At 34.6% G+C, this 57,671-nt stretch carries 55 protein-coding genes (1 of these 55 cut by a window edge); 30 read left to right on the plus strand and 25 right to left on the minus strand.

The window, feature by feature from the left end:
- Positions 1 to 178: 178 nt before the first annotated feature.
- Positions 179 to 625, plus strand: coding sequence for a GNAT family N-acetyltransferase (locus AC5YGG_RS07925; RefSeq protein ID WP_496144269.1), 447 nt, complete (start codon positions 179 to 181; stop codon positions 623 to 625).
- Positions 626 to 1,049: 424 nt separating this feature from the next.
- Here AC5YGG_RS07925 and AC5YGG_RS07930 read toward each other — a convergent pair whose 3' ends face one another.
- Positions 1,050 to 1,631 (minus strand): hypothetical protein, encoded by a 582-nt coding sequence (locus tag AC5YGG_RS07930; protein ID WP_496143987.1) that lies wholly within the window; start codon positions 1,629 to 1,631, stop codon positions 1,050 to 1,052.
- A gap of 334 nt (positions 1,632 to 1,965) precedes the next feature.
- Between AC5YGG_RS07930 and AC5YGG_RS07935 the strand changes: the two genes are divergently transcribed.
- The 5 genes from AC5YGG_RS07935 to AC5YGG_RS07955 all read left to right on the plus strand — a co-directional run bounded on the left by AC5YGG_RS07935 (position 1,966) and on the right by AC5YGG_RS07955 (position 6,637).
- On the plus strand, positions 1,966 to 2,331 hold the full coding sequence (locus AC5YGG_RS07935; protein ID WP_496143988.1) for a BlaI/MecI/CopY family transcriptional regulator: 366 nt from the start codon (positions 1,966 to 1,968) through the stop codon (positions 2,329 to 2,331).
- 5 nt (positions 2,332 to 2,336) lie between these two features.
- Positions 2,337 to 4,076, plus strand: coding sequence for a M56 family metallopeptidase (locus AC5YGG_RS07940; RefSeq protein ID WP_496143989.1), 1,740 nt, complete (start codon positions 2,337 to 2,339; stop codon positions 4,074 to 4,076).
- A 55-nt stretch (positions 4,077 to 4,131) separates the two neighbouring features.
- A complete protein-coding gene (locus AC5YGG_RS07945; protein WP_496143990.1) occupies positions 4,132 to 5,037 on the plus strand; it encodes a GLPGLI family protein in 906 nt (301 codons plus the stop codon).
- Positions 5,038 to 5,186: 149 nt separating this feature from the next.
- Entirely contained in the window at positions 5,187 to 5,753 is a 567-nt protein-coding gene (locus AC5YGG_RS07950; protein ID WP_496143991.1) for a sugar O-acetyltransferase, read from the plus strand.
- Positions 5,754 to 5,770: 17 nt separating this feature from the next.
- Complete coding sequence (locus AC5YGG_RS07955; RefSeq protein WP_496143992.1) at positions 5,771 to 6,637, plus strand: GLPGLI family protein; 867 nt, start codon at positions 5,771 to 5,773, stop codon at positions 6,635 to 6,637.
- Between the two features lie 67 nt (positions 6,638 to 6,704).
- Here the strand turns inward: AC5YGG_RS07955 and fsa are convergent, their stop codons facing one another.
- Entirely contained in the window at positions 6,705 to 7,358 is a 654-nt protein-coding gene (gene fsa, locus AC5YGG_RS07960) for a fructose-6-phosphate aldolase (protein ID WP_496143993.1), read from the minus strand.
- A 263-nt stretch (positions 7,359 to 7,621) separates the two neighbouring features.
- On the opposite strand from fsa, the gene AC5YGG_RS07965 reads away from it, so the two are divergent.
- Complete coding sequence (locus tag AC5YGG_RS07965; protein ID WP_496143994.1) at positions 7,622 to 8,125, plus strand: YdeI/OmpD-associated family protein; 504 nt, start codon at positions 7,622 to 7,624, stop codon at positions 8,123 to 8,125.
- Between the two features lie 37 nt (positions 8,126 to 8,162).
- On the opposite strand, the gene AC5YGG_RS07970 is transcribed toward AC5YGG_RS07965, so the two are convergent.
- A complete protein-coding gene (locus tag AC5YGG_RS07970; protein ID WP_496143995.1) occupies positions 8,163 to 8,720 on the minus strand; it encodes a tetratricopeptide repeat protein in 558 nt (185 codons plus the stop codon).
- 183 nt (positions 8,721 to 8,903) lie between these two features.
- On the opposite strand from AC5YGG_RS07970, the gene pepE reads away from it, so the two are divergent.
- From pepE to AC5YGG_RS07990, 4 genes are all read left to right on the plus strand, one after another.
- The gene (gene pepE, locus AC5YGG_RS07975; protein ID WP_496143996.1) at positions 8,904 to 9,596 is read left to right on the plus strand and encodes a dipeptidase PepE; all 693 of its coding nucleotides are present in this window, start codon (positions 8,904 to 8,906) and stop codon (positions 9,594 to 9,596) included.
- A complete protein-coding gene (locus tag AC5YGG_RS07980; RefSeq protein ID WP_496143997.1) occupies positions 9,596 to 10,447 on the plus strand; it encodes a hypothetical protein in 852 nt (283 codons plus the stop codon). Before pepE ends, AC5YGG_RS07980 begins: the two co-directional genes overlap by 1 nt.
- Positions 10,448 to 10,550: 103 nt before the next feature.
- Complete coding sequence (gene dacB / locus AC5YGG_RS07985) at positions 10,551 to 11,924, plus strand: D-alanyl-D-alanine carboxypeptidase/D-alanyl-D-alanine endopeptidase (RefSeq protein WP_496143998.1); 1,374 nt, start codon at positions 10,551 to 10,553, stop codon at positions 11,922 to 11,924.
- A gap of 6 nt (positions 11,925 to 11,930) precedes the next feature.
- On the plus strand, positions 11,931 to 13,103 hold the full coding sequence (locus AC5YGG_RS07990; RefSeq protein ID WP_496143999.1) for a sensor histidine kinase: 1,173 nt from the start codon (positions 11,931 to 11,933) through the stop codon (positions 13,101 to 13,103).
- A 134-nt stretch (positions 13,104 to 13,237) separates the two neighbouring features.
- Here AC5YGG_RS07990 and AC5YGG_RS07995 read toward each other — a convergent pair whose 3' ends face one another.
- The 6 genes from AC5YGG_RS07995 to AC5YGG_RS08020 form a co-directional block, all read right to left on the minus strand.
- Positions 13,238 to 15,094, minus strand: a complete 1,857-nt coding sequence (locus AC5YGG_RS07995; protein WP_496144000.1) for a M61 family metallopeptidase — start codon at positions 15,092 to 15,094, stop codon at positions 13,238 to 13,240.
- 129 nt (positions 15,095 to 15,223) lie between these two features.
- Entirely contained in the window at positions 15,224 to 16,855 is a 1,632-nt protein-coding gene (locus AC5YGG_RS08000; protein WP_496144001.1) for a M1 family metallopeptidase, read from the minus strand.
- Positions 16,856 to 17,024: 169 nt separating this feature from the next.
- A complete protein-coding gene (gene tatC / locus AC5YGG_RS08005; RefSeq protein ID WP_496144002.1) occupies positions 17,025 to 17,852 on the minus strand; it encodes a twin-arginine translocase subunit TatC in 828 nt (275 codons plus the stop codon).
- A 220-nt stretch (positions 17,853 to 18,072) separates the two neighbouring features.
- On the minus strand, positions 18,073 to 18,759 hold the full coding sequence (locus AC5YGG_RS08010) for a type 1 glutamine amidotransferase domain-containing protein (RefSeq protein WP_496144003.1): 687 nt from the start codon (positions 18,757 to 18,759) through the stop codon (positions 18,073 to 18,075).
- Positions 18,760 to 18,856: 97 nt separating this feature from the next.
- Entirely contained in the window at positions 18,857 to 19,420 is a 564-nt protein-coding gene (locus AC5YGG_RS08015) for a Crp/Fnr family transcriptional regulator (RefSeq protein ID WP_496144004.1), read from the minus strand.
- Positions 19,421 to 19,430: 10 nt separating this feature from the next.
- Complete coding sequence (locus AC5YGG_RS08020; protein WP_496144005.1) at positions 19,431 to 20,390, minus strand: KpsF/GutQ family sugar-phosphate isomerase; 960 nt, start codon at positions 20,388 to 20,390, stop codon at positions 19,431 to 19,433.
- A gap of 158 nt (positions 20,391 to 20,548) precedes the next feature.
- Between AC5YGG_RS08020 and recQ the strand changes: the two genes are divergently transcribed.
- From recQ to AC5YGG_RS08045, 5 genes are all read left to right on the plus strand, one after another.
- A complete protein-coding gene (recQ, locus tag AC5YGG_RS08025; protein ID WP_496144006.1) occupies positions 20,549 to 22,753 on the plus strand; it encodes a DNA helicase RecQ in 2,205 nt (734 codons plus the stop codon).
- 393 nt (positions 22,754 to 23,146) lie between these two features.
- The gene (locus AC5YGG_RS08030; RefSeq protein WP_496144007.1) at positions 23,147 to 24,226 is read left to right on the plus strand and encodes a glycosyltransferase; all 1,080 of its coding nucleotides are present in this window, start codon (positions 23,147 to 23,149) and stop codon (positions 24,224 to 24,226) included.
- A 63-nt stretch (positions 24,227 to 24,289) separates the two neighbouring features.
- Positions 24,290 to 24,637, plus strand: a complete 348-nt coding sequence (locus AC5YGG_RS08035) for a hypothetical protein (protein WP_496144008.1) — start codon at positions 24,290 to 24,292, stop codon at positions 24,635 to 24,637.
- A 127-nt stretch (positions 24,638 to 24,764) separates the two neighbouring features.
- Positions 24,765 to 26,168, plus strand: coding sequence for a dihydrolipoyl dehydrogenase (gene lpdA, locus AC5YGG_RS08040; RefSeq protein WP_496144009.1), 1,404 nt, complete (start codon positions 24,765 to 24,767; stop codon positions 26,166 to 26,168).
- Positions 26,169 to 26,471: 303 nt separating this feature from the next.
- On the plus strand, positions 26,472 to 27,311 hold the full coding sequence (locus tag AC5YGG_RS08045; protein ID WP_496144010.1) for a proline and serine-rich protein 1 family protein: 840 nt from the start codon (positions 26,472 to 26,474) through the stop codon (positions 27,309 to 27,311).
- Between the two features lie 134 nt (positions 27,312 to 27,445).
- Here AC5YGG_RS08045 and AC5YGG_RS08050 read toward each other — a convergent pair whose 3' ends face one another.
- Positions 27,446 to 27,892: a hypothetical protein gene (locus AC5YGG_RS08050; protein WP_496144011.1), complete on the minus strand. Its 447-nt coding sequence runs from the start codon at positions 27,890 to 27,892 to the stop codon at positions 27,446 to 27,448.
- 130 nt (positions 27,893 to 28,022) lie between these two features.
- Here AC5YGG_RS08050 and AC5YGG_RS08055 point away from each other — a divergent pair, with 130 nt between their 5' ends.
- The 5 genes from AC5YGG_RS08055 (at position 28,023) to AC5YGG_RS08075 (ending at position 35,373) form a co-directional block, all read left to right on the plus strand.
- Positions 28,023 to 28,850, plus strand: a complete 828-nt coding sequence (locus AC5YGG_RS08055; RefSeq protein WP_496144012.1) for a CvfB family protein — start codon at positions 28,023 to 28,025, stop codon at positions 28,848 to 28,850.
- A gap of 225 nt (positions 28,851 to 29,075) precedes the next feature.
- Positions 29,076 to 29,669 (plus strand): TetR/AcrR family transcriptional regulator, encoded by a 594-nt coding sequence (locus tag AC5YGG_RS08060; RefSeq protein WP_496144013.1) that lies wholly within the window; start codon positions 29,076 to 29,078, stop codon positions 29,667 to 29,669.
- Positions 29,670 to 29,760: 91 nt separating this feature from the next.
- Positions 29,761 to 31,113 carry a TolC family protein gene (locus tag AC5YGG_RS08065; RefSeq protein WP_496144014.1) on the plus strand — a complete coding sequence of 451 codons (1,353 nt, stop codon included), beginning with the start codon at positions 29,761 to 29,763 and terminating at the stop codon, positions 31,111 to 31,113.
- 5 nt (positions 31,114 to 31,118) lie between these two features.
- Complete coding sequence (locus tag AC5YGG_RS08070; RefSeq protein WP_496144015.1) at positions 31,119 to 32,180, plus strand: efflux RND transporter periplasmic adaptor subunit; 1,062 nt, start codon at positions 31,119 to 31,121, stop codon at positions 32,178 to 32,180.
- A gap of 7 nt (positions 32,181 to 32,187) precedes the next feature.
- Positions 32,188 to 35,373, plus strand: a complete 3,186-nt coding sequence (locus tag AC5YGG_RS08075; RefSeq protein ID WP_496144016.1) for an efflux RND transporter permease subunit — start codon at positions 32,188 to 32,190, stop codon at positions 35,371 to 35,373.
- A gap of 284 nt (positions 35,374 to 35,657) precedes the next feature.
- On the opposite strand, the gene AC5YGG_RS08080 is transcribed toward AC5YGG_RS08075, so the two are convergent.
- The 5 genes from AC5YGG_RS08080 to AC5YGG_RS08100 form a co-directional block, all read right to left on the minus strand.
- A complete protein-coding gene (locus tag AC5YGG_RS08080) occupies positions 35,658 to 36,104 on the minus strand; it encodes a KTSC domain-containing protein (protein ID WP_065393285.1) in 447 nt (148 codons plus the stop codon).
- A 169-nt stretch (positions 36,105 to 36,273) separates the two neighbouring features.
- The gene (locus AC5YGG_RS08085) at positions 36,274 to 37,170 is read right to left on the minus strand and encodes a retropepsin-like aspartic protease (protein ID WP_496144017.1); all 897 of its coding nucleotides are present in this window, start codon (positions 37,168 to 37,170) and stop codon (positions 36,274 to 36,276) included.
- A gap of 118 nt (positions 37,171 to 37,288) precedes the next feature.
- Positions 37,289 to 38,248, minus strand: a complete 960-nt coding sequence (locus AC5YGG_RS08090) for a hypothetical protein (RefSeq protein WP_496144018.1) — start codon at positions 38,246 to 38,248, stop codon at positions 37,289 to 37,291.
- Between the two features lie 155 nt (positions 38,249 to 38,403).
- Positions 38,404 to 39,168 (minus strand): hypothetical protein, encoded by a 765-nt coding sequence (locus AC5YGG_RS08095; RefSeq protein WP_496144019.1) that lies wholly within the window; start codon positions 39,166 to 39,168, stop codon positions 38,404 to 38,406.
- A gap of 166 nt (positions 39,169 to 39,334) precedes the next feature.
- Positions 39,335 to 40,093: a hypothetical protein gene (locus AC5YGG_RS08100; protein ID WP_496144020.1), complete on the minus strand. Its 759-nt coding sequence runs from the start codon at positions 40,091 to 40,093 to the stop codon at positions 39,335 to 39,337.
- Between the two features lie 220 nt (positions 40,094 to 40,313).
- On the opposite strand from AC5YGG_RS08100, the gene AC5YGG_RS08105 reads away from it, so the two are divergent.
- Together AC5YGG_RS08105 and AC5YGG_RS08110 are read left to right on the plus strand one after the other, a co-directional pair.
- The gene (locus AC5YGG_RS08105; protein WP_496144021.1) at positions 40,314 to 42,617 is read left to right on the plus strand and encodes a tetratricopeptide repeat protein; all 2,304 of its coding nucleotides are present in this window, start codon (positions 40,314 to 40,316) and stop codon (positions 42,615 to 42,617) included.
- An 18-nt stretch (positions 42,618 to 42,635) separates the two neighbouring features.
- A complete protein-coding gene (locus tag AC5YGG_RS08110; RefSeq protein ID WP_496144022.1) occupies positions 42,636 to 45,104 on the plus strand; it encodes an SEL1-like repeat protein in 2,469 nt (822 codons plus the stop codon).
- Positions 45,105 to 45,138: 34 nt separating this feature from the next.
- On the opposite strand, the gene AC5YGG_RS08115 is transcribed toward AC5YGG_RS08110, so the two are convergent.
- The 9 genes from AC5YGG_RS08115 to AC5YGG_RS08155 all read right to left on the minus strand — a co-directional run bounded on the left by AC5YGG_RS08115 (position 45,139) and on the right by AC5YGG_RS08155 (position 51,069).
- The gene (locus AC5YGG_RS08115) at positions 45,139 to 45,528 is read right to left on the minus strand and encodes a VOC family protein (RefSeq protein WP_496144023.1); all 390 of its coding nucleotides are present in this window, start codon (positions 45,526 to 45,528) and stop codon (positions 45,139 to 45,141) included.
- Positions 45,529 to 46,210: 682 nt separating this feature from the next.
- Complete coding sequence (locus AC5YGG_RS08120) at positions 46,211 to 46,888, minus strand: DUF2306 domain-containing protein (protein ID WP_496144024.1); 678 nt, start codon at positions 46,886 to 46,888, stop codon at positions 46,211 to 46,213.
- Positions 46,889 to 46,900: 12 nt separating this feature from the next.
- Positions 46,901 to 47,359 (minus strand): DUF2750 domain-containing protein, encoded by a 459-nt coding sequence (locus tag AC5YGG_RS08125; RefSeq protein ID WP_496144025.1) that lies wholly within the window; start codon positions 47,357 to 47,359, stop codon positions 46,901 to 46,903.
- Between the two features lie 3 nt (positions 47,360 to 47,362).
- Complete coding sequence (locus AC5YGG_RS08130; RefSeq protein WP_496144026.1) at positions 47,363 to 47,752, minus strand: hypothetical protein; 390 nt, start codon at positions 47,750 to 47,752, stop codon at positions 47,363 to 47,365.
- Between the two features lie 34 nt (positions 47,753 to 47,786).
- Complete coding sequence (gene nudK / locus AC5YGG_RS08135) at positions 47,787 to 48,368, minus strand: GDP-mannose pyrophosphatase NudK (RefSeq protein WP_496144027.1); 582 nt, start codon at positions 48,366 to 48,368, stop codon at positions 47,787 to 47,789.
- Positions 48,369 to 48,396: 28 nt separating this feature from the next.
- Positions 48,397 to 49,305, minus strand: a complete 909-nt coding sequence (locus AC5YGG_RS08140; RefSeq protein WP_496144028.1) for a TIGR01777 family oxidoreductase — start codon at positions 49,303 to 49,305, stop codon at positions 48,397 to 48,399.
- A 39-nt stretch (positions 49,306 to 49,344) separates the two neighbouring features.
- Positions 49,345 to 49,689, minus strand: coding sequence for a hypothetical protein (locus AC5YGG_RS08145; RefSeq protein ID WP_496144029.1), 345 nt, complete (start codon positions 49,687 to 49,689; stop codon positions 49,345 to 49,347).
- Positions 49,689 to 50,303, minus strand: coding sequence for an HPP family protein (locus AC5YGG_RS08150; protein WP_496144030.1), 615 nt, complete (start codon positions 50,301 to 50,303; stop codon positions 49,689 to 49,691). Before AC5YGG_RS08150 ends, AC5YGG_RS08145 begins: the two co-directional genes overlap by 1 nt.
- Before the next feature lie 385 nt (positions 50,304 to 50,688).
- On the minus strand, positions 50,689 to 51,069 hold the full coding sequence (locus AC5YGG_RS08155; RefSeq protein WP_496144031.1) for a helix-turn-helix domain-containing protein: 381 nt from the start codon (positions 51,067 to 51,069) through the stop codon (positions 50,689 to 50,691).
- Between the two features lie 328 nt (positions 51,070 to 51,397).
- On the opposite strand from AC5YGG_RS08155, the gene AC5YGG_RS08160 reads away from it, so the two are divergent.
- The 4 genes from AC5YGG_RS08160 to AC5YGG_RS08175 all read left to right on the plus strand — a co-directional run bounded on the left by AC5YGG_RS08160 (position 51,398) and on the right by AC5YGG_RS08175 (position 54,273).
- Positions 51,398 to 51,730: a single-stranded DNA-binding protein gene (locus AC5YGG_RS08160; protein WP_496144032.1), complete on the plus strand. Its 333-nt coding sequence runs from the start codon at positions 51,398 to 51,400 to the stop codon at positions 51,728 to 51,730.
- 14 nt (positions 51,731 to 51,744) lie between these two features.
- Entirely contained in the window at positions 51,745 to 52,197 is a 453-nt protein-coding gene (locus tag AC5YGG_RS08165; protein ID WP_496144033.1) for an HRDC domain-containing protein, read from the plus strand.
- A gap of 123 nt (positions 52,198 to 52,320) precedes the next feature.
- A complete protein-coding gene (hisS, locus tag AC5YGG_RS08170; RefSeq protein WP_496144034.1) occupies positions 52,321 to 53,688 on the plus strand; it encodes a histidine--tRNA ligase in 1,368 nt (455 codons plus the stop codon).
- 90 nt (positions 53,689 to 53,778) lie between these two features.
- Positions 53,779 to 54,273 (plus strand): SHOCT domain-containing protein, encoded by a 495-nt coding sequence (locus tag AC5YGG_RS08175; protein WP_496144035.1) that lies wholly within the window; start codon positions 53,779 to 53,781, stop codon positions 54,271 to 54,273.
- A gap of 8 nt (positions 54,274 to 54,281) precedes the next feature.
- On the opposite strand, the gene AC5YGG_RS08180 is transcribed toward AC5YGG_RS08175, so the two are convergent.
- A complete protein-coding gene (locus tag AC5YGG_RS08180; protein ID WP_496144036.1) occupies positions 54,282 to 55,247 on the minus strand; it encodes a dimethylarginine dimethylaminohydrolase family protein in 966 nt (321 codons plus the stop codon).
- A 243-nt stretch (positions 55,248 to 55,490) separates the two neighbouring features.
- Here AC5YGG_RS08180 and AC5YGG_RS08185 point away from each other — a divergent pair, with 243 nt between their 5' ends.
- The 3 genes from AC5YGG_RS08185 to AC5YGG_RS08195 all read left to right on the plus strand — a co-directional run.
- Positions 55,491 to 56,354, plus strand: coding sequence for an SHOCT domain-containing protein (locus AC5YGG_RS08185; RefSeq protein ID WP_496144037.1), 864 nt, complete (start codon positions 55,491 to 55,493; stop codon positions 56,352 to 56,354).
- A 140-nt stretch (positions 56,355 to 56,494) separates the two neighbouring features.
- Entirely contained in the window at positions 56,495 to 57,379 is an 885-nt protein-coding gene (locus AC5YGG_RS08190) for a PH domain-containing protein (RefSeq protein ID WP_496144038.1), read from the plus strand.
- Between the two features lie 11 nt (positions 57,380 to 57,390).
- Positions 57,391 to 57,671, plus strand: partial view of a PH domain-containing protein gene (locus AC5YGG_RS08195; RefSeq protein ID WP_496144039.1) — the beginning only. Its footprint extends 565 nt past the window's final position; 281 of the gene's 846 nt are visible here — the first part of the coding sequence; its start codon is at positions 57,391 to 57,393; the stop codon falls past the right edge of the window.

Consider the following 57,671-nt stretch of genomic DNA (forward strand, 5'->3'; position numbering starts at 1 on the left):
AGTTTTATGCGACTTTTAATTCTGGAAATCACAAATAATGGATGATATTGTAACTCAGATTTTCCCTTTACCAGCTTCTCAATTTGAAATCTGGACCATCTTTATAAGTCGAATCTGGATTATAATACCATTCCTGCTTACAACTACTTTTGCACTGTTAATCAAAATAAATATAACGATGAATTACACCATTAAAAAAGCAAGTCTTGAGGATCTTAATGAAACGGCAGAATTATTTGATCTCTATCGTGTTTTTTACAGACAAGAGTCTGATGTAGAAAGAGGTAAGGCTTTTCTTAAAGAGAGATTTTTAAACAGTGAATCTGATATTTTCCTTGCCTTAGTGGATGGTAAAGCAGTCGGATTTGTGCAGCTTTATAAGCTATTTCATTATACAAAACTGCAAAAGCAATGGTTGTTGAGTGATCTTTTTGTACATCAGAATTATAGAGGGAAAGGACTTTCGGTAGCTTTAATTGACCGTAGTAAACAATGGTGTGAAGAAACCGGAGCTTGCGGACTTATGCTTGAGACAGAAAAAACAAATGATATAGGAAATGCATTATACCCTCGCTGTGGATTTGAATATGATGGATTGCACAACTATTATCATTGGTGGAAATAATAATATGAAAAACCGGAAGTAAAGGAGAAAATTGTAGAAGCCATTTAATTTATTTAATAGAGAAATATCAATACATTGAGATTTACTTTTTGCTTAACTATAAGCTGTCCTGATTTCTGACAAGCGGATTCGTTTTTTACCTAAATCTAAGTAGTATTATTTCTACAAATCCGTTCATTTAATTCTACAGTTATTCTTTTATAGCTAGAATACAGAATCCTATTTTTGTACAGCTCTACAAGTCAAGGGTAGGACAGATGACTTTGTAGAGCTAAAGCAAAATTCTCTCCGCCTTATTTTCTACTTTTTCCCCAAGTTTTATGATTAGTACCACAAAACTGCTTTTGGCGGAGGTTTTTTGCACCAAATGAAAAGAGAACTGCAATTGCAGTTCTCTTTTTTATATTATTTTTTGTAGATTCTATTATTGAATCAGCTGATTATAAGGAGCCAGTTTATTGTCATCAGACATTGTTTCTCCCAGGAATTCTCTTTTCTGGTCAGCCTTCATTCTTCCCGCTGCATCATTTGCGTTGAAGTAAGCCTCACTCAATTTTGTTGCAATATCTGCCGGCTTAAAATCAAATTTTGTATCGCCTTCTACTCCCAGATATCCGTTCTTTTTCGTAAGGTTAGAGATATAGTTGCTATAATTAATGAATGTATTTCTAAGATATTGAGTATGATATTCCATACATTTTTTAGCCTTTTTTGAAGAGTTGTTCATAATACAGTTCTTCATATTGTTTCTGTATAAATACCACTCAGATTCTAAGATCCCATATTCTTTTCCCAATGCAATTTTTCCGTTGTTCACGATGTTGTTATCACCTTCCTTTGTGGCAATCGTTTGAAGATGTTGGATTACTAATGGAACGGTAGCCTCAATTTTTGATTTTGTATCCTTTAGCATGCTAAGATCAGCGGCAGGAGATTTTTTCTTTTGTGCTGTTGTAACGTTAAAAATAAGCAGCAGCAGTACAATCAATAAATTATATCTTTTCATGAGAAATTTTTAAGGCACTAAAATAAATATAATTTCCCGGTTTTAACAAATTCATTTTAATTTTCTTTAATAAAAATTAACAAGTTTTAAGAATTTATACCTAAATTTTCTTTTATTCTATGAATTAAGCAGATTGTAATTTCACTTTGTTAAAAAATTAATATATTTAATTTTTTTTATTTAATTGATTATTAAGCACTTATATCGTTTGAATAATCTATCACTAAAAAAATAGTTGTTAGATTGGATTTTATTTCTACATTTGTATAACTAATTTATTAGTGATACAAAATTTCATGGAGAATGTATCCTGATAATAATTAATTGACCGGATATGAAAAATCAGACGTTAACAAAGGCAGAAGAGCAGGTAATGCAGTATTTATGGAAACTGGAAAGAGGATTCCTTAAAGACATTCTTGATCTTTTTCCAGAGCCTAAGCCCCATACAAACACTGTATCTACGATCTTAAAGGTATTAAAGGACAAAGAATTCGTAGACTATGAAGTATATGGAAGACAACATGAGTATTTCCCGTTGGTTTCAAAAGAGCAATATTCCGGGAAAACCATGAAAAGTCTTGTGAAAAACTATTTTAAAGGATCTTATAAAAGTGCTGTTTCATTTTTAGTGGAAAAAAACGAAATGACGGTAGAAGACCTTGAAATGCTTCTGAACGAACTTAAAAAGAAAAACTAATAACCATGGAAACTGTATTATTATACTTTGGGAAAGTAATTTTATGTTCTGGTGTAATGTTTTTGTACTATCAGTTGTCTTTAAAAGACAGGACATTTCATCATTACAATAGATTTTATCTGCTGTCAGCAATTTTGGTACCGTTGCTGTTACCTCTTATCAAGGTAGAAGATTTTACAATAGAAGTGAGTAATGATATGTATTTGATTCTTGATAAAATTCAAAATTTTAACACAGAAAAAAGCTTAAACAATGGTTACCTTTATTTTAACATTATTTTTTCAGCTCTGGGACTGGTTTCTCTCTATTTTTTAGGGAAGTTGATCTACGGGATTTTTAAAATCCAGCAGTTCAAAACACAGTTTCAGAAAGAAAGTTTTGACGGAATCAATTTTTACCGTACAGACCTGACTGAAGCACCATTTTCATATTTTAAAAATCTTTTCTGGAAGAATACCATTACCTTGGATTCTGAAGTAGGAAAGCAGATTTTAAAACACGAAATGGTCCATATTGAACAGAAACATTCATTGGATAAGATTCTTATTGAAATCACTACTGCAATTTTCTGGTTCAATCCGTTTTTTCATATCATCAAAAGAGAAATTAACCTAATCCATGAATACCTGGCTGATAAAAAAGCCGTGAAGCATTCGGACACCAAAGCATTTGCGCAGATGCTTTTAGCAAGCCACTTTTCCGGAACACAGTTGCCTGCTGCCAGTCCGTTTCTAAGTTCAAACCTTAAAAAAAGACTTAAGATGTTACAAAAACCAAAAACCAAATTCGGGTATGCGCGTAGAATTCTTGCATTGCCGGTTTTATTTTCAGTGGCGTTTGCTTATCTGGTAAATGCTAAGAACAGAGAAATTGAAGAAACAAATCTTTCTATTAAAAGGGTAGTTTCAGAAATTAAAAAAGATACTGTAAGGGAAAAAACAGGACAGCAAGAATATAAAGGACTGCCTGATCCGGGAGAATCTCACAAACAACTGGATAAACTTCAGAAAGAGCTTGAAAAAAGACAAGAAGAACTAAGCAAGCTGGATCCTGAAAGTAAGGCTTACGAAAAGAAAATGGAGGAAATGGATGATCTGGTAGCTGAAATGACAGATATTACAGACGAATCCAGCAGACAGGTAGAAGAGTATTTCAATTCTGCGGAATGGAAAGATCAGATGAAGAAACTGGAAAATATGGATCCTCTTGATAAAAAAGAAATTCGCAGAATCAAGAGAGAAGCTGCCAAAGCTGCTAAAGAGGCAAAAAAGATAGGTAAAAATGCCGCGAAAATAGGATTAGAGGCTGAAAGAGTAGGAAGAGAAGCTGCAAAACAGGCAAAAATAGATGCCGAAAATGCCAGAAAAATTGGTGAACAAGCAAGAATAGATGGAGAAATTGCGAGAAAAGCAGGAGAGCAGGCTCGAATAATAGGAGAGAAAGTTCGTCAGGAAACAGAAAAGCAGTTCAAAAATATTGATTTTGTGAATGCAGGTAATGCCAAGTTAATGGTCGTAGAAGCAGATTTCATTAAAAAAGAAGGAAATGGAAATATTACGATGAATGGAGTGAAGAAATATAATATGGACGGCTTGGATGATGTGAAGTTCTTTATAGACGGCAGAAAAGCTTCTAAAGAAGAGTTTCGTATGATTAAGACGGAAAATATTGCAAGCATTAATGTTATCAAGGAAAATACCATAAGAGGCAGAGAAAGCGAAATAAGAATCGTGACAAAAAAATAAAACTCTAATAAGCTTTGTCAGGATACATTGGCAAAGCTTTTTTTAATATTCAGCTATGAAAACAAAAATTCTATTTTTTATGTTCCTGGGCGTATTGGCTCATGCTCAAACAAACAGGTTCTTTTATGAGTATAAATTTATTCCGGATTCCAATAATAAAGAAGATGTAAAAAAGGAAATGATGCTGTTGGATATTGATAAAAACGGATCAAGCTATTACAGCCATGATAAATTCGTGGCAGATTCCATCAGCAGGGCAGAACTTGAAAATCAGATAAAAGCCGGAAGTGGAAATATAAGCGTCAACAGAAGGGAAAAACCAGGGCAGGTCTCTTATAAAGTGACCAAGCAGTATCCTGATTTTAAAACTTATCTTTTCAGAAGTGTTTCTATGGATCAATATAAAATCAAAGAAGATAAAAAGCCTGATTGGAAGATCCAGCCTGAAAAGCAGAAAATAGGAGAATATAATACCCAGAAAGCAGTTACCACGTTAGGAGGAAGAGATTGGATCGCATGGTTTTCAACGGAAATTCCTTTTCAGGATGGTCCTTATATTTTCTATGGACTCCCTGGATTAATTGTAAAATTAGAAGATACTACCGGATCTCATAGCATGATGGTTGTAGGTAATAAAACTATAAAATCCAAAGATTCAGAAAAGGAGCTTCAGCTTCCTGACAATGTAAAAATATTAGGATTGGGAAGTAAAGAAATTGAAGTTTCAAAAGATCAGTTTAAAAAAGTTTGGAAAGCTTACGTGAATGATCCCAGCAAGAATATGAGAGAGTTGATGATGAAAAATGGAGGTGAATCAGGAACAAAAGTAGCTTTCAAAGTGAAAACATCAGATGGAAAAGAAATTTCAGATCCTAATCAGGTTTTCAGGGAAATGGAAAAACGAACAAAAGAGATGCTCAAAAAAGATAATAATCCGATAGAACCGGATCTGGTGAATTAATTATTTCATTTTTTACGTTAAATGCGTTCAACAGGATAATATATATCCTGTTTTTTTGCGTTAAATAGTAAAGCAATTATGATATTAAGCTGTGTTTTGATAAATATTTATATTTTTAGATAATCTTAAACTCAAATCTATAATTCTCTATGACAGAAAAGGAAAAATGTGCAGCAGGACTTCTATACAATGCTAATTATGATGAAGAACTTATTCATGAAAGAATTTCCTGTAAAGATCTTTGTCTTGAATATAATAGCTTAAAAAACTCTGATTCGGAAGGAAGAAGCAGGCAGATCAGAAGAATTTTAGGAAGTACAAAGGAAAACATTTGTATTGAACCTTCATTTTGGTGTGATTACGGATACAATATTGAAGTAGGAGAGAATTTCTATGCCAATCATAATCTTGTTATTTTAGATTGTGCTCCGGTAAAATTCGGGGATAATGTTTTTATCGGTCCGAACTGTAGCTTTTATACAGCTGGTCATCCATTAGATGTAAAACAAAGGAATGAAGGTCTGGAATATGCACACCCGATTAAAGTTGGAGATAATGTTTGGCTGGGAGGAAATGTAGTAGTGCTGCCTGGAGTTTCTATCGGAAACAATTCGGTGATAGGAGCAGGAAGTGTTGTGACAAAAGATATTCCTGATAATGTGGTGGCAGTAGGAAATCCATGCAGAGTTGTAAAAAATATTTCTCAAGAAAACTAAATGTACTTAATATAATCATGCAAAAACTAATCATCACTTTTATTCTTTTATTAGGGATAATGACGAAAGCTCAGAATCAGCGTTTTATTTACGAATACAAATATGTTTTAGATTCCACAGCCAAAGACAAACCCGAAACTGAAATAATGTTGCTGGATGTTATTCCGAAAGGATCAAAATTTTATAGTAAAGAAACTTTTGAAACAGATTCGCTTACAAGGGCTGCTATGGAGAAACAAATTCAGGCAGGAAGCGGACAATTGGATTTCTCCGGAATTAAAGACAAAGGTAAAGTGAGATATAGTGTTGAAAAAATGTATCCGGATTATTCAGTACTTTTTTTCAATAGTCTGTCTGCCGATGAATATATGGTTCAGGATAGCAGAAAGCAGGATTGGAAAATATTGTCAGATAAAGAAAAAGTGGGTGCTTTTATTGCTCAGAAAGCAGTTTGTAATTTTGTCGGAAGAAAATGGACAGCATGGTTTACCACAGACTTACCGATTCAGGATGGTCCCTATAAATTTTATGGGCTCCCTGGATTGATTGTAAAGCTTGAAGATGCTACACAAACCCATTCTTTTGAACTTAAGGGCAATACGAAGCTTCCGTCAGAATATGAATGGAAGAGCACTAAAGAAAAGGAAAGATTTAATCAGATTGTGACCTTGAATGAAACGAAATACAGGAAAGCATTTAAAGATTATCTTGCTGATCCTATGAAAAGTGAAAAGAATATGATAGCACGCGGCATTATTATTCAGGAAATAGATGACTCGGGAAAAGTAGTAGACCGTAAACCAGGTAAAAACGACAGAGAAGCAAAGCTGAAAAATGACCTTAAAAAACAAAATAACCTCATTGAACTGGATCTGCTGCGATAGATAAATGATAAAAATAAAATCCCGAAACATGGTTCGGGATTTTTTATAATTGAATAAGGATCAGTGATTATGCCAATTTCTGAGAATCTGCAATAAACTGAGCCAATCCGCTATCTGTTAATGGGTGCTTTAATAAGCTCAAGATCGGAGGAAGTGGAGATGTAATAACATCAGCTCCAATTTTAGCACAGTCGATGATGTGCATTGAATGACGGATAGAAGCAGCAAGGATTTCAGTTTCGAACATATAGTTATCGAAAATTAATCTGATTTCCTGGATAAGGTTTAATCCGTCTGTAGAAATGTCATCTAATCTTCCTAAGAATGGAGAAACATAAGTAGCTCCTGCTTTAGCCGCTAAAAGTGCCTGCCCTGGGGAGAAGATCAAAGTACAGTTCGTTTTGATTCCTTTATCAGAAAAATATTTTAAAGCTTTAATTCCATCTTTAATCATTGGAATTTTCACAACGATATTTTCGTGGATTGCAGCCAATTCGTCTCCTTCCTTGATCATTTCCTCGTACGTTGTAGAAAGTACTTCAGCAGAAATAGGTCCGTCTACAATCTCGCAGATCGCTTTGTAATGGTTTTTGATCGCTTCAGTCCCCTGAATACCTTCTTTAGCCATTAATGAAGGGTTGGTAGTTACCCCGTCTAAGATTCCAAGATCTTTAGCTTCCTTGATTTGCTCTAAATTAGCTGTGTCAATAAAAAATTTCATTTTGTTAAATAGATTTATTGATGCAAAGATAAGTGATTTAATTGAGTTCTGGGATATGATTTTTTGTACAGATTCGAGGTGCAAGATGCGCGGTTCGCGGTTGCTATATCTCCTAATAGCTAGAGCTGCGATCATCCTTAAACATGAAAATCAAACTTATAACTTATATTCTGAGGGTGATTTTTCAAAAAATAAAAGCAGAGTTTAAAAACTTTGTCTCATTATAGCAACAATTATTTAATTTTGACTTTAAATCCTAAACCATGAAAAATAGAACTTTCACAGCGACGCTTGAAATCATAGGAATTAATCCGTTTGTGTTTATCCCTGTAGAAATTCTGGAGGATATTTTTGAGAGCTCAGGAAGAAACAAAAGCCCTATTCCGGTGAAAGGAACGGTGAACGGAAAAGAATTTAAACAAAATCTGATGAAATATCTGGGCGAATGGAGGTTATATGTGAATTTGACGATGTTAAAAAACTCACCCAAAAGAATTGGAGAAATCATTGAAATAAAGGTAGAGTATGATAATTCGGACAGAAGCGTGATCATTCACCCTCAATTGGAACAGGCAATTCAAGAAAGTCCGCTAGCTTCCATTAATTTTGAAAAGCTGATTCCCTCAAGACGAAATGAACTTATTCGTTATATCAACCATCTGAAAACAGAAGCCAGTATTCAAAGAAATATTGAAAAAGTAATCCGGCATCTTCATGGGGAAACAGATTTTTATGGAAAATGGATTGATCGTAATCTGCCACAATAAAAAACAAAATCCGGAATATTCCGGATTTTGTTTTTCTTTATGAATTTAATGTTTTGCTAAGCTTTACAGCGTCCTGATTCGTCGGATCGTACTGTATAGATTTTGCGATATGTTCTTTTGCTTTAGCCGGATCACTTTGCTGTTCTGCAAATGCAATATAGAAGTAAGCGTAGGCAAGATTCTTCTTATTCTGTTCTACTTCTTCCGGTTTTACTGTAGCGATATACTTTTCGTAAGCCAGTTTTGCATTGGCATCATCTTTAGCAGATTGATAGGCATATGCCTGACTGTAATAAGATGGAGCCCAATCCGGCAGCAACGCAGAGATTTTTTTCCATGTATCAACAGCATTAGTCCAATCGGATGCTTCCTGATAAGCTGCTGCTAACTTTGCCAATGATTCTGTATCCTTTGGATTGGCTTCAATTTGTTTTTTTAGCCCTTCAATAGTAGGGTTGGATTGAGTAACTGCAGCAGTGGTGGCTGTAGTGCTAGCTGTATCCGTTTGAGTTGTTTGTGCATTTGCGAAACTTGCACCTCCCACAAGCATTAAACCTAAAAATAGATTTTTAATATTTACTTTCGACATTTTCATAATCTTATATTTTAAAATTCCGAAATCTAAAATTCAAGAATAATTCCATAAAACATCAAATTTTAGAGGCTTTAAGTTTTTTTAGAAAATATTAACGAGATCAATGTTTTTTTTAGGTTAATTTTTGATTCGTGTTTATCTTTGTAATTCGACTATTTTTATAAATCAATATAATTTCATTCTATGAACATCATATTAGCCTCTACATCCACACTTTTCGGTGGTGAATATCTTGAATACTTAAGAGCAGAATTAATCAAACTCTATACAGGAATTGACGAAATTGTGTTTATTCCTTTTGCAAGACCAGGAGGAATTTCTCATGATGAGTATACCGCAAAGGCACGTTCTTTCTTTGAAACCATCAATATAAAAGTGAGAGGTCTCCATGAATTTGAAGATAAAACTGAAGCTCTGAATCAGGCAAAAGGTTATTTTACAGGAGGCGGAAATACATTTTTACTGGTTAAAACATTACACGAAGAAGGCTTAATGTCTGTATTAAGAGACAATGTGATGAGTGGAAAAGCATACTTAGGATGCAGCGCAGGAAGTAATATCGGAGGGCAGAACATGAAAACGACGAATGATATGCCAATCGTTTATCCGCCAAGTTTTGACTGCATGGGGCTGGTTCCGTTCAATCTTAATCCGCATTATCTTGATCCAAATCCGGATTTGAAGCATAACGGAGAAACAAGAGAAACCCGTATCATGGAGTTCCTTACTCAGAATGATATGAAAGTTGTAGGACTTAGAGAAGGAAACTGGATTAGAAGAATCAATGACATCATTACCGTTGAAGGAAACGAATTGACAAGAATTTTTGAAAACGGTAAAGAGCCTTACGAAATAGAAGCGGGAAGTACCTTATAATGAAGCAGGACGACATCAATAGCTTTATAGAGCGCAATCTGAAGAATTTTTCAGTAAACAGTACCGGATGGAATGATCTTATCAGGCAAATGCTGTTTGAGCTGGCTGTAGGAGGATGGAATTTGAAGAATGACGTTTTTGGAGAAGAAAAATTCGGGAAATTGCACTGTTCTCTTTATTCTGAGAATGAAGAATTGAATGTCACACTTAAGATGATTAAGGATAAATATTCAAAACTTTCTCAAAAAACCTGTGAAATTTGTGGAAATGAAGGTAAAATAAGAACCTTTGATTCATGGAAAACGACTTTGTGTTTAAATCATTTTCTTGATCAGAATCCTGTTGTGGAAATAGATAATGATTTGAATATCAGGCGTAGTAATAAAACGGTATTAAACATTAAAGATGTCATTAAAACAGAAATAGAATTTGATCTACAGACTTTAAAACTTTATACAGAAACTTCATCGGATCGTGACGAAAGTTTTTCCTTTTCGTGGCAGGAACCCAATTATTATTTGCTTTTAAAAACAATTCCCGGGTATTTGCTTCCGGACGATATCCAAAATAGAATTACAGATTTGTTTCAAAACCTGAAGAATTGTGAAATCTGTGGTTATAAGGCACTTCATGAAAATTCTTGTCTGCGGTGTTGTCATGAAACATACGAAGAAGGTCAGGGGTATGAGAAAAAATCTGATTATATAAAAGATTGTCAAATGGATATTTTCATAGACGAAGAAGATTTTGAAAAATATTTTAAATATGACCGTTCTTTTGAAAAAGTTAATAACCATCAGATTCTTTTCACGCACAACGATCTCAATGAATATGAAAAGCTTTTATTTTAACTATATTTGATTAGAATTTAAATGAATAAAATCTGTTGCTAAGCTTTATTTGAATAAATAATTTCATCAAGGCAGACAGAATTTAGACTAAAACAACAATGCAATGAAAAAAACGCTTGCAGTTCTCACTCTTTCTGTACAAATGGTCTGTGCTCAGAATATAGCGCAGAAGCTTGATAAGGTAACAAAAGATCTGATGGATTCTTCAGGAGCTGTGGCTTCCGGTTTATCTTTCTATGTAGCAGATGAAAATGGTAATTTTATCTACGAATATCAAGGAAACAAAGGACTTTCTACAGCATCTACTCAAAAAATATTTACAGCCGGCGCTGCGCTGGAAACCTTAGGAAAAAATTATACATACACTACAACGTCCAGCTATTCCGGAAATATATCCGGCGGAACATTGAACGGAAATCTTTTTATCACTTCGAACGGAGATCCTACGTTGGGAAGCTGGAGATATGAAGCTTATAAACCCGAAAGTTTTAAAAAGAAACTCATCGATGCCGTTAAAAATTCTGGAATTACTAAAATTTCTGGAGACCTTGTCATCGATGATTCTTACTTTGATCATCAAACCATTCCCGGTGGATGGCCCTGGGATGATCTTGGGAATTATTATGGAGCAGGCGTGTGGGGAATCAATTGGCGAGAGAATCAGTTTGACATCAATATTAACGGAACAGATTTTAAAAGTTTCTCTTATCCTCTTGAGGATGTAAAATGGCTTAATGATTTAAAAGCCGGCGGAAGTTCCGATCAAAGTCTGATCTTCACGGCACCTCATTCTAATGTAGCGCTTATCAATGGAATGCTTCCGGCTGGAAAAACAGTGACGGTTTCCGGATCAACTCCTAATCCGCCCTTACAGCTGGCAGCAGAAGTTAAACAATGGTTGAAAGAATCAGGAGTAGAGCTTTCAGGAAAAGCTGTCACCAATTCACAACTTGAAATAGAGGGAAAACAGGCGTTGGAAGCTCCCAAAAATAATATTATTCTTACTTATCAATCTCCCACTTTGGACAAAATTGTCTATTGGTTTTTGAGAAAAAGCGTTAACCTCTACGGAGAAACTTTAATTAAAACTTTAGGAAAAGAAAAGAAAGGGAATCCAAGCTTTAAAAGTGGAGTATCCTATCTGAAAGAGTTCTGGAAATCAAAAGGTATAAACCCGAATATGATCAATTTCGCTGATGGTAGCGGACTTTCTCCTCAAAACTATGTGGCTGCAAAAGCAGAAGTTCAGGCACTTTTGTATGCGAAAAAACAATCATGGTTTGAATCCTATTATGATGGATTTCCGGTTCAGGACAACGGAATGAAAATGAAAAGCGGAACAATGAGAGATACAAAATCCTTTGCCGGGTATCATACCGCAAAAGATGGGAAAAAATATGTGTTCTCAATCATTATCAATAATTATCAGGGAAGCGGAAGTGCCGAGTTGCAGAAAATTCTTAATGTTTTAAAATAAAATCACTTGAGAAAATCCATACTGACCAGACTGAATAACTGGATTATCTTTGTTGTAATGACTACTTTGGTGATTGCCATTGTAGTATCTTCCACAGCGCTTATTAATTTTCTCAGAAAAGAAGAGATTAAAAGGATCAATCTACTCTCAAAAGCTATCAGAATTCAACAGGAGGTTAAAACTCCCGATACTGATGTTTTAGATTTATTGCCGGAAATTCTGAATATTAATAATACCATTCCTTTTATTGTAACGGATAAAGATAAAAAACCTATCCTTGATCTTGGATATTATCGCAATATTCCTGAAAGCACCATCAAGGACCCTGAAAAATTACACGATCTGATTGTGAATATGGAGAGAAATTATGCTCCTATTGAGATTAAAGTTCCGGATGGAAATAATCAGTTTGTGTATTATGATAACTCACGTTTGCTTAATAATCTTCGGTATTCACCTTATATTTTAGGATTATTTATTCTGATGTATTTCGGATTTACATTCTGGTTTTTTAGAACTATTAAAAAGACTGATGAAGGATATCTCTGGGCTGGTCTTGCTAAGGAAACGGCACATCAGATTGGTACGCCTTTATCCTCCATGATCGGCTGGATGGAAATCATGAAGCTGGAAAGTCCTGATTCTGATGGTATACATGAAATAGAAAAGGATATCGAAAGATTGAGAACCATTTCAGAACGTTTCTCAAAAATTGGTTCCGTCCCTGAGCTGAATGATATGAATTTCAATGAAACAATTCAGGAAAATTACGATTATCTAAAAACAAGAATTTCAAGAAAGGTGGATTTTACTCTTCATCTTCCGAATTATACTCTTTTAGTGCCGCACAATAAAATTCTGATGAGCTGGGTGATAGAAAACCTTGTGAAAAATGCCGTAGATGCTATGAAAGGAGAAGGGGCTATTGTAATGTCTGTATTCGAAAGAAATAAAAATATTTTAGTTGAGGTAAAAGATAACGGAAGCGGAATGACAAAGCAACAGGCAAGAAATGCCTTTAAACCTGGCTATTCTACCAAAAAAAGAGGTTGGGGGCTGGGATTATCATTGGCACAAAGGGTCATTCATGAATATCATAACGGAGACATTAAGATCTCTCAGACTGAAGTAGGAAAGGGAAGTACCTTTAGAATTACAATAAGAAAAGGAGATGCCTAATCTGGAAATAATGAATTTGAATTTTAAACCTATAAGGTTTGATATTATAAAAGAAACTTTCAATATTTGGATCAGTCTATTTTCTACGAAATGTATGATAAAAATAAAAAGCAGGGAAATTTCCCCGCTTTTGTTTATTTCTTCCCAGTCAGCCACTGAGTCTGAAGCTTCAGTTCGGCTGGTGTTGGGTTGGCTTTAAATTGAGGCGTTTCCATGGTCATTTTATCAAGGATAGCTTTTCCTTTAAGTTCCATTTTTTCTTTTTTACCACCATTATCTCTTAAAATAGTTACGGTGACAGTCTGTCCGTCTTTAATGGTTTTAGTATATCCAATAAAATCCTGAACTTTTTGGATATCAACAGTTTTTCCATCTAAAGCAAGAACCTGATCAGTTATTTTAAATCCTATGCTCTTAGCGAATGGAGATAAAGCAGAGTTTTCGTCAAATGCAAAAGCTTTGGTTTTATCATCATATCCTGTTTGGTTCGGATCTTTAATAAACCAGAAAAGAGGTGCACTTTCCTGCTTATGTACTTCTACCCCTACCATATTAAGATATTCTGCATAAGGGGTAGGCTGGTTTCCTGCAATATATTTATTATAAAACTCTTTTACCTGAGGATATCCTGTAACAGCTACCAGTTCGTCAATAAGTTTATCATCCTTGAACGGTTTATTTTCCCCGAATCTCTGAGAAAGTTTTCTGATCATATCACGATATCCCATTTCTCCATTGGAAATTTTTCTCAGTTCAATATCCATGCACATTGCTAAAAGAGCACCTTTTTCGTACACATTTCTGTACTGATCTTTATATTGATCCTGTAATACGTTTTTACTCATCACCGTAAACGGCATTGTATCATCGTAATTCTTAGAGTTGGCAATCTTTTCTCCCATTCTGTGAAGGAATTCATCTTTGGTGATCAAGCCTTCCTGAATCTGGAATAAATTGGCAAAATATTCAGTTCCTCCTTCATACATCCATAAATGCTGAGACATTTTAGGATTTGCATAATCAAAGTAATGAATTTCTTCAGAGTGCGTTTTCAAAGGATTTACCGTATGGAAAAATTCGTGAGAAACTACATCGGTAATGGTTTCGTCAATAGCATCCTTAGGCATTGCTTCAGGAAGTACTACACTTGTAGATTCATGATGTTCCAGCGCTCCGAAACCTTTAATTTTAGGACCGTCCCCTCCAGATAAATAAAGCATGATTGCATACTTTTTATTGGTGTTCATGTCACCAAGGAATTTCTTTTGAGCATTCACCATCTTTTCAAGATTTGCCTTGAAGTCTGCCGCTTTGTATTTTCCGGTAGGAGAATAAACACCTAATACAAGCTCCATTCCTCCTGCATTGAAGGTAATATAATCAGGTTTGGTATACATCAGCGGAGAATCTGTCACTTTAGCATAATTGGCTAATGTAAATGTGTCTGTAGATTCAGATTTGTCCTGATCTACCAATGCTGTTGTACCGTAGAAATCCGTTGGTTTTTGAATTAACAACTGATAAGGAACGTCCTGCATATTCTCAATGTATCCTACGAAACCATGCGTATTGATCATATATACTTTTCCTTCTTCAATATCTGTTCCTGAAGGAGAAAATACCGCTTTATGCTTTGAAGTATCCATTTCTTCATCAAAACTGTCATTCACAAGATAAGAGATCTTGCTGAGGTTTTGAGCATTTTTCAATGAATAGCTATTGTCATTCACTTTAGTAAAGGCAAGCTCTTTACCTTTGTTATCATAAAATTTAATTCCTTCAATAAACCTTCCGTAATCATCTACAGAATAAGTTCCGGGAACTGTTTTTGGAAAATGAAACTTAATATCTCCCGATTTCATTTTCGGGAATTCCATCGTAACGGCTACTTTATCATCTTTTACATTAACGAGGTCTATAGTGGTTTTGATAGACTGTGCATTCGCTAAAAAAGCGGCAAACAAGCCTAAGCTAAGTGCTGTTTTTCTCATTAGGTTTAAATTTATAGTTAAGTAGTTGCTGTTTTTCTCTTTTTGTTACGCAACAGAGTATTAAACTTTTCTTAAAATTTTTAATAAAAAGAAAGGCAAATCTGCTGATCTGCACATTTGCCTTTTTACTTATTGAACATTCAAATAATTAATATAATAATTTCTGTTGAAATCAACCGGAGTATTTTTCTTCAGTTTTACAGTTTGCCATTCTTCCGTAGGGTTTATGGTCTGATCTCCATTGATAATAATTGGAAGTTTCAGGTTTTTTACACTATTTGTATATCTGAATTTCAAAGTATCTCCGTTTTGAGAATATTCAAGTGTAGGAATTTTAATGGTTCTTAGATACTGATCGAAAACAGTAGAGAAATCAATTCCTGCTTTTGAGGATATATAATCTTCAATTTGTTTTGTAGTAACGGTTTGATGATAAAAATCTTTACCCAATCCTCTTAAGATCTGTCGGAATTTTTCATCATTATTGATCACCTGTCTGATGGTATGAAGCATATTAGCTCCTTTCGGATACATATCGCCGCTCCCTTCATTTCTTACTCCATATTTACCAATAATAGGAATGTCATTCTCTATTTTTCCTCTGAGACCAATCATGTAAATGTCGGCAGACTTTTTATCGAGATATTTTTCAGTAAAGAGAACTTCAGAATACATGGTAAAACTCTCATGAATCCACATATCTGCTTCGTCCTTTGCTGTAATATTATTGGCAAACCACTCATGACCGCTTTCATGAACAATGATATAATCCCACTTTAATCCTACACCGGTTCCTGAAAGATCTTTTCCAAGGTAACCATTCTGATAGCCGTTTCCGTAAGCAACATTACTTTGGTGTTCCATCCCTAAATAAGGAGAATCTACCAATTTATAAGAATCTTCATAGAAAGGATAAGGACCAAACCAGTATTCTAAAGCGGAAAGCATGGGTTTTACCTGCTGAAACTGTTTTTTAGCCTTTTCAAGGTTATAATCCAGCACCCAGTAATCAAGATCCAGTTTTCCTTTTTCACCGTCAAAAGTATCTTTAAAATTCACATATTTTCCGATATTAGGAATAATAGAGTAGTCATTGATAGGGTTTTTCACTTCCCAGGTATAGGTTGTTTTATTACCGTTTGTTTTTTTATCTATTAATCTGCCGTTTCCAACACCTACAAGATCATTTGGGGTGATGATTTTCATGATGATTCCGTTATCGGGCTCATCGCTCCAGATATCTTTGGTAGGAAGCCAGACAGAAGAACCTATACCTTGTACGGCAGGGCTCATCCATGGATTTCCGTTTTCATCTTTTGTAAAGACCCATCCGCCATCCCAAGGGGCATTTTTAGCAATCAGAGGATTTCCGGAATACTCTACATCAATGGTGTATTTTTCTCCTTTTTTGAATTTTTTATTGGCTGTCACAAAGATAAAATCTCCATCCTGCTTATAGCTGCTGATTGGAAAGTTTGCAACCACTTTTCCTGCTTTCATCGGCTGTTGAAGATCAATCTGAAATACAGGATTGGTAACATTTTTTATAATTTCAAAGCTGATCTTATTTGTTCCCTTAATACTTTTCTGTTCAAAATCAGGTTCTACGGAAAAATCATATTTTTTGACATCCCAGAAATCTCTGAAAGTAGTGTTGGAGCCTTTTAACGTATCTTGTTTGGTGTAAACCTTATCTTTTTCAAAGAGTTGTCCAAAAGCAATTCCGGAAGCTAATAGAAGGGTGTATGACAGCTTTTTCATGTAAAATTAAATTAATAATCTTTTCAAAAGTATAAAATTAAATTAAGAGAGAAATAAAGATCTCTCGAAAATACTAAGGAATTGCCTTTTTGTAAATGGTATTACGTTTCTATGTTTTAAAATAAAAAAGCCTGGCATAACCAGACTTTTCATAATATTTTCAATTTAATTATTGCTGTACGGAAGGAAGATTTTCACTCCTCTTCTGAACCTTTTTATACGTTAAGGTACACATCATAATACTGAATTCATATAAGATAAGTAATGGGAAAGCCGCCATCAGCATACTTAAAACATCAGCCGGGGTAATGATTGCAGCAACTACCATAATCAGAACAATTGCATGACGACGGTAGGTCTTCATAAATGCAGGAGTAAGAATCCCGATGGTTGTAAGGAAATAAATCAGGATTGGAAAAAGGAAAATAACTCCCATACCCAAAACTACCTGTAAAAATAAAGTTGTATAATCACTCAGGTCATAAAGTGGAACAATAATATCCGAAATTTTAAAGATAACTCCAAAGTTTACTGCAAATGGAAGAATTAAAAAGTATCCACACAAAACTCCTGTCATGAAAAGCATCCATACCGCATTGATAATGTAGATAGAATTCTTTTTCTCTCTAGGATGTAATGCAGGACCAATAAAACGCCATAATTCCCATACAATATAAGGAAATGCAGCCACCATTCCTCCAAAAACAGAAACAGCCATCATTACATTAAACTGCTGATACAACCTTTGTACACGTACAGGGAAATCTTTGGGAAGATGAATACTGTCTTCACCTAAAATCATCCTTGAAAAATGATTAACAATTTTGAATGTAGGAAAATCATTTCTTGTAGGTCCGAAAAAGATATGATCCATAATCCAATTGATATTGAAGCCAACCACAAAAGCGGCAACTACAATAGCAATAATTGAACGAACCAAATGCCCTCTTAATTCTCCAATATGCCCAAGAAAGGACATGTCTTTGTTATTGTCCATATAAATAATAGAATCTATTAAAATGTTATCTCCGGAAAGAGAAACAGTTTAAGTCTGCGAAATTATGAAATAATAATCAGTATTTAGAATTTATTGACTATGATTTTGTTCAACTTTGTGTTGCCGATAGCTGATGCATCCTTAAAAGCTTTTTAAAAGAAAAGCTGGCAACCTAAAAAATATTTAGGCTGCCAGCTGTGTATGATGTATTATGAATGTATTACTTATCCAGAATCTCCAATACTTTTTCTGCTACAGCACCTCCTGATTGAGGGTTTTGTCCTGTTACAAGATTTCCGTCAGAAACAGCAAAAGGTACAAAGTCCTGATCTGCTTTTACATAATGAGCCCCTTTACTTTTTAATACATCTTCCGTAAGATAAGGCATATGATCAGCCAGCTCAGCAGCAATTTCTTCTGAATTTGAAAAGCCTGTAACCGTTTTTCCTTTAATAAGAAGTTCTCCATTGGAAAGATTTATATTGAAAAGTCCTACCGCTCCATGGCAGACAGATGATACGATTCCTCCGCTTTCATAGATGTTGCGGGTAATTTCCTGTAATTTTATATTATCAGGGAAATCCCAAACTACCCCATGTCCGCCTGCATAATAAATGACACTATAATCATGAGGATTAATATCTTCCGGTTTTAAAGTATTTCCCAGCTTATTTCGGAATGTTTCATCAGCGTAATATTTCCAGTCCACAGGCTGTACAAACATCTGTAAAGAAATCGGATCAAGAGGAGTATAGCCGCCTTTTGGACTTACAAAATCAATTTCATAGCCTTTCTGCTCCAGTTTTTCATAAAAATGAACCGCTTCTCCCAGCCAAAGACCAGTGGCTCTTTCCATATCAGGATATTTTTCTACACTTGTTACTACAATTAATGCTTTCTTTTTCATTGTGATTATTGTTTAAAATTATAGTACAAAGGTTGGGTTTTTGTTACAATTATTATAAGGACATACCGCAAAAAAAAGATGTGACCCAGGTCACATCTTAATTATATAATCGGCTTAATGTTTCTCTTGAAACACCCAGGTAACTTGCAATAAGCTGTTTGGGAATATGGTCAATAAAGCCCGGATATTGTTTTATAAAATCTTCATAACGTTCCTTCGCAGATTTACTCATGAGTGAAAGAATCCTTTGTTGCAGAGCTACATATCCAAAATTAGACTTTACCCGGAAAAAATGTTCCATCACCGGAACTTGTGAACAAAGTGTATTTAAATCATTATAAGATATAGCGTACACCTCAGAATCTTCAATACAATCAACAGCTAATGATGAGGTTTCCTGCTTGAAAAAGCCTGCAAAATCGGAGATCCACCAATGAGAAGCCGCAAACTGAAGAATATGTTCTTTTCCGGCATTATCAATAATACTGCTTTTAAGAATGCCTTTTTCTATCAGGAAAATTTCATGTACAGGCTGATGTTCCTGCACCAGAAACTGTTTTTTTCTGAATCTTTTCTTAGTAAAAAAACGCTGAATAATTTCAAAATCTTCATCCGTAAGGCTGATAATCTCCTGAATATGTGCTTTTAGAAAATGGCTCATATTAAGCGTGTTAGTTTATTCCCTCATCAAGTAATTTATGCAGATCAATGATCCCGAAATATTTCCCGTTTTCAGTCACTACAAGTTGTCCGATATTGTTTTCTTTTAAAATTTTCATGGCTTCTTTGGCAAGAGATTCCTTTTCAATCGTTCTTGGATGAGCAGACATGATATCTCTGGCAAGCACTTTACTGATGTCTTCACCTTTCATCAGCATTCTTCTCAGATCGCCGTCTGTAATGACACCAATGATCTGATCATTATTGGTAACCACAGTAATTCCGTGACTGGATGCGCTGATAGAAATAATCACATCTCTAATAGTAGCATCTTCAGAAACCTGAGGTTTTTGAGAAGAAAGAAACTGCTCAACTCTGGAAGTAAGGTTTTTTCCCAAGCTTCCTCCAGGATGGAATTTTGCAAAATCATTAGCCTTGAAGTCATTCAGCTCCATTAAAGCAACGGCAAGTGCATCACCCAATGCCATTTGAATGGTTGTAGAACTTGTAGGAGCCAGTTTATTGGGACAAGCTTCCACATCTACATGAGTATCCAGAATAATTTCTGAAAATTCAGCAAGTTTACTGCTCTTATTTCCGGTCATTCCGATCAAAGCAGAAGAATAATCCTTTAAATAAGGAACAAGATTTGCAATTTCAGGAGAATTTCCGGAATTGGAGATACAAAGTACTACGTCCTGTTTTTGGATCACTCCCAAATCTCCATGAATGGCTTCCGAAGCATGTAAAAATTGAGACGGAGTTCCCGTAGAGTTTAATGTAGCAACTATTTTATTACCTACATGGGCAGATTTTCCTATTCCTACCACAATGAGTTTCCCTTTTGCTGAGTGAATGATCTCTACAGCCTGAGCAAACTGGTCATCAATTCTGTTTTTTAATTTTTCTAATTCTGAAATTTCAATTTCTAAAGTGCTTTTAGCAATTGATATTATGTTGGTTCTATCCATTTTATGAAAATAAGGTATACAAAAAAGTTTCTAAAAAACGTTATATTTTAAAAACAATATTTAATATAAGTTTTATTTTTTATAAATTCGTTCGCTTTTATTTTAAGCAGAATTTTTATAACTTTGGGTTAGATGCAAATTTAGCAATAGAAAATTAGATGAGCGCAAAAAAAGCCAATTTATCAGGCGAATTGAAAAAGTATTTTGGGTTTTCTACATTTAAGGGACAGCAGGAACAAATCATAGAAAACCTATTGAATGGGAAGGATATATTTGTGTTGATGCCTACAGGTGGTGGTAAATCATTATGTTATCAGCTTCCGGCACTTATTTCCGAAGGTACGGCAATAGTTGTTTCACCTTTAATAGCGTTAATGAAGAATCAGGTAGATGCCGTGAACGGGCTGTCTTCTGAGGATGGGGTAGCGCATGTATTAAATTCATCATTAAACAAGACACAGACAAAACAGGTTTTTGACGATATAAAAAGCGGCAAGACCAAACTTTTGTATGTAGCTCCTGAATCATTGATTAAAGATGATTATCTGGACTTTTTGAAAGAAGTTAAGATCTCTTTCTTTGCGATTGATGAAGCACACTGTATTTCAGAGTGGGGACATGATTTCAGACCGGAATACAGGAACCTTAAACAGATTATTGATAAGATCGCCAATGTACCGGTGATCGCTCTTACGGCTACAGCTACGCCGAAGGTGCAGGATGATATTCAGAAAACACTGGGAATGACCAATGCTTTGGTCTTTAAGGAAAGTTTCAACCGTCCCAATCTATATTATGAGGTAACCCCTAAAATTAATATAGATAAGGAGATTGTTAAATTTATCAATCAGCATAAAGGAAAATCCGGAATTGTATATTGCCTGAGCAGAAGAAAAGTGGAGGAATTTGCTCAACTTCTGCAGGTCAACGGTATCAATGCCCTTCCTTATCATGCCGGGCTTGATCAGAAAATAAGAGTAGCGAATCAGGATAAATTCCTGATGGAAGAGGTGGATGTCATTGTAGCAACCATTGCATTCGGAATGGGAATCGATAAACCGGATGTGCGTTTCGTGATTCACTATGATTTCCCAAAATCCCTGGAAAGCTATTATCAGGAAACAGGAAGAGCAGGAAGAGATGGTGGTGAAGGTCATTGTCTTGCATTCTATGATCCTAAAGACATTGAAAAACTGGAAAAGTTTCTTGCCCAAAAACCTGTGTCTGAGAGAGAAATCGGATTACAGCTTTTAAATGAAGTCGTTGGCTATGCTGAAACTTCAATGAGCAGAAGACAATATATTCTTTATTATTTTGGAGAAAACTTTGATCCAGTAAATGGAGACGGAGCCAAAATGTGTGATAACTCATCCAATCCTCCTAAATTAAAAGATGCAACAGCTGATTTAACAAAAGTACTTGAGCTGATCAGTAATACAGGAGAAAAATTTAAAGCAAAAGATCTTATTTCTGTTATCGTAGGAAAAGAAACTGCGGTTACCAAATCTTATAAGCTGGAACAGAATCCTTATTTCAGTTTTGGAAAAGAAGAAAAAGACAACTATTGGAAGACGATCCTGAGACAGGCAACAGTTCAGAATTTCTTACAGAAAGATATTGAAACCTATGGTGTCTTGAAAATTTCAGAAAAAGGAAGACTGGTATTAGGCGGTAAATCCAAAGATATTTTCCTGATTGCTGAGGACAGAGAATTTGATCTTACACAAGCTAAAGCAGATAGTGATCAGTTACAACAGCAAGCCGGTGGAGGTTTAGATCAAAAACTTTTTAATCTCTTAAAAGAGCTAAGAAAAAAAGTAGCCAAAAAACACGGAATTCCACCTTATACAGTATTTATGGATCCGAGTTTAGAGGATATGACGGTTCAATATCCTATTACTGTAGATGAAATCAACAAAATTTATGGTGTAGGAGAAGGAAAAGCCAAAAAATACGGTAAAGAATTCGCAGATTACATTAAAACTTACGTTGAGGATAACAATATAGAACGTACCCAGGATATGGTCCTGAAGCAGGTGGCGAATAAATCCAGCCACAAAGTTTTCATTATCCAAAGCACTGATAAAAAGATTGATCTTGAAGATATAGCAAGAGCTAAAAATCTTTCTATGGATGAACTTCTGAAAGAAATGGAAAGAATCGTTTACCAGGGAACCAAGTTAAATATTGATTATTATATTGAAGATAACTTTGATGAAGATATTGTAGACGGTTTCATGGAGTTCATGAACGAATCTGAAAGTGACAGTATGAAGATTCTGCTGGATGAATTCGGAGATGAATTGTCTGACGAGGAGGTAAGAATGCTGAGAATTAAATTCATCAGCGATGTTGCGAACTAATTAGAAGTATTAAATAATAAATAAAAGGAAGTTTTTCTACGGAAAGACTTCCTTTTTTATGTTATGGAATAGTTGGAAAATGCAAAAGCACAAAGAATTATAATGCAATCTGTTTAAGACAAAAAAACAAAGATTAATATGATCCTAACATTGAAATTTACCCAAATAAAATTATTCGTGCATTCGTGGCAATTAATCTATGCAATAAGCAAAATCTGCGTAAGTATCTATCCACATTCAATTTTATCGAAGATAAAACCCTGGCACCTTATAGCAGAAGCTATTTCAAAAAAACTTTGTGTCTTTTCGATTTCCAACAGATAAATTAGTCATGAAAAATCTTCAGCATTCCAATATTTGAAACATAATGAAACTTTTTAGTAACTTTAACTGATGAAAAAAATATCTGTCATATTTATTCTGCCGGACTTAGAAACCGGGGGTGCAGAAAGAATAGTTACCACCATTGCAAATCATCTTTCCAGGGATCGTTTTGAGCCTAAGATTTTGCTGTTGCGTAAACAAGGCGGATACCTTAATTTTCTGAAAAAAGATGTAGAGATTATAGACATCAATACTGAAAGAATCAGACATTCATTAAAGCCTATTTTAAGAGAAATCTACAGAAGAAGACCCGATATTGTATTTTCAGGCTTTGGAGAAGTGAACGCCTATTTGTCATTATTTATTAAACTTTTCCCAAGGACAAAATTTATTGCCAGAGAAACAAATGTTGTCAGCGAACATGTTACCCGAAAGGAAATCCGGTTTTTCTATAATTTTTACAATAACTATCAGAAAATCATTGCGCAGAGTGATGATATGATGAAAGATCTTGTAAGCAATTTTAATATCAAAAAGAAAAAAATCACCAAGATCAATAATCCTGTTGACTTTGATTTTATAGATGAAAAGCTGAAAATCTCTGTAAAGCCTGAAGGGTTTAAGTATAATTACAAAAACGTAGTAGCAATCGGAAATCTTTCTGCCAGAAAAGGTTTTGATAATCTATTAAAGGTTTTTTCAAGGCTTAAAAATGAAAATATTATGCTTCATATTTTAGGAGATGGAAAAGACAAGGAAGTTTTGCTTCAGATGAAAGAATTTTTGGGATTAAAAAATGTTATCTTTCATGGAAGGCAGGAAAATCCTTATCAGTTTTTAAAATATGCTGATCTGTTTATTCTTTCTTCACGATATGAAGGCTTTCCCAATGTTTTACTGGAGGCAGGAGCGTGTGGCACCTATTCTTTAGCCAATAATTGCCCTGGTGGAATTAATGAGATAATTCAGAATAATATAAATGGTGAAATTGGGAATATAGAAAATTATGAGGATTTTGCGCAGAAAATAATTTCCGTGATGCAGCAGAATTATAATCGTGATGCCATAAAAAATTCCATTAAATCAAGATTCTCAAAGAATATTATATTAGACAAATACGAGAAAGTTTTACTGGATTTAATGAAGTAGGATGATCATATTTGCCTTATGGGATTTTATTTTCTTAGATTTGGACCGTTAAAATAAAGATCAATGAATAAAATTCCCCAAATAGGATGTGCTTGTGAAAAACCAGATTTTAATTATACTGAATTTAGAAGTTCGGAACTGGGAATAGACCATACAAAAGGAAGATATGGAGAAGTAAGTATTCAACAATGCAAATTATGTCAGAGAATATGGGTTCATTATTTTGTGGAATATGAACATTATTCTAAGTCTGGAAGATGGTACAAAGGAATCGTTTCGAAAAAAGATCGTCCAAATATAACTCCGGAAAATGCAATAGAATATCTTGAAAGTATTGAGTGGTATGTGTATGGAGGTTCGTTTTTTGAAAGCACCGGGACTATCGGTAACGGCAGTCTTCGGTTAGATTGATAACCGCATTAAGATATTTAAAATTTTTTGATCTCAAAATTGATAAAACTCACTTTGGTGCTTGGTAATTTATATGTAAATTTGTGAGACTTAAGATAGATAATAATAAACAAATTCATAAAATAACATGAGTCAATTCGATGTTACCGTAATAGGTTCTGGTCCTGGTGGTTATGTGGCTGCTATTCGTGCAGCACAGTTAGGTTTCAAAACAGCAATTATTGAAAAATATTCAACTTTAGGCGGAACTTGTCTTAACGTTGGATGTATTCCGTCAAAAGCGCTTCTTGACAGCTCTGAGCATTTCGAAAATGCAAAGCATAATTTTGCAGGTCACGGAATCATCATCAATGAGCCACAAGCGGATATCGCAAGAATGATCGAGCGTAAAAATGAAGTGATCAAACAAAATACAGATGGTATCAGCTACCTGATGAACAAAAACCAAATTACGGTTTTTGAAGGAGTGGGAAGCTTTGAATCTGCTACCCAGATAAAAATCACTAAAAACGACGGTTCTTCTGAAACGATTGAATCTAAATATACTATCATCGCAACAGGTTCTAAGCCATCTACTTTACCTTTTATCTCTCTGGATAAAGAAAGAGTAATTACTTCTACTGAAGCTTTAAATCTTAAAGAAATTCCTAAGCACTTAGTAGTAATAGGAGGTGGAGTAATCGGTCTTGAATTAGGCTCTGTATACCTAAGATTAGGAGCTCAGGTAACTGTTGTTGAGTTCATGGATAAAATTATCCCTGGAATGGACGGAGCTTTAAGTAAGGAATTAACTAAAGTTCTTAAGAAGCAAGGAATGAAGTTTATGCTTTCTACAGCAGTTTCAGCAGTGGAAAGAAATGGAGATACTGTAAAAATTACAGCTAAAGATAAAAAAGGAGAAGAAGTAGTAGTAGAAGGAGATTACTGTTTAGTTTCTGTAGGTAGAAAACCTTATACAGACGGTCTTGGTCTTGAAAAAGCAGGAGTAGAGCTTGATGAAAGAGGAAGAGTGAAAGTAAATGATCACCTTCAGACTAACGTTGCGAACATCTATGCAATCGGTGACGTTATCAAAGGTGCAATGCTTGCTCACAAAGCTGAAGAAGAAGGAGTTTTTGTTGCTGAAACATTAGCTGGACAAAAACCTCACATCAATTATAACTTAATTCCTGGAGTAGTTTATACTTGGCCTGAAGTAGCTGGAGTTGGTAAAACTGAAGAACAGTTAAAAGAAGAAGGTGTAGCTTATAAAGTAGGATCTTTCCCAATGAGAGCACTAGGTAGAAGCCGTGCAAGTGGTGATGTCGATGGTCTTGTGAAAATTATTGCTGACGAAAAAACTGACGAAGTTTTAGGAATGCACATCGTAGGAGCAAGAGCTGCCGACCTTATTGCAGAAGGTGTAATTGCAATGGAATTCCGTGCAAGTGCTGAAGATATTGCAAGAAGTTCTCACGCTCACCCAACATATGCAGAAGCAATCAAAGAAGCTGCATTGGATGCTACAGCGAAGAGACCTATTCATATGTAATAGCTGATTAAGAAATTAATTACTGAAATAGAAAAGAGACTGCCCCATATATGAGGCAGTCTCTTTTGTCTTTATAAGGTGTAGTAACCAATTTAATTCGTGCATTGGTGGCAAAAAAATATGTGCCACGAATGCACGAATAATATATAATAGTTCTATTTACTTATATGTCTATAAAAGAAAATTCAGGCATTAGTAGCAATAAATAAAATGTTCTGTAATCACTACACTAATATTTACAAATCAAATTTTTATAAAACCATTTTTTGGCATAAAAATGGACTCAATTCTGAAAAAATAAGTATGAAGAAAATATTTATAGGTTTGATGCTTTTATCGGGTATCAGCTCATTCGCACAGGAAGCAGGAAAAGCAGGAGAGTTGCTGAGAAATGAAGCTTCTACTTCGGAAATGCAGTCCCAAGGTTCTCCGGGGTTTAGAAATAAAACTTTTGACCGAAACTCAGGAAATCAAAATAACAGAATGAAAAATCCAAGCTATCAATGGAATAGGAACTATGGGTATGCTGAAGTCTTTTTACGAATTCCTGAGCAGGGTTTCTTTACCGTTGAAGTGGGAGATCAGATGATTGCTAATGGTGCTGGAAAATATCGTTTCTTTGATCTTCAATCCGGAAGAATGCCTATTTCAATTTATGAAAATGGATTTTTAATTTACAGAAGCTCGTTGATGCTTCGTAATAATAGCAGGATGGTATTGGACTTTTTTACTAATGAAGGTTTATATCTTTTAGATTCCTATCCTGTGCAGGGACAATATGGTTTTAATGACTGGAATGATATATGGAATAACCCTTACGGAAATCATTCCGGTAATTGGGGAAATCAGGGAAATGTGATGGATAATAATACGTTTCGTCGCTTTTTCGATATGATGAAGAAGAATGAAAGTTTTGATGATGGTAAGATCGCTTTAATTAATCAGCAGATGAGAAGTTCAATGTTTACTGCTGAACAGATTCGAGATTTGGTGAAATCATTGAGCTTTGATAAAAATAAATTATCACTGGCAAAATCCATGTATAGAAACTGTGCTGATAAAGAGAGGTATTTTGTGGTGTATGATGCTTTTGATTTTGAAAGCAGTAAGCGTGAACTGATGAATTATATTTCCAGATTATAATATAAGGAGAGAAGTGATAGGCTTCTCTTTTTTTGTGCTTAAAATTTAATGATATAATTGTTTAAAATTTGCAACGAATATACTCATGGATTTCTGCCCGGGTTAAATTTATGAGGTGAATTAGAGTAATAATATTACATCATCTTCAGATTATCATAAAAACTGTTTTTTTTAGGAGCGATATTAAACTGTATTCCAAAAGTGATTCCTTTAAAATATTTGTCCTTATGGATGGGAAATGCGTATCCTGTATTCAGAAAGAAAAGGTTAAATAATGATATTCCAATTCTGGGTTCTATGGTATATTGATTGACAGATGCACCATACAATTGTCCATTATTGATAAAATATACATTAGCTTCAGGGATAAATCTATTGGTTTCATTAATGCGTGTGTAAAGCATTGAAGGTCCTAGAATCATAGACCTGTTATTAGAATTTCCAAATTTAAATTCCAAGCCGGCTTGAAGAACATTTCTACCCATATAGCGATAAGAAATATTCAGGGCGGTCCTTTCTATTATTTGTGCATTTGAGATAAAAATGAATAAAAAGAAGAATAAGGTAAAATATTTTTTCATGATTTAAAGTATTTTTTGGATCAAATGTACTGGTTTTAAAAGCTGTATGAAAGATAAAATGATTCTTAGAAGTATTAAATAGGTTAAAATCTTCAAATTTCCGTACCTTTGTAAGCTAATTTTATCATCAATGCAACTCGGAAAAACTCAGGCACTACAAATAGCGGAAAAAATTAACTCAGGATGGATCTTAAAAGATGAAGAATCCAGTGAAAAAGCTTTTCTTCCTAAAATCTTCATTCGTGAAGAGCAGGAAGTAGGTGAGTACGTTGAGGTTTTCGTGTATCAGGATGATGATAAATTAAAGGCGACTACTGAAATCCCGTTGGCTGAAGTAGGTGAATTTGCTGTAATGAGCTGTGTACAGAGTCTTCCAAGCGGAGCATTTATGGATTGGGGGATCATTAAGGATTTATTTGTTCCATACAAACAACAGAAAACTAAGATCATCGAAGGAAAAAGATATCTTGTTCATCTGTATGTAGATGAAGATATGGAGCTGATTACAGGAACTACAAAATTCAAGAGAAATCCACAATACGACGAACTTCCTTTCCAAAAAGGAGATAAGGTAGACCTTATCATGATGAATGAAAGTGAATTGGGATGGAATGTGGTGATCAATAAAAAGTACATTGGTTTGATATATGCTTCTGATGTTTTCAAAAAGCTATATCCGTTGTCAGAAGAGAAAGGTTATATCAAGGCTATTCGTGAAGACGGAAAGATTGATGTTTCCCTGCAGCCGGATGGTTTTGAAAATATTGATGAATTCAAGCAGAAAATTCTGGATAAATTAGAAGAAAACTATGGAATTCTATATGTTTCAGATAAATCTTCTCCTGAAGAGATCAAAGATGAACTTCAGATGAGTAAGAAAAACTTCAAAAAAGCTATCGGAGGACTTTATAAAGATAAAATCATCGATATTTCAGACGACAAAATAAAATTATTATAAAAATAAAGAGCAGAATTTTTTCTGCTCTTTTTAGTTTACCTTACTTCTATTATTTCTTTATTTTTCTTATAAATAAAGAGTTTTCTATTATTCTTTCAGCTTAATCGATCTATACTTTATTTCAAAATATGATGTAAATCATAACAATTTTGTTTAATTTTTTTGTTTAACAATTTTGTCAAAAATAAAATTCGGGTTAAATTTGCACAAATTTGTTTAACAAAAATGTCAAATCAAGCAAAAAAAGACCAAACACAGGAATTGATCAAGGAGACAGCGAAGAAATTATTCTTTGTGAAAGGAAAATTTGATGCTACTACGCAGGAGATTGCAGATGAAGCAGGAGTGAATAGAACACTTATTAACTATTATTTCCGATCAAGAGACAAACTAATTCAGATCATTTTTGATGAAGCTCAGAAAGTAGAGCAGGAGAAATCAAAGATTATTCAGAATGCAGATCTTCCATTTAAAGAGAAGATCAGCCAATTTATAGAAAACAGTCTCTCTACGAGTCTTCAGTATCCGTATCTGGAAACCTATATCGTTTCTCAGATCAATAAAGGAACCTGCCATCAAAGAGAAATTGAAGAAGATATCTTACAAAAAATGTATAGTGATATCGAAAAAGAAATGGAATTGGGAAATATCGAAAAAACAAGCCCGGTTCAGTTTATTCTGAATATGGTTTCATTGTTAGTATTCCCAAGTGCGATACGTCCACTTTTCATGGAGAATCTGATGATCAGTGATGAAGAATATGATAAGATTATTTCTGAACGAAAAGAGATCATTATCAATATGTTATTTAAAAATTAAAAAAGACTAAAGTATTTCTAATAATGATTCGTCATTTAGAAATAAAATAACGACTGAAACAAGAATAAAAAAATAAACGAAGTATAAAATTATGAAAAGAAAACGTATAACTGCTAAAAAGCTAAAGATTGGGATAGCTGCAGCATTTATGATTTTCGGTTTTTCATCAGTGTCTGCCCAGCAGCAGGTTTCTTTGCAGGAAGCTATCAAGCAGGCACTCCAGAATAAGGCAGAAGCTAAAAAAGCAGCCTTACAGGTTAAAAAAGCCGAATATAAGATTGATGAGGCTAAAGCCGGAGCTCTTCCACAGATCAGTGTAGCGGGAGGTGTTTCTTATAATCCGATTATTCAGGAAACGGTAGTAGAGATTATGGGGCAACGAAACATTTTCAAAATGGGACAGCCGTGGAACTCCAGTATTTCTGCTTCCCTGAATCAGGCATTGTTTGATCAGAGAGTTTTCATCGGTCTGAAGGCAGCAAAGTCTACAAGAGAATTTTATGTATTAAACTCTCAATTGACGAATGAACAGATCATTGTAAATGTAGCAACAGCTTATTACAACGTATTTGTACAGGAAGAAAACCTGAAAACACTGGAAACCAGCTATAAGAATACTGAAAAGGTGAGAAATGTTATTAAGAGTCTGGTAGATAACGGCTTGGCAAAGCCTATCGATCTTGACAGAACGAATGTTCAGCTTACCAACATTGCTTCCAATAAACAAAAACTTATCAATGGAGTAGAACTTGCAAAAAATTCATTGAAATTCTATATGGGGGTTCCGATAGATTCATCTATTGAACTGGAAGAAAAAAGTATAGAGCCAAGACCAGAGCTTATTGCAGGACAGCTCAATTTAGATAACAGATCTGAAGTGAAGGTTCTTAGAAAGCAAATGGAGCTTTTACAATTCAATAAGAAAGCAACAGAAGCATTCCTTTATCCTACGGTAAGTCTTCAGGCAAACTACGGATGGTACGGAATGGGTACAAAATTCCCATGGTTCAACGGAATCAGTAATGGTGTAAACTGGAGTGATGCAGCATCTGTAGGATTAAATGTAAATATTCCGATCTTCACGGGTGGGGCTACTAAATCTAAAATCCAGCAGGCTGAAATCGATATTCAGGATCTGAATCAGGATATTGAAAACACACAGCTAACCTTGAATTTAGATTATAAGAATGCTACAACCAATATGGAAAATGCTTTAATCAATATTCAGAGTATGAAGGATAATGTAGCGTTGGCAGAAAAAGTACAGGCAAATACACAATCTAACTATCAATACGGATTAGCTACCCTTACCGATCTTTTAGATACAGATAATTCTTTAACTGAAGCAAAACAAAACTATGCCAATGCTTTATTAGACTATAAGCAGGCTGAAATTCAGTTGATGAAGGCAAAAGGAGAGTTAAACACATTACAAAACCCATAAGAAAAATGAAAAAAACTTTAATATATATCATCGTAGCAGCTGTACTTGTAGGGTTAGCCGCATACAAGATTGCTGGTAACAAAGAGAAACAGACTCAGGAAGTAAAGGAAGTTGCTAAGCAGGTGGATAAAATCAACGTAAATATCGTAACCGTTTCCAGAGAAAATATTGATACTGATTATTCAGCAAACGGAACATTCCTTCCAAAACAGGAAATGAATCAGTCTTCTGAAATCTCCGGACGTATCGTAAACGTTTTGGTGAAAGAAGGTTCAAGAGTAGGCGCAGGACAGGTATTGGCAACTATTAAAAGAGATGCTATTGAAGTAGATGTTACACAGGCTCAGAATAACCTCCAAAATGCTATTATTGATAACCAACGTTACGAAAACGCATACAAAACTGGTGGAGTTACAAAACAACAGCTTGATAACTCAAGATTGCAGCTAAAAAACATGCAGGCAGCAGTTAGAGCTCAAGGTGTAAAAGTAAACGATACAAGCATTCGTGCGGGAATTAGCGGTACAATCAATAAAAAAATGGTTGAACCTGGAACTGTAGTTTCTCCCGGAACCGCAATGTTTGAGATCGTTAATATCAATAGCTTAAAACTTTCTGTTTTAGTAGACGAAAGCCAAATCGGAAAAATTCAGTTAGGTCAGGAAGTTCCAATCAAAGTAAACGTGTTACCAGAAGATTCTTTCGTAGGTAGAATTACTTTCATTGCTCCTAAAAGTGACGCTTCTTTGAATTTCCCGGTTGAAATTGAAGTGCAAAACAGAGGAAACCTAAAAGCAGGTATGTATGCAACAGCTACCTTTAAAACGAATAATGGTGCTGAAACTCAGAATATGCTGACAGTTCCTGCAGAAGCATTTGTAAACGGAGTAAGCTCAGGACAATTATTTGTCGTAGAAAATGGTGTTGCTAAAATGATCAAAGTGACCATCGGAAAAGTTTACGGAGATAAGGTACAGGTATTAAGCGGACTGAACGGTGGTGAAAAAGTAGTAACCAGCGGACAGATTAACCTGGACAACGGATCTAAAGTGAACATTATAAAGTAGACGATTTATGAAGTTAGCAGAAATATCGATTAAAAGACCGTCGTTGGTAATTGTATTATTTACAATTCTGACGCTGGGAGGTATCCTGAGTTATACGCTCATGGGATACGAATTGATTCCGAAGTTTGAAACCAACATGGTAACTATTTCTACGGTATATCCGGGAGCTTCACCTGCAGAGGTAGAAACATCCGTAACCCGAAAGATTGAAGATGCCGTAGGGTCTTTGGAAAACGTAAAAAAAGTAGAATCTTCTTCATATGAAAGTTTATCTGTAATCATGGTTCAGCTGAACGATGGCGCCGATGTAGACTTTGCCCTGAATGATGCTCAGAGAAAGGTAAATGCAATTCTTGCTGACCTTCCGGATGATGTGAAAGCACCGTCACTGAATAAATTCTCCTTAGATGATTTACCTATTATCACGATGAGTATTTCATCTGATAAACTGAACAGTAAGGACCTTTATGACTTACTGGATAAAAAGATAGAACCTATTTTTTCCCGTGTAAATGGTGTGGCGCAAGTAGATCTTGTAGGTGGACAGGAAAGAGAAATTCAGGTGAATCTGGATGAGAAGAAATTGCAGGGGTATGGGCTTTCAATCGGAGATGTTCAGCAGGCAATTCTTTCCTCAAACTTAGATTTCCCTACAGGAAGCTTGAAAACAAGAACTACAAAATCTACAATCAGATTATCAGGAAAGTATAAGTCGATTGAAGAAATGAATAATCTTGTAGTTTCCAATAAAAACGGAGCACAAGTGCGTTTATCAGATATTGCAACAGTTTTTGACTCTCAGAAAGATGTTGAGAAAGTAGCAAGATTCAATCAGTTTCCGACGATCTTAATGCAGGTGAAAAAACAGTCTGACGCCAATGCGGTGGCTGTATCTGAGAGCATTCAGGAAACTATTAAAACTGTAGAAGCTGCTTATAAAGTTCAGGGAGTAAAAGTAAAAATCGTAAACGATACTACAGAATTTACCCTTGAATCAGCAAACCACGTAATCTTCGACTTATTCTTAGCGATTATCCTTGTGGCAATTGTGATGTTATTATTCCTTCACAGTATCAGAAACGCATTCATTGTAATGGTTTCGATTCCGGCTTCATTAGTAGCGGCGTTCATCGGAATGAACCTGATGGGATATACGCTAAACCTAATGAGTTTACTTGGGCTGTCGCTTGTGGTAGGTATTCTTGTGGATGATGCGATTGTAGTACTTGAAAACATTTACCGTCACATGGAGATGGGTAAGAGTAAGATCAGAGCTGCATATGATGGAGCTTCAGAGATTGGATTTACCGTTGCAGCGATCACATTGGTAATTGTAGTGGTATTCTTACCAATTGCAATGAGTTCAGGTCTTGTGGCAAACATTCTTGCACAGTTCTGCGTCACGGTAGTTATTGCAACAATGTTATCATTATTAGCTTCATTTACCATTATTCCTTGGTTATCCTCAAGATTTGGTAAACTAGAGCATCTTACTGGTAAAAACTGGTTTGAGAAATTCATTCTTTGGTTCGAAGGTTTAATTGACGGTTTTACTCATTGGGTAACCAATATTCTTGAGTGGTGTTTGAAAACAACTCTAAGAAGAGTTTCTACGGTGATTATAACGTTCATTATCTTGATCAGTTCATTCTCATTAGTGATCTTCGGATTCATTGGAGGAGAATTCTTCCCGCCAATTGACCGTGGTCAGTTCCTGGTACAAATGGAGCTTTCAAAAGATGCTACCGTTGAGAAAACAAACCAATTAACATTAGAAGTTGAGAAGTTTTTAAGAAACGATAAAGACGTTGTAGATTTGATTACAACAGTAGGACAGCAGTCAACAGGTTTTGGGGGAGCTCAGGCAACCACTTACCAATCTGAAGTTCAGGTAAACCTTACAGATAAATCTGAACGTTCCGAAAGTACAAACATCAAAGCTGCAAAAGTAAAAAGAGCATTAGAAGAGAAATTCACTGGAGTAGAGTTTAAAACCGCTCCAATCGGTATCATGGGTGCGGAAAATGCTCCAATTGAAATGGTAGTGACAGCTCCGGATAATGCAACAGCAGTAAAAGAAGCGACAAGAATCCTTGAATTATTGAAAAAAGTTCCGGGAGCAGTAGACGCAGAATTATCTACAGACTCAGGAAACCCTGAAGTACAGGTAAATATCGACAGAGATAAGATGGCTTCTCTAGGCTTAAATCTTTCAAGTGTAGGACAGACAATGCAAACGGCATTTAATGGTAATACAGATGGAAAATTCAGAGCAGGAGAGTATGAATATGATATTAACATCCGTTTTGGAGATCTGAACAGACAATCCATTGATGATGTTAAAAACCTAATGTTTACAAACCCTCAGGGACAGCAGGTTCGTTTGAGCCAGTTTGCTGAAGTAAAAATGGGTTCAGGACCAAGTTTGCTTGAACGTAGAGACAAATCTCCTTCTGTAAAAGTAAGAGCTAAAGCAGTAGGTAGACCAGTTGGTGACGTAGCTAACGAATGGTCGGCGAAGTTCATGAATGAGAAAAAACCTATCGGTGTAGATTACATCTGGAGTGGTGATATGGAAAACCAGCAGGAAGGTTTCGGTACGTTAGGAATCGCATTATTAGCAGCTATCGTATTGGTATACCTGGTAATGGTTTCATTATATGACAGTTTTGTATATCCTTTCGTAGTATTGTTCTCTATTCCGTTAGCAATGATCGGGGTAATGGTAATTCTTGCCTTAACTGCTAACTCCTTGAACATCTTTACGATGCTAGGGATGATCATGTTGATTGGTCTTGTTGCGAAGAATGCGATTATGATTGTTGACTTTACCAATGCCAGAAAAGCAGCAGGAGCAACCACTCACGATGCATTGGTTCAGGCGAACCACGCTCGTCTTCGTCCGATTCTGATGACAACCATTGCGATGATCTTCGGTATGTTACCAATCGCATTGGCAACAGGAGCAGGAGCAGAAATGAATAAAGGTCTTGCATGGGTAGTTATCGGTGGTTTGACATCGTCTCTATTCCTTACCTTAATCATTGTACCGGTAGTATACTCTTTATTTGACTCTATATTAAGAAGATTAGGTAAAGATAATAAAGTAGACTACGAAGCTGAAATGAAGGCAGATTATGTACACAGAGAACTTAATGAAGACGGATTTACTCCTAAGCATTTAGATAAATAAAATAACATATACCTTTAATTAATCGAAAGCGCCTCAGATTTTCTGAGGCGCTTTTTGTTTTGCTACTAATGCACGATTTTTTTTAATGCTTCTCTATGAGATTCTTGATCTGCCTTAGAACTTATCTCTGTATAAAGTACTACCACCTGCTTCTCTATGTGGTTCAAAATATATAAAAACTGATTGTAGTGTAAATATAATTATTCCTGCATTAGTGGCTAAAAAACAATAAAAAAGGCTTCCAGAATAAACTGAAAGCCTTAGTATATTATAATTGAAAAAAATTAGTCTGCCATAGCCTCTCCAGCCTTTCTGAAGACAAAGTTTCCATAGATGTGTCTTCTTGCAAAACGGCTTGGAGAATCTGCATTCACCATTTTGATATAAGTATTTCTTGGAACTCCCATATATTCATAAGACTTTCCATTCAAATGCTGAACCGTTAAAATCGATTTTTCAAGATAGAAATCCTGAATATTAGACTGTGTAATCGTTTCAGTATATTCTTCTTTATATTTTTCCTGAGTTTCAGGGTTGATGCTTACTAAAAAGTGGTAAGCTTCAATGACAGACTTACTTTTTTCTTCTGCCGCTAGTTGTCCGGCTTCGTCATTGATAAATTTATCAGGGTGTGTATCTTTCATTACATTCCTGTAAATTGTTTTTAACTCTTTTAAAGTCACATTCTTATCTACTCCAAGAAGCGTTCTGTGCTCACCAATTCGTTTCATAATTTGAATTCTTATTTTCGGGGTGCAAAATTAAGAAAATAAATCCGAAAAAATGTAACTTATTCATTATTAATTTATTTGAAGTTCTTTTTGAATTGGTTTTTCGTTGAAAAATTGGATTAAAAATAAGGTCCTTCAGTTCCTTCATGAAATTTTAAGATCACATTGATTATCCGAACTCTGAATACAGATGCTTATTCAATTTAAAATAGATAAACTCATTTTTAAAGTCAATAATGGTATTGAATCTTTTCAGAAATTTGTTTCCAAAAAATCCAGCCATTTTTTCTGTTGAATCAATTCCCTCTGTAGAAGCGGAAAGGGTAACCGGGACATTATAAAGATACTTTTGTGCAAACATAATGGAAGGACATAGAACCACGGGCATTACATACACCGAACCATCCGATCCCTGAGCAGTCGCTTTTCCTATAGTTTTCATCTGATCAGCTAAAGCATTTTCCTTGGCATAAGGAGAAGCAATGGTGAGCGCATCATCTGCACCGCTATCAAGACCGAAAAAACCGGAATACTCCTTGCTATTTGCTGTAATTTTACTTTCCACCGCAGGATAATCGTCAATCATGTGAAGTTTCATTTTTTCATATCCTGAAAAATCAATTGCTAAATCATTTTCATCATAAAAGCGGATAACATTCTTCTGATAATCAATCTCAATAATCTTTCCTTTCATTAAATCCGTACCGAAAATGCCGTCAAAATTTGCATTTTCATAAGGAATCATAGTCAATGAAACATCCGTTTTTACAATATTTCCGAATTGTACTGTATTATGATTGCTGTAATTTACAGTATTCACTCCGTTGGAACCTTTGTTTTCAGACTTCCCGTTAATGGTAAGATTTACTTTTTTCTTGGAGTTACTGTTGATGGCAGATCCATTAGCTCCCGTGTCAAAAAGAAACTTAACATTTTCAGTTTTATTGACTTTACAGTGTAGGTAAATAGAGTTGTTTTCCAGAGAAAAAGGAATAACAGCAGGGCTTTTTTGTGCAGAAATAAATATACTGACAAAAGCCGTTAAAAAAAGATAAAGAAAATCCATATGAGTATTATTAACTCAACGAAATTAAATCTATTTACAATCCTGGCAAAGAAAGTTCAGGGCATTAACCTTCCCTTAACCGTTCTCTATAAATATTATAAAAAGAGTAGAATATCACTCAGTTTTTCACATAATACGGAATGATTCTTTTTTCAAAAATAAAATAGAAATTATTTTCGACTCTTGCCAGAAGTCCATCCTCAGATATCCACTCAAATTCTTTTTCAAGTGTACTTCCATCAGTATAAAGAAGTCCGAGTTTTGTCCCTTTTTTGTAGATTCCCAGCTTCGTTTGCCCATATAAAAGAGTATGACAAAACATAGGGCTCGTAGTGATTAATTTTCCTTTTGTGGTATAATAATACCATGTGTTTTCTTTTCGTAAAGGAATAATATTAATAACATTCGTCCTTTTCTCCGTATACTCAACTGGGGATTCCTCATACTCAATCGGGACAAGAATTGTTCCTGCTTTATCAATAATTCCTATTTTTTCATTCTTTACAATCATGAAATTATTTTCGTCAAGAGGTGTTGCGTTATCAACCTCAAAATAGTTGGATTGTAAAGTATATTTCCCGTCCTGATTTTTTATAAAAGGAAATTTGAATAATACAGGATATCCACCATAAGTACTATTACGCTGATTGCTGAAGGTTCCTTCAAACATATTAAAGAAAAACTCACTGCTATTTTCTTCTTTGCTTATAAAGAAACCGAAAAAACCTTTTCCAGACGTTGATCGATTATTAATTCTGTAAATAAAACCACTATTTAAAAGTAAATTTCCTGAACGATCGATTACATTATAAGATTGATTTTCTGTATCAAAAACCAAAGCTGATTTTCCGTAAAAGGGATAAGCTTCTTTGAACTTTTTGGGGAAAGCTGGTTGTCCGTTTTTCTGATTAATATAGATAAATGCTCCGTTTTGATATGTAGGAAGCAGAGTATCCTTTGGTGTCTGATAATAGGAGGTATGATTTGTAAGAGTGACCAGATTAAAAGGAATATCAATCTGAGCCTTTAAAGATAAAGTAGCTAAAAAAATACACAAGCAATATATTCCTTTTTTCATAGTTAATCAGTTCACTGTAAAAATAATAAATTCATACACTTCATAAAGAAATTTGATGAATTATATTAAATTTTTAATAGTTGCCAAGCTTTTAAAATAAAAAACAGCACCCAAATGAGTACTGTTATTATTTTAAAATGATAACTCCTTTTTGTCTAAGGCATATCACAGTTTTTCTTTAGCTTCATAAAAATCTTGTCAAAATCCTTATACGCAGTAGCTTCCTCCTCCGGTTTCTGTCTGAAGCTGCTGTTGGCACAATTATGGAAACTTAGACCAATCATATCAATAAGAGCATAATCTTCCTTCTGCGGATCGTTCAGTTTTGCATTGAAACGGTTCATTACCCCTTGTGGATCTGCATTGTTCCTGCTTTTCAGCTCTGTATAAGCTTTCCATGAAGCAAACATTTTTTCTTTGTCGGGAGAAGATATAGCGTCTATGGATTCTCTGCAGGTAGCGTAGAATTTACTGTTTTTCAGTGAAGAAGGATCAGAAAAAGCCATGATTTCTTCCTTATTCAGTTCATACTCATTTTCAAAAGTCTGTATGGCATTTTCATACAGCTTTTTCCATACAGGAAGATCGATAACCTTAAGGCTGTAAAGTTCTTCTTTCTTTTCCTGATATTGACGTTCTAGGTTCTCAAGATGAAGGTCTTTATTTTTACGGACATCTTCAAGGCTGGAAAGTTTAAAGATAGGATTCGTATCAAAATGAACCCCGTTGAATTTATATAATAGTTTATTTACCCCGTCTATTTCCTCTTTTTCATATTTGGAAGCATCAAAATATCCTTTGTTATCACAATTGAATGTCTGATAGCTGTACGGTGTCAGATTAGTATTTTTAGCAGGACCTTTTTGTCCCAAAACGGTAACAGATAGAGCCAGGGAAAGCCCGATCATCATTTTTTCCATGCGCATAGTCGTTGAAAGAATCCGAATTTTCTATAATTTCACCGCAAAATTAAGGCTTTAAATTCAAAAACTAAAGAATTATACCGGTTTTATCTAGTTATTTTTGATATTTAATGAGGATTTTAAATTTTTTGCTTTAAATAGGGAGTATACGAAGATTATAGCGCTATGGCTCATCACAATTCCTTTTAAGTTTTATAAATATTTTATCAAAAGCTTTAAATAAAATATCATCATTTTCTATAGTATTTCTAAAGCTATGATTGGCACAAGTGTTAAAAATATTAATGAGATCAATCAATGCAAGATCATTTTTTCGTTCATCATTCCATTTCTTATTAAAGGTCTCTTTAGCCTGAGGGCTATCCTTGTATTTTTCCTCAAATGTGTTTTTCCAGTATGAAAACATTTTTTGCTTATCATCAGAGGTTATAGCATCAATAGTTTCTCTGCAGGTGTTATAAAATTTGCTGTTTCGTAAAGATTTCGGATCTGCATATGCTATTAGGGTTTCCTTTCTGAGCTGATATTCATTGTCCAGCAACTGAATCGCTTCAGCATGTTTCTTTTTCCATACAGGAAGATCTATTATAGAGAGATCGCTAAGTTCTTTTTTCCTTTTCAGATACTCTTTTTCTATCTGTTGTAAAAGTTGCTGATTATTATTGCGTACCAGATCAAATTTGGCGGGATTAAATACAACGAGGGAAGAAAACGGTGACAAGCTCAAAGGGTATAACAGTTTGTAAGTGCCGTCTATCTCTTCTTTCTTGTATTTTGACGGATCAAAGTATCCCTTATTATCACATCCAAAAGACTGATAACTGTAAAGAACAAGCTTATTGCTGTTTACAGGAGCTTTTTGTGCTAAAGCAGAAAAGGATAATGCTAAGGAAAGTCCTGCAATTAATTTTTTTATATTCATTATCGTTGAAAAAAACTGTATTTTTTAATGATGGGTTAAAATTAAAACTTAAAACTCCAAATCCCATTATAATTCAGGATTATTTACTCACTGGTTTCCGTGATTTATAAGGGTTAGCGCTTGTTTTTTCTTTTGTTTTTTATATTTTGCTGGCTGATATCATGAATTCTGATTAGACTAAGGAAATATATTGATTGAATGATAGAACAAAATATTAATAATGTATAATAATTTAGAACAACTGTTTTACAGAGGAGAGCTGGAGCAGTGCATCGCAGAAGGAAAGCAACACTTATTATCTCATCCTCACGATGAGGAAGTCTTATTTTTAATGGCTGTAGCTTATCATGATATTGCTTATTATGACGGACATGAAGCGATTTATGATGCCATAAGAGACTATGTAATTCCTTATTTAAGAAAAATACTTCAGATCAATCCGAATCATCAAAAAGCTTTATATAATATTCTGGATTATCCTTTAGGGAATGAATATAATCTGATGCAGATTGCCAGAAGTAAAAAACACATTACCCAAGACAATAAAGAAGAGTTCATAGGCTATGCAGAACGTATGCTGGAGGATCCGGACTATGCAGGATATGGCTATGATTTTCTTGTAAAAATATACGAGTCACTAGAGGAGAATAAAGCACTTTTGAATAGTCTTGAGGCAGGAATATATTATTGTCAGAAAGCACATGCCGATGAACGAGAAGTGAGAGACAGAAATATCTCTCTTTTCTGGATGAAAAAGATTTATCTCCTTGACCGTGAAAAAATGGTTTCAGGAGAAGAGTTTACCACAATTATTGAACAAGGGCATCCTCATTTTATTACGAGAAATGAATCTCAACTGATAGATCTTGCGGATATAGCTTATGAAAACGGAGCACCCGATCTTTCTTTACAATTAATGCTTAAAGCCATTAAAGGCTCAAACTCTGCAATACATATTCAGGAAAGATTGGTAGAATGGCATCAACGATTCGCTGAAATGATTCAAAATGGATATGATAATCCTGATGTTTTCTATTATCAACTGATCATAGAAAGAAATTACAGTGATCTTTTGAATATTTCTGAAGAATTTTACTATCACCATGCTCTTGAAGTAATCGGTGAACATCCGGAATTATTCTCAGGATATCATTTTGCAGGAACATTTCTATACGAGATCGGTCACTATGCGGAAGCGATTCCTTTATTGGAAAAAGCTGTTGCATTGTCATCCAGTGCTACAACATGGAGAAGAAAAATAGAATCAGAATATTATTTACACAAAACGAGACCGTCTGAAGTCCCTGTATTTTCAGATTTTCCAACAGATATTTACAATGAAGGTGTTTATTTCGAAGAGTTTTTAGAAAAAATTGAAGATGAGGATGATATGACTCGTTGGGTGGAATTACATCTTCAGATTTATAAGCAGTCATATGATGCTTTTCAAAAATATTTTGATGAAGGGAAATATGATAGTGACTATAATAATGATCTGCATACCAGGGCGATGTGCTGTAATAATTTAGCAATTATACATTGTTTATCCGGAGATACTTCAGCTGCGGCATCAGTGGCTTCCGAAGGGCTTCAGTATTCAGAGTTCAGAGAGCTTCACTTTGTACTGATTGATGCACTCTTGGGAGAAGGAAATAATGAAGCGGCAGAAGCTGCATTGAATAATTATTTTAATCTTTACGAAGAAGATTGTGATGAATATTTTTATAAAAATGCATTTTACAGAGCTGAGCAGATCAGGCTTCAGGGAATGATGGGTTCCGACAATGTTTATAAGGATGCTACAGAAACACTTAGTTATTTGTATGAATATACAGAAGAACATCCTGAAATTAATGATTATGATTACAGAGATCTGGAAGCTGCCAAAAATATATTGGAAGGAATACTGTACACCCGTTTTGAAAATGAAGATCACGATACGAGACGTTCTTATTACGAAGAAATTTCGAATCGTTTTCCCAATGAACCGAACCCGTTGTTTGCTCTGATGCAGATTTACAATGAAGAAGAAAATTTTGGAAAGGTGTCCTCAATAGCAAAAAGATATCTGGAGCATAAAAAAGAATTTCTGTTAGATGCTTTTGATAAAGCCAAAACTATTTATATGATCGTTAAAAGTGATTTCTTACAAGGAAATTACGTGGAAGCTGCAGATGTTTTCAATCAATATGACGCTGAATGTGAATCGGCAATGGGTCCTGAAGAATATGTACTTTGGTTAAGCTATGGAGTAAGGATTTATGAAAAGCTGAATAATAAAAATCAAACTTTATCTATTGCGGAAAGATTCAATATCATTTACAATACGGAAGAATGGGGCTACGACAATCTTGTGGAAAGTGTAGAACTGGCAAAAGCGGTTGTATTATATCAGGCTGGAAACTTAAAAGAAGCCCATGCAATTTTAGATCAGGTTCGTTCTGTTGCAGATTATGATCCTATTGCAGACGAATATAAAGCGAGCTGGAAGAAACCCGGGTTATTTTCAAAATTCGGATTTTAAATAGTAAAGAATAAAAATATGGCGCACCGTATTTACGTATATAATGTTGATTCTCAAACAGGGAACCAATATTCTCATTATCTGGGTGAATGGAATTACGAAATTCCGGAATTGCTTTTTCCTTTATTTTCCTGTGATCCAAGGTCAAAAGGTAAGTTATTGTACTTTGATAAAATCAATGGAGTAGAAAGGCTGAAATCATTTTTCCAGCTTATAGGAGAACATTATCAGTTGCTTTATAAGAAAAAATATTATGAGCCTGTCAACAAAATGTTTGATCTTTTGGATGCTCTTCCTTATGATACTTTTCTGGTAGATGCATGGGATGTATTCAATATGAATGAAGAAAGTCATACCTCTCAGGCAAAAGAATGGGTATTGGAAATCAAAGAAAAAAGCAAACTGTATGAAAGAGCCATGGCAAAAGGAAATCTGGGGTGGCTTGAGAAAGAAATCTTTGCAGGAAGAGGATACGAAACTTTTCTGGCAATGCTTGAAACAGACTGGATTAACTATGGTCTCGGCTATTGGAATGATGAGCTGTATAAAAACCCTTTGGATGTTTTTGAAGAAAATAATCTTTGTGGGCTGAAGGATAAAAAAGGAAATATCGTAATACCTGCCATGTATGACGAAATTTTTGCTTTTACAGACGAAGGAATTGCCGTAATCAGGAAAGCTGAGAAGTTCGGATATATGAGAAATGACGGGAAGGTTCTTGTAGAATGCATTTATGATGAAGCGTATGACAACCTTTTTATAGACAATAAAGCCTATGCAATCATCGAAATTGATAACAAATGCGGACTTATCGATATTGTATCCGGAGCTATCGTTATTCCCTGTGAATATGATGAGCTGGAATTATTGTGGTATACAGGAATCTTCAATGCTAAAAAAGATGAGAAATATCGTGTAATTGATGCTTCCGGTAAACAAGTTATTGCAGATTTTTCAGAATCTCCCTTTGATCATGATTATAATAATCTTATTTACCGAAAGCTGGAAGGAACTTCAAAAAGAGCTTTTTATACCTTCAACGGTGCTTTTCTTGGAGAATATCAGGAAGATGTGTTATCTGCAGTATCAAACGGGTTTTATTTTGCCAAACCGAATAAGTTTCAGAGAAAAACACAGATCATTAAACCTGATGGAAGTCTTTTGGATGATGAGGTAGATACGCTGATGATGGATGTTGCGGATTATGGATATACTTCTTTCGCCTACAAAAAAACGAAGGAATGGCATATTTATAATGTTGAACGTAATGAGTTTATGTTACAAGGATATACCATTCAAAATATTCACAGAGATCATTATACGAAATTTATGAAGGATATCTTTGTGATTTATGATGAAAATGGCTGGGGAATATACAATGCTTCTGAAGATCGTTGGCTGATACCAATATCCGGAGAATATAAGAAAATAGAATGTTGCAGAGAAGAGATTTTCCGTATTCTCACTTCTGACGGGATGTATTATTATGATCAGAAAACGGAGGCTTTAAGCGGTCTCTATGATTATATCGGCGAAGGGGTAGACTATTATGAACAGAAGCTTGGACTTTATAAAGGGAATGATATGTTTATTATGGATCATGAAAAAATCCTGCATCAGGTTTCTGACCGCCAGCTGGGAGCTTTTTATGAGAAAAGATATAATCTCAGAGGAAAAGATCAGAAGTATTTTCTTGATTTTTATAAAGCATGGATGGAAAGAAAGGGAAGTAATTATGAAGAATATTTTGATGATAAAACCCTGATGTCAAGAGCTGAGGAATTTTCCAACGAAGGAAATACCAGAGAAGCAATCAGATTGTATACAATAGGGGTAAATCGCGGTAATGCGGATATGATGATGGAACTCGGGGATATCTATACATGTGAAGATCAACCTGAATTTTATGATGTGATGAAAGGAATTGCCCTGTACGAAAAAGCGGCTTTACAGGATAATGCCATTGCATGGAATAATCTGGGATATCATTATCAGAATGGTATCGGCTATCCATATGATATTAAAAAGGCTTTAAAATGTTTCAGAAAATCAGTGGAACTGGGAGGAGGACTGGCAATGCAGAATTTGGGACTTCTGTATTTTTATGGAGATTATGTTCTACAGGATTATGATCTGGCATTGGAGTATTACAAACAGGCAGAAAAGAAATTCTACTTTAATGAAGATAAAATATCTGAAATCTACTATCAGAAAGGGGATTTTGAAAACCTTCAGCGCTACCTGAAAAAAGACAAAACAAATACGTATTCTAATATCTATTACGGAATCATGTATGAAGAAGGATTAGGAGTAAAGCAAAGTACAAAAAAAGCGATTAAACATTTTGAAAAAGCTCTGGCGTATTCCACCTACAATCACGCTTTAAAAAGACTTTTATATTACTATAAGGAAGATCCTGAATTTGCAGATCAAGAGAAATATGAATACTGGAAGTCATATGGAAAGGAAAATGATATGGATGTATAGCAATTTTGTGCAGGCTTTAAAGTATGCGAAATTTTCACATTGATGAGTAATAGTTGCTCACTTCGATGAGGTTTTGGTCCGGATCACGGAAGTAAACAGATTTTATTTTTCCCAATGCTCCGGTTCTGTCTACTATTCCTTCGATAATTTCTATATTTTTCTGCTTCAGCTCCTCTAAAACATCCTGGATATCGGTTTGTGCAATAAAACATAAATCGGCTGAACCAGAAGTTGGAAATTCTGCTTTAGGTTCAAATTCATGTCCTTTTTGATGAAGATTGATTTTTTGATTCCCAAAAGTTAAAGCTTTTCGGTTGTCTCCAAAGGTTACCACTTCAAAACCCATGATTTGAGTATAGAATTCAATGGTTTTGTCTATATCAGCCACAGTTAGAACAATATGGTCTATGTTTTTTATTACCATTTTTAGATTATTAATATATTAATATTTAAAACAATTTATAAATTTAATGATATTGATTCACAATAGCCTTTTGGACCTGAACTTTATTTATTACCTACCTGTTCTGGCATTGCTTGTTTGGGTTTCATATCTCATCGCACGGTCCTTTAAAGAATGGTCAAAGCAGAGTCGCATCGCCCTATTTATTATTGCCCTTTTTCTGTTGATATACATTTCGATGATTCTTATTTTTTTTATTAATGTTGTTTTAAAAGAACTTGTTTTTTAGTTTTAAAATAATAGCTTTACAATAATTACTGATATAACTATGATTTTTTTCCTGCTCTTTTTTCTTGCCAGTATATTCGGAGGTATTTCTTACGTAATCATGATTTTATGTAACCGATGGACCAGGAATCATAAATATGAGACACTTTTTAATACCATAATATTCATAAGCTCATTTCTGGCATTATTATTTATCAGCACATATCTTTTTATAAACAATCTTAACTTTTCTAGATAACTATATATGCATTTTGACTGGATTTACCTTTTTATCATCCTATTTTTTATTTTTATAATTGCTGTTCTGGCTGGCATTTCATTTGTGATCATGCGTTTTTGTAATCGCTGGACTCAGAAATACAGATACAGTATATTATTGGATACTTTGATATTCATTAGCTCATTTTTTCTTATATCATTCGTCAGCCTTTATATCTGCCTTGCGAATATTTCTTTTCAAAGATGATTCGTTTGCTTTTATAACCCAGAAAGCAATCAGCAGATTAATGATAAGAGCAAGCCAGACGTTGATTCCATAAAAAAGCTCATAATCATACACATTTTCGTCATAGACCAGATTTTTAACGATTCTGAATGTTATGGCAGTTGTTGTTATGGCATAGCTCAAGATCATATAGTTTCTATGCTTTATCATATTTCCTTTTTTAATAGAAAGGACAGCTATTACCGTAAAATAAGCCCAAAGAATATCCTGAATAAGAAAACCTGAAATTCCTGTCAGCCCACCATTAGAAAATAACCCTAAAACAAAGCATGCCGGAACATTGATGATCAGGATATTATAGACATACATCTTTCCAATAATTCTGTGTAAGCTTTTATTGTCTTTCAGAAACTGACTTGAAAACTGGGTTAAGCCAGCCAATAAACAAAGCGTAATGGAAAAAATATGAATATAGAAAAAAGCCATCCAGTAGGGATTTTCAATAACCTGTTGCTTAAAGGCTAGGAAACCAATGTTTTTATCTCCGGAAATATATTGGGAAATTGTTTTCAGCATCAGAATACTAAAAATAATGACTGCAAATACAGCCATTATTTTTATAATTTTTACTCCTACAGATTTTGACATACACTTTGTTTTTTAGTCTTCCAATACCTCTCTGATCTGGTTCTCCATATCATCAAGATCCTCAAACTTTCTTAAGCTTATAGACTTTTCATTCTTCTTAAGCTCTTCAATAATTTCAAGTGCCAATTCTAAAGGTTCTGCTTCATATCCAAACAGATTGCTGTCGAAATCTGTTCCTGCAAGTGAACCATCGCCGTTCATTCCCAGACACCAGTTTTCCATAAACTCATTAAGAGGGATAGGGGAAGGCTCATACCGATCCCATTCTTTGTCTAAGCAGGATTTAGCTCTTGCAGCATCCGACCAGAAACAGATAATCTGAACCGGCTCTCCATCTTCATATTCCAGCTCATTGGAATAGGAAGTAGCATAACCTTTTTCATCTTTTAATCCGTAAACTACCTCTGTATCACAAATTTTTTTGATAAAATCTTTGCATCTGTTCTTGAGAGTAATATGATCTTGCAGCATATTTTATAAATTTATACCGTTGTTAATGTGTTCTATCTCAGGGTTTTCTCCGTCACTATTCCTTTTTGATCTTCCATATAATCCAATTTCCAGATCATTAGGTGTTTCATTATCTAATTCTGATGGATGTACATAAGTATACATACCATATCCATGCCCCGAAACAAGCCATCCTTCAGTAGAATTCAAATGGATCACACTGAAATCTCCGGCAGAACCTCCGGCAAATACAGGTCCGAATTCTTTCATCAATCGAATAGCTTCGTCTTCTACATCTTTTACCGTCGTAATGTCATCAAAAATAATATAAGTTCCGTTTTTGAAAAGTACCCAATCCTGGTATTCAGGATTGATAGCAAGTTGTACATGCTTAATGATTTCTAATTCATCCATGATTACATTGAGTTGTTATTAGTTTTAATATTATTTATAAAATTCCTTTAATCCTTAAATGCTGTAAAAGCATAATTGTTTTTGCATCCTTGATCTCGCCTGTATCAATCATTGTAAGAGCTTCCTCAAAAGGTAATTCCAGAACCTCAATATTTTCTCCCTCTTCTTCAAGACCTCCACCATCAGCAATTTTCATTTCACTGGAATATTCTGCAATAAAGAAATGCAAAATTTCCGTTACAGACCCCGGAGACATATACGTTTCAAACACTTTTTCAACCCTGGAAATTTTGTATCCTGTTTCTTCCTCTGTCTCTCTTTTGATACAGTCTTCAGGGTTGTCATTGTCTAAAAGCCCGGCACAGGCTTCAATCAGCATTCCGGTAGTATTTCCGTTGATATAAGTTGGCAGCCTGAATTGTCTGGTAAGAATAACTGTATCAGAAACTTTGCTGTAGAGTAAAATGACAGCTCCGTTTCCGCGATCATACGCTTCTCTGCTTTGGGTTTCTATGGTTCCGTCTTTCTTCAGAATATTAAAAGTAACTTTATTTAAAGTATACCAATTGTCTGATAAAACATCCGTCTGTAAAATAGTAATATTTGGATTTTGCATAATGCAGTTTGAATTCTTTATTTTTTAATTATTTTGAACGTAATAAATCCTGTAATGCCTCCTTAAGATCAGGAAACTTGAATTGAAAGCCAGCAGACTGTATTTTCTGTGAAGAGGCACGGGAACCTTCCAGTATAGCATTTGCCAGCTCGCCAAACATCAGTTTTAAAATAAAACCGGGAACATTCGGCATGAATAGAGGTTTATGTAATACCTGAGCAATCTTTCTTGTTAAATCCGCATTCGTAGCATGTTGAGGAGAAACAGCATTATACGGACCTTCCACTGCTGAATTTTTTAATGCAAATTCATAGATACCACAGATGTCTTCAATGTGAATCCAAGGCATATATTGTTTTCCTGTGCCTAAAGGCGAACCAATGTAATATTGAATAGGGGGAATCATCTTCTTTAAAGCACCGTCTTTTTCAGAAAGAACCACTGCTGTTCTTACTTTTACGACTCTTTCAGCAATATTCTGTTCTTTAAACTTATCAGCAGCTTTCTCCCATAAAACAACAACTTCACTTAAAAAATCATTGCCAGGCAAGTCTTGTTCTGTATAAATTTTTTCTGTAGTAATAGTGCCGTAAAAATTAATCCCAGAAGCCGAAATAAAAGATTTAAGCTGAATATTTTTCTCTTTTAAAGTCTTTAAAAGTAATCCCGCAGAATTAACCCTGCTGGATATCAGTTCTTTTTTTCTTTCAGGAGTCCATCGTTTCTCCGAAATATTGGCACCTGCAAGATGAATGATGTGGGAAATATTGTCTAAAGCGGATTCATCAATGGTTCCTTTTTCAAGATCCCATACATATTCGTTGGAGTGTTTCTTTTTTCTTGTAAGAAACCTTAGTTCGTATTCATTTCCAATTCTTTTAGCAAGCTCTTTGGCAACCAGTCCATTGGCTCCTGTAATTAAAACCGCTTCTTTCATAATAATACTGTATTTGGTGATGTAATGGTGTAATATAAATTATGCCTGATTTTTGACGATCAAAACAAAGTCTTCTTCTAAAATTTTATACCCGTAGTCATAAATAAATTTATATTCAGAACCGTTTTTATAAACTTTCAGATTCGTAAAATAATCAAAATCAAAACCTAAACTATCCAGCTTTGCCTTAGTCACTTTTGTTTTACCGTCAATATTTATTTCCCGAAGAATACGGTAATTTCTGCGAAGCTTATTGTTAACGTTTCGCATAAGGTTTGTAGAATCCTTGTTCTGTTTATTATTATAGGCGTTTCGGCAGGCATCATTACAGAACTTTTTATCAGACCTTCCTATGATTTTTTCGCCACATTCCAGACAGTTCATTATTTTTTTATTTTGTTTGTATGTACATGTCCGCGCGCATGTTTTTTTCTTAGCAGTCTTATAAATCTGCTGTGAGAAGGATAGCTTCTGTTAGGCGTTATATTATTAAAAAATAATGCCACAAGAAGCAGAATAATACATCCTGACAAAACAGGAGAGATAACATACCAATATCCTAAATCAGGAATTTTTCCTGTAGAACTTACCGCAATCAAAGCCGTTGCACCACCAGGAGGATGAAGAGTCTTTGTATATTGCATCAGAACGATGGAAAAAGCTACTGCAAGGGGGGCGGAGAGCCAGATAATATCCGGTACAATTTTATAAACAGTAACTCCAACAATAGCAGAAAGAACGTGTCCGCCAATCAAATTTCTGGGTTGTGCTAGCGGACTTTGTATGGCACCATAAATAAGAACACTAGAGGCACCGAAAGAACCTATCAGAAAGATATTCTCAGTTTCTGCTAAAGAATGAGACTGGATAAAAGCAATAATTCCTATTCCAAAAAATGCACCCAAAAAGGACCAGAAATGCTCTTTATAATCTACCAGTGTTTCTTTATAGATCACGTATTTTGACACTCTGAATGTCCTTTTTATTGTCTTCTTCATTATGGTTGTCTACTTTATTTAATGGTTTGAATTAAAGGTTTTCAAAAATCGACTATGATTTTACTTAAGACAAAGATACAGAATTATCCGTTTGTAAATGGATAGGATTTATAATAGAGTCTGTCTGTGTAAAAATTAGATTATTTCTGTAAACCAGTGGTTAAAGCCAGTTGTAAGAATATCAGAATTTGAATTAAAATGAGTGATTGGCGATACTGAATTTTACGCTATCCTTGTCAAGGTTCTAAACCTTGACAAGGATAATTAGAACAGATTGCCACTAATTAACGAATAAAAAAAATCGTGCATTAGTGGCAAAAAAAAAACAGGATAAAAAATGTTCTATCCTGATTTGTATTTTAGTATCTATTCTGAAATAATGACCTTATTTGTCACTTTTCAGCTTACTGATTTCCTCTTTTAGCAAGCTGATATATTCCTGGAGATTCTTAATGATTTCTATGCTTAATTCATTATTTATATATCCCATATTGTTGGCTGAAAAACCGCTGTTTCCAACATTAGCTCCTGGGCTGTCATTAAATACAGGATTTTCAATGTTAATCTTAACTTCTTCCTCTTCATAAATTTCCTCAACAGGCACTTCAAGAAATTTGGCAAGTTTATCCCATTCAGCTTGTATAATTTTTACAGCTCCGCTTTCTTTTCTGCTATAATTAGAAACATCTGTAGCAATAGCATCAGCAACTTGTTGTTGGGTAAAACCTTTTCTCTTTCTTACTGTACGTAGTTTTTCTTTTTGCATTTTAGACGTTTTTACAAATTTGCAAAAAAATAATGTATAAAATATAGAGGTTTTCAAAATTTTTATCAACAAAAATAAAATCTATTATTCTTACGTAAGTTCCCTTTATTCCTTTTTATTTTAAAACAATATCAAAATTTTTTACCATAAAAAATAAGGATAGTTAAACAATTTTAATTTCACTTACCCGATTGCAAACGACTACAAACGAATTTAAATAGTTTTTAACCGGATGTAATTTGGTGATATTCCAATCTTTGCAACAGAGATTTGAGAAAAACAGTGAACGTCTCTTATCTGAAATATTAATCATTAAAATCTAAAAGTTATGTCACTAAGAAACAAAGTAACATTAATTGGTTACACAGGTAAAGAAGTTGAAATGGTAAACTTCGAAAACGGAAATGTAAAAGCAAGTGTATCTCTAGCCACCAGCGATCATTACACTAATGCGAAAGGTGAAAAAGTAGAAGAGACGCAATGGCACAATCTGATTGCCTTCGGAAAAACAGCAGAAATCATGGAAAAGTATGTTTCCAAAGGAAAAGAGATTGCTATTGAAGGAAAGCTTACATACAGGTCTTATGACGATAAGGATGGTGTAAAGCGCTACATTACGGAAATTCGAGTAGATGAAATCCTATTATTAGGAGGTAAATAATTCTAAAAACACAAATGATGAAAGTAAAAGTTTTTAAAATCAGACTTCCTGAAGAATTTCTCTTCAGAGATCAGAAAACGCTTGATGATTTTCTGGAAGGAAATGAAATTATTAAAGTGGAAACAGCTTTTGTAAACGATGAATCTTATTGGTCTGTTATTCTGTATTTCGAAGAAAAGCTGCCGAAAAGTACTGTAAAAGAACCAAAGATTATTAAATACTCTGCAGAAAATGATTTCCTGAGTCCTGATGAAGAAAAGATTTTAGATGCCCTGAAACTTTGGAGATCAGAGAAAGCAAGGGAACAAAATCTGCCTACTTACTTCATTGCAAGTAACAAAGAGCTGATGTCTGTAGCCAAGTATAAACCTGCCAAAAAAGAAGAGCTGCTGGAAATCAAAGGTTTCGGAAAACATAAGATTGAAAATTATGGTGAAGAAATTCTGGAAATCCTGGAAAGTGTCTGATTTTTCGGAATAAATGATTACATAATTGGAAAAGCTGGGGAAGATTCCTTCTTCGGCTTTTTTATACTGTGTAAATTCCTTGCAATTCCGTACTTTTGCGTAGATCAAAAAGACATACAATAAATGAAGCCAAGTTTAGCAAAAGGAACGAGAGATTTTACGGCGCAGGAAGTTTCAAGAAGAAAATATATCATTAATATTTTGCAGAATAATTTTGAGTTATTCGGATTTCAACCATTAGAAACACCAAGCTTTGAAAACCTTTCTACTTTAACAGGAAAATACGGAGAAGAAGGAGATCGTCTGATTTTTAAAATTCTGAATTCAAGCATCAATGAAGCTAAGGAAGAAAAGAAAACTCAGATGCTTACAGATTTCCAAAGAGCATTAGAAAAACCTTTCAGCTCGGAAAATCTTACAGATAAAGCCCTTCGTTATGACCTTACAGTACCTTTTGCAAGATTTGTAGCGATGAATCATGGGAAACTGACATTCCCGTTCAAGCGTTTCCAGATCCAGCCGGTATGGAGAGCAGACAGACCCCAGAAAGGAAGATACAGAGAATTTTACCAATGTGATGCAGACGTTGTAGGAAGTGAAAGCTTATTACAGGAAGTTGATTTGGTTCAATTATATCTGAAATCATTCTCTGATCTTAGAGTTCCTGTAACCATTCATATGAACAACAGAAAAATCCTTTCCGGATTAGCAGAATATGCAGGAATTACAGATAAGCTGATTGATTTTACTGTAGCTCTTGACAAGCTTGATAAAATCGGAAAAGAAGGTGTTGTTAAAGAACTATTAGAGAGAGAAATTTCTCAGGATTCTATTGATAAGCTTGATTTCTTATTCAATCAATCTGATGATGCACTAGAAAACCTTCTTCAGCTAAAAGAAAAATTTGCAGGTAATGAAATAGGATTGCAAGGTGTAGAAGAATTAGAGTTTGTATTGACTCAATCTCTGAATCTTGGAGTAGATATGCAGAATCTTGTATTCAATATTACCCTGGCTAGAGGGCTTGATTATTATACCGGAGCCATCTTTGAAGTGAAAGCGGATGAAGTAGCAATGGGATCCATCGGTGGTGGTGGTAGATATGATAACCTTACAGAAGTTTTCGGGGTGAAAAATATCCCGGGAATTGGTATTTCATTCGGGTTAGACAGAATTTATCTGGTAATGGAAGAACTTAATCTTTTCCCTGATGAAGCTTCTTCAAAGACAGAATATTTATTTGCCAATTTCGGAGGTGAAGAAACTACAGAAGCTTTAAAACTGATTATGCAATTACGTACAAAAGGTATTTCAGCAGAATTATACCCTGAAAATGCAAAAATCAATAAGCAGTTTACTTATGCTGAGAAAAAAGGAATTAAAAACCTTGTTTTCCTGGGTGAGGAAGAAATTAAAAACGGAACAGTTACTTTTAAAAATCTTGAAGCTGGAGAACAGAAAACAGTTTCTTTAGAAGAATTTTTAGGATAAAACAAAATAGTTCTATACATACAATAAAAAACAGCTCAGGTTTTTGATCAAAATAACTTTGAGCTGTTTTTTTATTATATTTGAGATATAATGATACAGGATATAAAACACCAGATTCAAAAGATAAATCCGGATCTTTTATCGTGGGCAGATGAATACATTGCCCAGCTTCCAGACATTTTTATGGAGGATGAGAAAATCATTCATATCATTGATGGGCTTTACAATAAAATGGTAACTCTGCTTATAGCTACGGATAGGAGAGTCTTATTTAAAGAGCTTGATATGATCGATATGGAAGTAATTCCTCATGAAAAAATAACATCTATAAATTTATGGGAATCGGTTATTGAAGTTCGGACAGAAGAGAATATTTTTAGACTGGAAAAATCTGACCGCGATTTTGCTGAAGAGTTCTGTAATACCCTAAATACTTTCCTCATTTCTCAAAATACCCCAGATGTGGAAGAACCTGAACTTTCTGTTTTTGATCTTCTGGAACAGTTGGGACAATTGAGAGAAAATGGAATTCTTACTGATGACGAGTTCACTGAACAAAAGAAGAGACTTCTGGAGAAATTATAAATGTCTGGTTAATTCCTTAAAAGCGGCTGAGTACTGCATCGGAAAGAGCCTCCAAAGCTTCTACTTATCGAAAAATCAATGTATTCTACTTTAATGCCATGTTTTTCAATCTGCTCTCCGATATGTTTAAACGCAGGATCCGTAATATAGACTTCAGAAGATACAGGAAGTCCGTTGGTTGCAAGATTCATTGCTTCATGCAGCGTAACATCAATTCTTTTCCAGTTTTTTAATAAATATGGAATTCCGTCTAAAAATGCATCTTCACAAATAACCATTAATCCATCTTTCACAAGTCCAAGAGCACAATCAAGATGTAAAATATCAGGATGAAGCCTTACTTCTTCTACCGCGTATCCCTGTGGTTTTAAAAGCTTTTCCAACCATTGAATTCCAAGAGCATTAGATGCTAAGCCAGAATTTCCAACAAAAATCTGTTTGCCTAATACCAATACATCTCCACCTTCTAAAAAAGGTCCCTTTCCTAAAGTAGTATCTTCTTGATCTGCAATTTCAGGTGAAGGAACTGCCAGATAATAACAATCCTCCGGATATACTTCTTCGAGGAATAAATCCCTCAAAGGAAAAACCTCATGTCTTCGATGTAAAAAACGAAGTGAAGACTCAATGACATGATTTCCCACTGTAAAAAAAGGATCTCTTACAAAAAAGTTAGAGTATCCCGAAGTTCCCACTGCCATTTTCTCAGCATCAGTAAGTTGACGTGGACGAAGAACCTCTACATCATATTTTTCAAGAATTTCTTTCAAATTTGTTCTTTCAAGTTCCCATTGCTTTTGAAGGTCAGGAAATGCCTCAGAATAATCTTTTCCTCTGTTTTCAAAGTTTTCTTTTACTGCATCTTTACTTAGAAAACGAAGATCTTCAGCACGTGGTTCCAAAGGATAACCAAATTCAGATTGAGCAAGAACAACCATTCTCAATAGTGCAAATTCATTTTCAACAAAAATCATTGGCTTCAATTTTTACGTTTACATTGGGGGCTTTTATTCTGTTAAAGGATAAAATACTTAAAACAAAAATAAATAGAAATTGTATCAATTTTAAGACGTTAAAGAAAAAAAGTCTTAAAACTATAAGAATTGAATAGTTTTGAAGGTAAAAATCGGGACAGAATTTGTAATTTGGGATCGATATAAAAATCGGGTAGAACTTTATCCTTCTATTCAAGAAAAAAACTTAAACATAAAGACCAAATGAATATGATTTGTGCATTATGCGGGACACCGCTTACATCTACAGATATGCTTGTAGGAAAGAATAAACTTGCTGATGGCGGTTATTTATGCGCTGGATGTTTTAACAAAGCCATTGCCGTTAATAGAGACCTTATCCATAATCTTGATCAATTTTATTTTGCAGAAATTAATGGGATGCTTCTTAAAAGTAAAATTGATGCTAGCCAAAACCCCGGAGGTTTTCAGTACGGAAATACAAACAGTTATGAATATGATGCTCCCACAAGACTTGACGAAATCAAAGATCAGATTGTTGCTCTGAATGTAAGGCTGAGTGTTTTGGCTAATGAGGAGGTAAACGAGCTGGATAAAGTTCTGGATAAAGATGAAAGACTAATCGCCATTGCAGAATGTATTGATATGAGCAGCAGCAGAGAAGGAATTCTCTTTTCAACGCAGAAAAGAGTCGTTTTCATGGATAAAAAATTTCTTGGTGGAGTAGTAAAGAATGAGTTTACACATCAGAATATTATATCTGTAGAACAGGCAGAAAATCTTTTGTATTCAGTATTGAGGATTAATACCAGAGGAGGAGCCGCGGATTTTAAATTACACAATAAAAGTGATGGGAGAGCTTTCTGTAGTATGGTAAACGGACAGATTAATGAACCTGTAAAACCAATCTCCCAGCAACCTGCACAACCACAATCATTCTATCAGAATACTCAGTCTTCTACATCTCAAAATACAGCTGGCAGCCCAAAAGAATCAGCAGAAGATATTTTTGAGCAATTGGAAAAGCTTGGAAAATTAAGACAAATGGGCGTGTTAAGTGAAGAAGAATTCTCATCACAGAAGGCAAAATTATTAGAACGACTTTAAAATATAAGTTCGGTTGATCACAGTGTTATAAATAATGGTTTTGAATATTTTCTATTGTATCATTATTTGTAATTTATGTTGATATAAAAAGGATCATACTCTTATGTCCTGTTTAAAAACTTTTAAACATAAAAATTAAAATGAACACAAATTGTGCTCTATGCGGTATACCTTTAACGTCCATGGATACAGTTTTGGGAGAAAATAAACTGTCCGATGGTGGTATTTTGTGTAATAAATGCCTGAATAAAGCTACCGGAATCAATAAAGATCTGGTATATGACCTCATCAATTATAGTCTGGCAGAGGTAAGAGGTATTATGCTGGGAGAAAGTATAGCTGCTAAAGAAGAGGAGGAAATTGAAGCGCCATCTACTGTAAAAGAGTCTGTTTCAAGAACGGTTGTGACATTTTCCCATTCTATTCAGCTCAATGTAAATAAAAGAGAAGAATCTACAAGGCTTGATGAAATTAAAGACCAGATTGTAGCTTTAAATGCTCAACTCAGTATTTTTGCAAACACAGAAGTCAATGAGCTGGTAAATGTTTTGGATAGCAATGAAAAGCTTATTGCTATTGCCGAAGGGAAATATCTTTACAATAATCTTGAAGGAATTTTAGTTTCAACAGAAAGAAGGATAATTTTTATTGATAAAAAACTTTTAGGAAGTGTAACAGAGGATGAATTCCCGCATCATAAGATTGCATCTGTACAACATAGCTATGGGCTGATTTCTTCAGAATTGAAATTATTTACAAGAGACGGAATAAAGGCAGAATTTAAACTATACAACAGAAACGCAGCAAAAAACTTTTACGAATCTATACAAAGCTATATAAACAGACCTCAAAATTCATCTGTAGAAACGCAAAAATATAATCAGTCGACTGAGGAAATATCCAAAAAAGATGAAACAATAGCGATCTTTGATAAACTTGAAAAGTTAGGAAAGCTAAGAGAATCAGGAATTTTAACCAACGAAGAATTTGAAGAGCAGAAGAAGAAACTGCTTGGGAAATTATAAAAAATAAAAAAATGAGTAGTAATTGTTCATTATGTAAAGCAGAATTAACGTCAATGGATACACTTCTGGGGGAAAACAAGCTTGCAGATGGTGGCATTTTATGCAATAAATGTTTAGATAAGATAAGTTATATCAATCAGGAAGTGCTTTATAACCTTAGCACATTCAGTATTAATGACATTATTAAGATTGTAGAGAACAAAAAAGAGGAACAGAGCAAAACTGTGGTTTTAAAAGATGAAAATCTTCCAATGACAGTGAATGTTGAGCCGGCAGTTGTTTCTAAAGAAGT

The sequence above is a fragment of the Chryseobacterium sp. CS2K3 genome (assembly GCF_059515185.1).

Bases quoted from the DNA above. Each gene is read 5' to 3' on its own strand.
- AC5YGG_RS07925 (WP_496144269.1), top strand. From the start codon at position 179: ATGAATTACACCATTAAAAAAGCAAGTCTTGAGGATCTTAATGAAACG.
- AC5YGG_RS07930 (WP_496143987.1), bottom strand. From the start codon at position 1,631: ATGAAAAGATATAATTTATTGATTGTACTGCTGCTGCTTATTTTTAAC.
- AC5YGG_RS07935 (WP_496143988.1), top strand. From the start codon at position 1,966: ATGAAAAATCAGACGTTAACAAAGGCAGAAGAGCAGGTAATGCAGTAT.
- AC5YGG_RS07940 (WP_496143989.1), top strand. From the start codon at position 2,337: ATGGAAACTGTATTATTATACTTTGGGAAAGTAATTTTATGTTCTGGT.
- AC5YGG_RS07945 (WP_496143990.1), top strand. From the start codon at position 4,132: ATGAAAACAAAAATTCTATTTTTTATGTTCCTGGGCGTATTGGCTCAT.
- AC5YGG_RS07950 (WP_496143991.1), top strand. From the start codon at position 5,187: ATGACAGAAAAGGAAAAATGTGCAGCAGGACTTCTATACAATGCTAAT.
- AC5YGG_RS07955 (WP_496143992.1), top strand. From the start codon at position 5,771: ATGCAAAAACTAATCATCACTTTTATTCTTTTATTAGGGATAATGACG.
- fsa (WP_496143993.1), bottom strand. From the start codon at position 7,358: ATGAAATTTTTTATTGACACAGCTAATTTAGAGCAAATCAAGGAAGCT.
- AC5YGG_RS07965 (WP_496143994.1), top strand. From the start codon at position 7,622: ATGAAAAATAGAACTTTCACAGCGACGCTTGAAATCATAGGAATTAAT.
- AC5YGG_RS07970 (WP_496143995.1), bottom strand. From the start codon at position 8,720: ATGAAAATGTCGAAAGTAAATATTAAAAATCTATTTTTAGGTTTAATG.
- pepE (WP_496143996.1), top strand. From the start codon at position 8,904: ATGAACATCATATTAGCCTCTACATCCACACTTTTCGGTGGTGAATAT.
- AC5YGG_RS07980 (WP_496143997.1), top strand. From the start codon at position 9,596: ATGAAGCAGGACGACATCAATAGCTTTATAGAGCGCAATCTGAAGAAT.
- dacB (WP_496143998.1), top strand. From the start codon at position 10,551: ATGAAAAAAACGCTTGCAGTTCTCACTCTTTCTGTACAAATGGTCTGT.
- AC5YGG_RS07995 (WP_496144000.1), bottom strand. From the start codon at position 15,094: ATGAGAAAAACAGCACTTAGCTTAGGCTTGTTTGCCGCTTTTTTAGCG.
- AC5YGG_RS08000 (WP_496144001.1), bottom strand. From the start codon at position 16,855: ATGAAAAAGCTGTCATACACCCTTCTATTAGCTTCCGGAATTGCTTTT.
- tatC (WP_496144002.1), bottom strand. From the start codon at position 17,852: ATGGACAATAACAAAGACATGTCCTTTCTTGGGCATATTGGAGAATTA.
- AC5YGG_RS08010 (WP_496144003.1), bottom strand. From the start codon at position 18,759: ATGAAAAAGAAAGCATTAATTGTAGTAACAAGTGTAGAAAAATATCCT.
- AC5YGG_RS08015 (WP_496144004.1), bottom strand. From the start codon at position 19,420: ATGAGCCATTTTCTAAAAGCACATATTCAGGAGATTATCAGCCTTACG.
- AC5YGG_RS08020 (WP_496144005.1), bottom strand. From the start codon at position 20,390: ATGGATAGAACCAACATAATATCAATTGCTAAAAGCACTTTAGAAATT.
- recQ (WP_496144006.1), top strand. From the start codon at position 20,549: ATGAGCGCAAAAAAAGCCAATTTATCAGGCGAATTGAAAAAGTATTTT.
- AC5YGG_RS08030 (WP_496144007.1), top strand. From the start codon at position 23,147: ATGAAAAAAATATCTGTCATATTTATTCTGCCGGACTTAGAAACCGGG.
- AC5YGG_RS08035 (WP_496144008.1), top strand. From the start codon at position 24,290: ATGAATAAAATTCCCCAAATAGGATGTGCTTGTGAAAAACCAGATTTT.
- lpdA (WP_496144009.1), top strand. From the start codon at position 24,765: ATGAGTCAATTCGATGTTACCGTAATAGGTTCTGGTCCTGGTGGTTAT.
- AC5YGG_RS08045 (WP_496144010.1), top strand. From the start codon at position 26,472: ATGAAGAAAATATTTATAGGTTTGATGCTTTTATCGGGTATCAGCTCA.
- AC5YGG_RS08050 (WP_496144011.1), bottom strand. From the start codon at position 27,892: ATGAAAAAATATTTTACCTTATTCTTCTTTTTATTCATTTTTATCTCA.
- AC5YGG_RS08055 (WP_496144012.1), top strand. From the start codon at position 28,023: ATGCAACTCGGAAAAACTCAGGCACTACAAATAGCGGAAAAAATTAAC.
- AC5YGG_RS08060 (WP_496144013.1), top strand. From the start codon at position 29,076: ATGTCAAATCAAGCAAAAAAAGACCAAACACAGGAATTGATCAAGGAG.
- AC5YGG_RS08065 (WP_496144014.1), top strand. From the start codon at position 29,761: ATGAAAAGAAAACGTATAACTGCTAAAAAGCTAAAGATTGGGATAGCT.
- AC5YGG_RS08070 (WP_496144015.1), top strand. From the start codon at position 31,119: ATGAAAAAAACTTTAATATATATCATCGTAGCAGCTGTACTTGTAGGG.
- AC5YGG_RS08075 (WP_496144016.1), top strand. From the start codon at position 32,188: ATGAAGTTAGCAGAAATATCGATTAAAAGACCGTCGTTGGTAATTGTA.
- AC5YGG_RS08080 (WP_065393285.1), bottom strand. From the start codon at position 36,104: ATGAAACGAATTGGTGAGCACAGAACGCTTCTTGGAGTAGATAAGAAT.
- AC5YGG_RS08085 (WP_496144017.1), bottom strand. From the start codon at position 37,170: ATGGATTTTCTTTATCTTTTTTTAACGGCTTTTGTCAGTATATTTATT.
- AC5YGG_RS08090 (WP_496144018.1), bottom strand. From the start codon at position 38,248: ATGAAAAAAGGAATATATTGCTTGTGTATTTTTTTAGCTACTTTATCT.
- AC5YGG_RS08095 (WP_496144019.1), bottom strand. From the start codon at position 39,168: ATGGAAAAAATGATGATCGGGCTTTCCCTGGCTCTATCTGTTACCGTT.
- AC5YGG_RS08100 (WP_496144020.1), bottom strand. From the start codon at position 40,093: ATGAATATAAAAAAATTAATTGCAGGACTTTCCTTAGCATTATCCTTT.
- AC5YGG_RS08105 (WP_496144021.1), top strand. From the start codon at position 40,314: ATGTATAATAATTTAGAACAACTGTTTTACAGAGGAGAGCTGGAGCAG.
- AC5YGG_RS08110 (WP_496144022.1), top strand. From the start codon at position 42,636: ATGGCGCACCGTATTTACGTATATAATGTTGATTCTCAAACAGGGAAC.
- AC5YGG_RS08115 (WP_496144023.1), bottom strand. From the start codon at position 45,528: ATGGTAATAAAAAACATAGACCATATTGTTCTAACTGTGGCTGATATA.
- AC5YGG_RS08120 (WP_496144024.1), bottom strand. From the start codon at position 46,888: ATGTCAAAATCTGTAGGAGTAAAAATTATAAAAATAATGGCTGTATTT.
- AC5YGG_RS08125 (WP_496144025.1), bottom strand. From the start codon at position 47,359: ATGCTGCAAGATCATATTACTCTCAAGAACAGATGCAAAGATTTTATC.
- AC5YGG_RS08130 (WP_496144026.1), bottom strand. From the start codon at position 47,752: ATGGATGAATTAGAAATCATTAAGCATGTACAACTTGCTATCAATCCT.
- nudK (WP_496144027.1), bottom strand. From the start codon at position 48,368: ATGCAAAATCCAAATATTACTATTTTACAGACGGATGTTTTATCAGAC.
- AC5YGG_RS08140 (WP_496144028.1), bottom strand. From the start codon at position 49,305: ATGAAAGAAGCGGTTTTAATTACAGGAGCCAATGGACTGGTTGCCAAA.
- AC5YGG_RS08145 (WP_496144029.1), bottom strand. From the start codon at position 49,689: ATGAACTGTCTGGAATGTGGCGAAAAAATCATAGGAAGGTCTGATAAA.
- AC5YGG_RS08150 (WP_496144030.1), bottom strand. From the start codon at position 50,303: ATGAAGAAGACAATAAAAAGGACATTCAGAGTGTCAAAATACGTGATC.
- AC5YGG_RS08155 (WP_496144031.1), bottom strand. From the start codon at position 51,069: ATGCAAAAAGAAAAACTACGTACAGTAAGAAAGAGAAAAGGTTTTACC.
- AC5YGG_RS08160 (WP_496144032.1), top strand. From the start codon at position 51,398: ATGTCACTAAGAAACAAAGTAACATTAATTGGTTACACAGGTAAAGAA.
- AC5YGG_RS08165 (WP_496144033.1), top strand. From the start codon at position 51,745: ATGATGAAAGTAAAAGTTTTTAAAATCAGACTTCCTGAAGAATTTCTC.
- hisS (WP_496144034.1), top strand. From the start codon at position 52,321: ATGAAGCCAAGTTTAGCAAAAGGAACGAGAGATTTTACGGCGCAGGAA.
- AC5YGG_RS08175 (WP_496144035.1), top strand. From the start codon at position 53,779: ATGATACAGGATATAAAACACCAGATTCAAAAGATAAATCCGGATCTT.
- AC5YGG_RS08180 (WP_496144036.1), bottom strand. From the start codon at position 55,247: ATGATTTTTGTTGAAAATGAATTTGCACTATTGAGAATGGTTGTTCTT.
- AC5YGG_RS08185 (WP_496144037.1), top strand. From the start codon at position 55,491: ATGAATATGATTTGTGCATTATGCGGGACACCGCTTACATCTACAGAT.
- AC5YGG_RS08190 (WP_496144038.1), top strand. From the start codon at position 56,495: ATGAACACAAATTGTGCTCTATGCGGTATACCTTTAACGTCCATGGAT.